This is a genomic window from uncultured Roseibium sp., from assembly GCF_963675095.2.
Classification (GTDB): domain Bacteria; phylum Pseudomonadota; class Alphaproteobacteria; order Rhizobiales; family Stappiaceae; genus Roseibium.
In genome coordinates, this window is the sequence record NZ_CAXXSJ010000014.1 from 57,672 (window position 1) to 113,740 (window position 56,069).

Here is a 56,069-nt window from a genome sequence, read left to right on the forward strand (position 1 = left end):
CACGCGGTCTGTGCCTCACGCATATTGCGCGATGCCGTTCCCCATGGACCAGTTTTCCCTGGCCGTTTCGATGAGGCCGATGAACACGTCCTGAGGACGCAGGTCCGCTTCGGTTTCCAGCCGGCGTGTGATTTCGGCATAAAGCGCCCGCTTTTGCTCCGGCGTCCGGGTGTTGTTGACCGTCAACTGGATGATGACCAGCTCGTCGGTGCGTTCGATATCGAGATAGCTGCGGCCGAACACGAAATCGACCTCGTCATGTTCGCTCAGGATCATGAACCGGTCGTCCTCGGGAACGTCGAAGGTCGCGCGCATGGCGAGGTAAATCTGTTCCAGAATGACCTTCTTCTGATGGTCCGTGCGGCCTTTTCGCATGGAAACGCGTACCAGTGGCATTGGTTTCTCCCTTCATTTGGTTGATGGAGAAACGCTACTGGTTGCTCAAAAATTATAGAAACGAATTTATAGTATTCCAAAAATTCGATTTTATAATGGCTCGTATGATGACCCTCGATATCGATCTGATCCGGGCCTTCGTGCAGGTGGCGGATACGGGCAGCTTCACAATGGCCGGCGAAGCGGTCGGCGCGAGCCAGTCCGCCATGAGCGTCCGCATTCGCAAGCTCGAGGAGCGTCTGGGCAACGACCTGCTGGCCCGCTCGCCGCGCTCAGTCCAGCTGACGAGTTACGGTGCCCGGTTTCTGAAGGATGCACGACACCTCCTGGATCTGCATGACAGGGTGGCGGCGAAAGCCACCGGCATCGAGCATCGGCAGGTACTCCGCCTGGGGATCAGCGACCATGCGGCGGGCAGTCGGCTGCCCGACCTTCTGTCGAACCTGAACAAGGACCTTGTGGGCTACCGCTTTCTGGTCACGGCTGGTCTGTCCGGGGAGCTTTTGAAGGCGTATCAAGCGCGGCTGTTCGATGCCGTCATTGCAAGTGCGGAAGATCCGGATCTGCCGGCGCGAACTGTGTTTCGCGACGACCTCGTCTGGATCGCCTCAAGGACGTTCACCTGGGAGCAGAGCATGCCGATGCCTCTGGTCTTCTTGGGCGGCGCGTGCGTCATCTCGGGGCTTGCGACGCGCACGTTGAAAGACGCCGGCATTGCCTGGAACGAAGTCTTCAGCGGCACGGGGGTGTCTGCGGTCCAGGCAGCCGTTTCGGCCGGGATCGGTATTGCCTGCCTGAACCGGCGGAACATGCCACGGGACTGTGTCGAGGTTGGCGAGGTTTACGGTCTTCCCCCACTGCCGAAGACCCGCATGGCCCTGTTTCATCGGCTGACGACTCCCGAGGACGCCGGGCTTGCGTCGGCCATCGTCCGCGCATTCCAGCTGCTCGGGGGAGAAGAGGGCGGGCAAACTTAGGCCTGTTCTTGAACAGGGGGGACAGGCCGCTTCAGTCGACCTGCCGGATGCCCCATTTGCGGCGAACCTGCAGGTTCAGGTCTATGATGAATTCCTCGAACACGCGCAGCTTCTTCGGTTTCAGCCGGTGCTTCTGATGGACGATGTGCATCTCCTGGGCTTTCGGTCGGATCTCGTCGAGGATGGAAACAAGGCGCCCGGAGCGGATTTCATCATAAACGAGATAGCTCGCCAGCTGGAGGATGCCCGCACCGCGGCAGGCTGCGGCGACCGCAGCTTCAGGGGCTTCGAAGGCAAGAGCGCCGCGGACGGGAACGGTAATGTTCTCTCCCATGACGCGGAACCGCCAGGACAGGGCGGTGCCGGTTGCCGATGACAGCAGCGGGATGCAGTAGTGCCTGTCCAAGTCCTCCGGCGTTTCGGGCATGCCGTGCCGGTTCAGATAGGAAGGGGCGGCGACCGTCAGATAGGGGATCTTGCCGACCGGGCGGGCGACGATATCCAGTTCCGGCAGGTCTCCGACGACCAGGGCGGCATCGATCCGTTCTCCGACGAAATCGGGCACGTTGTTGCGAGACAGGATTTCCAACTGGATCCGCGGATAGGCATCGATGAATTGCGGCAGCGCCGGTGCGATGACGATCCGGGCGAGGCCGCTTGGTACCTGAACGCGCAACCGCCCGCGCGGCTGGCGTTCCGAAGAGCCGATGTCGTCCTCAAGGCCTTCCACCATGGCGATGATGTCACGCGCCTGTTCCAGATACTGCTGTCCGTCTTCGGTCAGCCGCAACCGGCGCGTGGTGCGCTCCAGCAATTGGACGCCGAGATATTTCTCCAGTTCAGACACGATCGCGCTGGCGCCGCCGCGCGACAGACCGAGATCGCTGCTCGTCGCCGTCAGGTTGCCGCGCTCCGCGACCCTGATGAAGACCCTCATTGCCCGAAGGTGATCCATGGATTGCCTGAAAATGGATTGCCCGAAATTTCCGGATTCTCAATCCGATCCTAGGTGGCTTTTCGCGAAAAGGAAATCCGGTACACGCACCGCATTCCGGCGCCGGTTGGTCCGGCGCAAACAAGGAGAATGATGATGAATGCGAAGACGGAAATTGCGGCCGAAACCGAGGCCGGGGAAGACCTTTATTACGCCGTTCACAAGGGCATTCGGCTTGCCAATGCCAGGATGCTGCTCGCGCTCGGGCAGCTCGATCCGGCCGATGAGAAGGCGGTTGTCGAAACTCTGACCGCCTTATCGGCCCATCTCGATCTGAGCTTGAGCCATCTGGAGCATGAAAACCGCGAAGTCCACACCGCAATCGAGGGCCGTTGCCCGGGGTCTTCGGATCACGCGGCCGAGGATCATGACGACCATCTGCACGCTTTCGGCGAACTGCGCCGGCTGGCGGAGGATGTCGCTTCGGCCACGGTCGACCGCCCGGCCTGCCTGCGCCGCCTGTATCAGCGCTTCGCCCTCTTCTTTGCCAATGACCTGCTTCACATGCACGAGGAAGAAACGGAACTGATGCCGCTGATGGAGAAGAACTTCTCCAACGACGAACTTGTCGGGATCCATCAGCGCATCGTGCAGTCCATTCCGCTGCCGGAGATGATTCGGTACGGGAGGATCATGCTCGGCGCCGCATCAAAGCCTGAAAGGATTGCCATGGTCACCGGCATGGAAATGGGCCTGCCCTCCGAAGCCTTTTCCATCCTGATGGGCGGCATCGTCGGCAAGGCCTGGCAGATGGGCGACTGGCAGGCGCTGGACCGCGCGGTCAACTGACGGCGGTTCATCACCGTTGATTATCCGGGCTGATCTGAGGATCGGCCCGCTGTCTTACGACTTCTTGACGAATTCCGTCAGGATCACGATCCGCTGGTCATTGACCCGGCCCTCGATCTGTTCCGGGTTGTCGGGAACAAGCGCGATGTTGCGCACCGCCGTGCCGCGCTTGGCCGTGAAATTGGCGCCCTTGACCTTCAGATCCTTGATTAGCGTCACCGTATCGCCGGCGGCCAGAATCGCGCCGTGGGTGTCCTTGTGGACGACGGCGTCGGTATCGCCGGCGGAGGCCTCTGTAGTACCTGCCTTCGCCCAGGCAAGCGTCTCGTCGTCCAGATAAAGCATGTCTAAAAGATCACGCGCCCAGGTTTCCCCGGAAAGACGGTTCAGCATCCGCCAGGCGGTCACCTGCACCGCAGGCACCTGGCTCCAGGCGCTTTCGTTCAGGCAATGCCAGTGATTGGCATCGAGCTCCGCGCTGCCCTCGATCTGTCCGGCGCAGGTTGCGGAGACAAGGATCGACTTGTCCGCGCTGCCGTCGCTGTCCGGCCCGACTTCGAGTACGACAAGGTCTTCGGTTGCGCCGCTCAGCTCGCATTTATTGTCCGCGCGCTCGCGCAATTCGGTTTCGGTCGTCATGACGGCTCCGTTTGCCTGGTTGTCTTGCCGGCGTTCGCAGCTCGCTTCGGGTGGGACCTGCAGCCGCTGGCAGCGGTTTTAAGTTCGAAACCGACCGGTTGGCCTGCTCGACGCTTTGCTTTCCCTCGCAGGCGTTCGCAACTCGCAAAGGTCCACTGGACCTTTGCGTCGGGCAGAGCCCGACCGTTGCTCACTCATCCATCTTCAATGCCTGGATGAAGGCTTCCTGCGGGATTTCGACCTTGCCGAACTGGCGCATCTTCTTCTTGCCCGCCTTCTGCTTTTCCAGAAGCTTGCGCTTACGGGTGGCGTCGCCGCCGTAGCACTTGGCGGTCACGTCCTTGCGCAGCGCGGAAATGGTTTCGCGGGCGATCACCCGGCCGCCGATGGCCGCCTGGATCGGGATCTTGAACATGTGCCGCGGGATCAGCTCTTTCAGCTTTTCGCACATGGCCCGGCCGCGCCGGTCCGCCTGGGAGCGGTGCACGAGCACGGAGAGAGCATCGACCGGCTCTTCGTTGACCAGGATCGACATCTTCACCAGATCGCCGGCCCGGTAGTCGGAGAGCTGATAGTCGAAGGAGGCGTAGCCCTTGGAGATCGACTTCAGCCGGTCGTAGAAGTCGAACACGACCTCGTTGAGCGGCAGGTCGTAGGTGAGCATGGCGCGCGAGCCCACGTAGGACAAGTCCACCTGGATGCCGCGCCGCTCCTGGCACAGCTTGAGGATGCCGCCGAGATAGTCGTCCGGCGTCATGATCGTCGCCCGGATCCACGGTTCGCGGATTTCGGAGATCTTGACCAGGTCCGGCATGTCCGCCGGATTGTGCAGTTCCACGTCAGACCCGTCGGTCAGGGTCATCTGGTAGACCACCGACGGCGCGGTGGCGATCAGGTCGAGGTCGAATTCGCGCGACAGGCGCTCCTGGATGATTTCCAGGTGCAGAAGGCCGAGGAAGCCACAGCGGAAACCGAACCCGAGGGCTGCGGAGGTTTCCATCTCGTAGGAGAAGCTGGCGTCGTTGAGCCGCAGCTTGCCCATGGCGGAGCGCAGGTCTTCGAAGTCGTTGGCATCGACCGGGAACAACCCGCAGAACACGACCGGTTGGGCCGGCTTGAAGCCGGGCAGTGCTTCCGCGCAGGGTTTCTTGTCCAGGGTGATCGTATCGCCGACGCGGGTGTCGGCGACTTCCTTGATCGAGCCGGTGATCACGCCGATCTCGCCGGCCTTGAGTTCGTCGACCTGCAGGAACTTCGGCGTCATCACGCCGACGCGGTCGACGTCATAAGCCGCCCCCGTGCCCATCATCTTGATCTTCTGCCCGCGTTTCAGCGAGCCGTCGATGATGCGCACCAGCACCATCACGCCGAGATAGGTGTCGTACCAGCTGTCGACCAGCATCGCTTTCAGGGTCGCGTCCGGATCGCCCTGAGGCGCCGGCAACTTGGCGACGATCGCTTCCAGAACGGTGTCCACGCCAAGACCGGTCTTCGCCGAAATCATGCAGGCCTCGGACGCGTCGATGCCGATCACGTCCTCGATTTGCTCCTTGATCCGGTCCGGTTCGGCCGCCGGCAGGTCGATCTTGTTCAGAACGGTGACGATCTCGTGGTCGTTGTCGATCGCCTGGTAGACGTTGGCGAGCGTCTGCGCTTCCACGCCCTGGCTGGCATCCACCACCAGCAGCGAACCCTCGCAGGCGGCCAGCGAACGTGAAACCTCGTAGGCGAAGTCGACGTGGCCCGGGGTGTCGATCAGGTTCAGCGTGTACTGCCGGCCGTCCTTGGCGTTGTAGATCAGCCGGACGGTCTGCGCCTTGATCGTGATGCCGCGTTCGCGCTCGATATCCATGGAATCGAGCACCTGTTCGGTCATTTCGCGATCGGTCAGCGTGCCGGTCATCTGGATCAGGCGGTCGGCGAGCGTCGACTTGCCGTGGTCGATGTGGGCAACGATCGAGAAATTGCGGATATTGGAAAGCGTCTGGGTCGTCATGGCGCTCGTTTATCACCGAGTAAGCGGAACGCAAAGGGATTTGGTGGGGCTATCGCCCCGGTATCAGCGGGTTTTTCGCGTTTCATCGCAAAGGACCGGGTTGCCGGTTCTCAAAACGTCGTTCCTGTGGACCAAAGCGGGCCAATACAGCTTCAATCCAGGTCCTGCAGCGTGTCCTTCAGCACCCGGCCGAGTTTTCGTCCGTCGACGGCGATTTCCCTTGCGAATTCCATCAGGTGCACCTGCTCCATCGCTTCCATATTGCGCACGGTGAGCGCAATGTCCCGGAACAGCGGTTCCTGGTCCTTCGGCTCGATCTCCACAAGGCGGCCGTCCTTGAGGGCGCCGGCAACCGAGGAGCGGACGAAGAAGCCGACGCCTTCGCCGGCTACCACCAGACTGCGCCCCGGATCGGTGGGCAATTCGACCCGCACCGGTGCGGACAGCGCGATCGAGGTCGCGGCCGGCGGGGCGATCTGCCACCAGTTCAGGGTCAGGTAGCGCGGCGCCTTTTCCAGTATTTCGGCCATCGACGGAGACGGGCCGAAAGCCTTTGCCAGTTCGGGTGCAGCCACAAGCGGCACGTCCTCGCGCACCACCAGCAACGGCTCAACGCTGGTCAGGAGAGGATCCAGGTTCGGCCAGCACATGACGGCAAGTTCCACCTCCCGTTCGTGCAGCATGGCGGCGATCTGGTTGTGCCGTCCGTCGCGGATGACCACGTCGATCTCCCGGTTGTTGCGCTGGAAACGAAGCAGCGCGTTGCTGACGAGCGGCATGATCATGGTCGCCAGCGAGGCAACGGTCAGGCGGCCCCGTTCCGCGCGCCGCAGGGTCTCGCGGGCCTCCTGCAACAGGCCGAGCACGCGCCGGCAATAGGGTAGGAAGCCGATCCCCTGGTCGGTCAGGTGAACATGCCGGCCGCGGACAAAAAGCTGCGCCCCGATTTCCGATTCCAAGGCGCGGATGCGCATGGAGATGGTCGCCTGGGTCACGTTCAGACGTGCGGCCGCCTTGGTGAAACTGCCGTCGCGTGCGACGCGGTCGAAGGCCTTGAGCTGATTGATATCCATTAGAATTGTTTATCGATACGATAATTTCTTTTTCGTTTTTCCGGATTAAAGTAAGCTTATCTAATCTCAAAGAGCTTCCAATGAAAATAAGAAACGCCACATCCGCCGACCTGCCGGCGCTGCTTGATATTCACAACGACGCCGTCCGGACTCTGAAGGCCATCTGGACCGACAGGCTGGACACCCTGGAGGACAGGCAGGCCTGGTTCGATGGGCGCAAGGCCGCAGGCCTGCCAGTCATCGTCGCGGAACTGGAAGATGGTACGGTCGCCGGGTACGGCTCCTACGGCCCGTTCCGAGCGAAGGAAGGCTATCGCCTGACCATGGAACACTCGATCTACGTGGCGCCGGAAGCCCGCGGCAAAGGTGTCGGCAAGGCCCTGTTGGTCCGTTTGATCGAGCAGGCCAGGGCGGACGGCTATCACGTGCTTGTCGGCGCGGTTGACGGGGAAAACGCCGCGTCCGTTGCCCTCCACCAGACATGCGGTTTCGAGGTCACAGGTCGTCTGCCGCAGGTGGGGATGAAGTTCGGCCAGTGGCTCGATCTCCTCGTGATGACCCGTGTGCTCGACGATCGGCCTGTGCCACCGGAGAATTGAGGTCGGCGGGCGGGGCTGAATGGAAGCCCCGCAGCCTTTCGTCTTCACACCGGCGCTTGACCAAGATCCCTGACCAGCAGGGCGGCCTCGCCTTCTTGATATTTCAGGCAGGGCGTGGGAACGATGGCGCAGCGGTCCGTTTCCCGGTAGCCGAGCGCCTCGTAGAGGCCCATGGCGGCGTTGTTTTCGGTAAAACAGATCAGGCTGATAACATCGTGCCCTAGCTTGCGTGCCTGTACCTCGGCCAATTTCATCAGGTCGCGGCCGATGCCGGAGCGCCGGTGCCGGTCGTGGACCGCCAGTCCGGCGATATAGAAACTGCCCGGATGCTCGAGTTCCGAATAGGGGCGCAGAACCGGATCGGTCTCCGGTTCTCCGGGACCGTCGGCCATGGAAAAGCCGTGCATCATTCCCGCAATTTCGCCGCCTGCATCGGCCAGCAGGCAGTTGCCGTAGCCGAAATCGACCCCTTCCCGAGCATAGCGCATTTCGCCGACGGACAGGATATCGGACGCCTCCGGATCGATCTTGCGCCAGATATATTCCGCCATGCCATCGGAAGACATCAGGAACAGCCGGGCGATGTCGCGGGCATCGGCCGCCGTTCCACGCCTGTAGGTCACGGGCTTCTCGAGGATATCGCTCATGCGGCGGCCCCATGGCAGCAGGTGTGGCTGATCGCCGAGATGTGTCGATGGTCGGTGCCGCAGCAGCCGCCGACGACCCGCACCCAGGGCATGGCGTCCAGGATGGTGCGGTAGCGCGCGGCAAGATCCTGCGGGTTGCCGATGTCCAGCTCTTCAGAAGCCTCCAGTTCCGCGTGGCTCAACTGGGAGGCGTTTGCCCTGAGACCGCCGATGCGCTTGACCCAGTTCCCGCCGGCTTCCAGAACCTCAGCGAAATGGACAGGGTGCGCGCAGTTGATCATGTAGTAGGCCGGACCGTTTCCGGTGGCCGCATCGACCGCCTGGATGGCGTCGCCGAGCGGCATTCCGGAGGGAAGGCGCCCATCCGTTTCCACGGTAAACGAGATCACCGAAGGAATATCTATGTCGAGGGCTGCTAGCGCGATTCCGGTCGCTTCCTCCACATTTGTCATGGTCAGGGCCGTTACCATGTCCGCACCGGCCTCGGCAAAGACCTGGATCTGCCGGGCATGATAATGGCGCGCTTCGTCGGCAGTCATCTGTTTGTCGACCACATAACCATCGCCGCGCGGCCCGATGCAGCCGCTGATGAGAAACGGGCTGTCCACCATCCGGTATTCCTCGGCAAGTTCCCGCAGCATCTCGATGGATTCCCGGTTTGCGGCCTCGAGCGCGACATCGCTGTAGCCGAGCTGTTCCGCCCAGTCCGGATTGGCGCGCCATGTGGCGCTTTCCAGGATAAACCCGGATCCGCTTTTGACGGCCAGTTCCGCATAGGGCCGGAAATACGCCTTCAGCTTTTCCCGACCGGCATTGTTTTGCAGAAGCGTGAAGGCGGCAAACAGGGGAAGGTCCTCGCCCTCCAGGAAGACGAGGCTGGTTTCCAGGCCGCCGTCGGTCAGGAACAGGCGTTCCGATTGATGGGGCAATCGTTGTGACGTTTCGTGTGTCATGGTGGTCATTCTGGCTCTTCCGATTTGTTCAGATTGGGGAACGGCAAGTCCCGTTCCGATAGCCATGACTGTCGCCGAATGCCTCCTTTCGAACTAGCAGGCTCGTGGTAAAGTCGCTTCGACAAATTTATTTGATAATTATTTCAGCAGCATAGAAGAATGGTCGTCATTTTTTACAGGCCGGATGAGGCTGGCCTGTCGAAAAAACTGTACCGGCGGTACAGTAATGCCGGGAAGGGTATTCGAGAGGCGTTCATGAACAAGGGATCGAACACGCGGCAGCGGCTTGTGGAGGCGGCCAAGGCGTCCATTCTGGAAAAGGGCTTCGGAGCCACATCCATCGATGAACTGATCGCCGAAGTGAGCATCACCAAGAGCGGCTTCTTCTATCACTTCAAGGACAAGGGGGAACTCGCCCGGGCGCTGCTGGAGGATTACATCGAGGAAGAGGAAAAGCTTCTTGATGACATCTTCGATCAGGGTAGGGACCTTGCCGACGATCCCTTACAGGCGTTTCTGATCAGCTTGAAACTGCTCGCCCGCACGGTGGAGGATCTGCCTGAAGGCCATCCCGGCTGCCTGATTGCCACCTATTGCTACCAGGAACGGCTCTTCGACCCGTCCGTGCGTGAGTTGAACCGCAATGCCGTGCTCGGCTGGCGCAGCCGGTTCCGCGCGATCTTTGAGGATATCTCGACCCGCTATCCGCCCAGGGAAGACATCGACCTGGATGCGCTGGCCGATATGGTTTCGACGATCCTGGAAGGCGGGATCGTCATGTCGAAGGCCTTGGGGGCGCCAAAGGTCCTGCCGCAGCAGGTACTATTGTTCCGCAACATGATGCGGGCCCTGTTCCTGCCCGATGCGCAGCTGTCTCGGGCCGCGGCTGCCGGTTAGAACGAATTTCAGTTCGCTGTCAGGACGTCTTCGCAGGCCTTGGGCAGCGCCGCCAGGGCGAGGGGCCTTTTCTTCACGACCTTCTTGTTCGGGTCTTTCGGCTTCTTCGGAACCCAGGGCTCGTCGGACAGCCACCAGGTGAGTTCCTTGCCGCAGCCGTCTCCGGGCGGTGGCGGGTTCTGATCCTTGCAGCTTCGATCGCCGGCGGGACAGTTCATGCGGACATGGAAGTGATAGTGGTGCCCCCACCAGGGACGCACCGTACGCAGCCATGACCGGTCCTTGCCTTTTTCAAAGTCGCACAGCGCCTTCTTGATCGCCGGGCTGACGAAGATCCGTGCGACCCGTTTGTCGCTCGCTGCGCGCTTGATCAGGCGCGCACGCGCGTCGGTCCATTTCTTTGGATCGACGGACCTGTCCGCACCCTTGACGTCGAGCGGGCCCTTGAGCATCGAAATTGCGGAGATGTCCTCGCGCTGTTGCCGCGACAGGCGATGATCCGGCATTTCGGTAAGCCAGATGTCAGCATCGAGGCCGATCTGATGACTGGCGTGTCCCGAGGTCATCGGTCCGCCGCGCGGCTGCGCAATGTCGCCGACCAGCAAGCCGCGCCAGCCGAGCTTGGGCGCGTCGTTTGCCAGGTCTTCCATGAATTCGATCAGATCCGGATGGCCCCAGTTCCGGTTCCGCGATAGACGCATCACCTGCCACGTGGCGCCGTCGATCGGCAAAGCCTCCCCGCCGGCCAGACAGCCCTTGGCATAGGAGCCGATCGAACGCGCCTTTAAAGGGGCGGGGCCCTTCATGGCGCCGAAGTAGAATTTCGCCGGCTGGTCGCCGCGCAACACCAACTTGCCGCTACGATTGTAAGGTGTCGCCTTGCCTTCTTCCGACAGCTCCGCCTTCGGCCGCGGTACGGGAACAGCGGCCATCTGTAGAAGATCGGTCGCACCGGGCTTGGGCGCAGGCGGCGGAGACGACACCGCGCCGGCCTGTGTTCCAGCCAAACCGGACAGGCACAGCAAACCGAACCCGGCGCCGGCGATCGTGCGACGAAGTCGCGTCGACAAGGGCGCACACAGCCTGATGCTCGGCGATCTCAAAATCGTCATGTCCAGCTTGCTCCGCGTGATTCGGTTGGGGAAATGCGGTTTCCCCTAGGGTCACTCACGCCGCGTTTACAATTTCTTTATCATCCACAACCGGCGGGGCCTTGGCGTCGATCAGCATCTCGGCCAGTTCGTCCAGGAGGATGGTCTGGTCGCGAATGATCCGGTCGGCGGCACCATTGAGGGTGATCATGTTGCCAGGCCGGGCGTTGCCCATGTCCTCCGCATCGGCCGGCAGGACACCGTCGAGACGAATGAACCGCGTCTTGCCCATCTCACCGAACAGCCACTCCGCCTGATACGAGGTGGTCGCGGACTGGCCGTGGGTCGCGATGGCCTGAAGCGGCGCGCCCTTGGCAGCGGAGAACCAGCCGGGGGCACCCCAGACAGAGGCTTCCGCGTAAGGGAAGGCGTGCTCCGGCGCATGTCCGGTGCCCAGCGAAAGGATCACGATATCCTCCGCGTCCCAGCCGAGCTTGCGGGCCTCGATATAGGCGGCAATAGACGGATCGTTCAGGAAGACGCCGCCGTCGATCAGGGCTTCCTCGCGCTTGCTCGTGAGGTTTTCCACCCGGGCGGGTTCGAAGAAACAGGGCACGGCCGTCGCGGCCCGGACAGACTGCCAGATGTAATAATCATCCGGGGCGGCCCCGTTGTGTTGCGGGGTGTTTGACATGAAGACCGGCTTGCGGTTTTCGATGTCATAAGCCGTCAGGACCAGGTGGGTCATGGCGCTTGCCAGCGATGTCCAGCCGAAGCGCTCCTTCAACAGCCGCTCCAGCGGCCTTGCATCCAGCTTCTCGTCGTAGAAGGTGAACGGGTTGGCGATGAACCGGGCCAGGCGGTAGCGAAGGCTGGGCGTGAAGATATCTCGCGCTTCCGCTTCGAAGAGCGTCCGCAGATCGGCAATCGTCGCCACGGCCTCTCCCTTGCGCCCGCCCGGTTTGGGGGCGGACAGGCCGGCGGCGATCAACCCGCCGGTCGAAGTGCCGCACATCAGGTCGAAACAGGCGTGCATGGGCAGAATGACGCCCCTGTGCGCCATCCGGCTTTCGATGGATTCCAGGATGCGCAGGGGGATCAGGCCGCGAATGCCGCCGCCGTCGATGGAAAGTATGAAATGCTTCTTACGGGCCAATTTCGTTCCCCCTTCAACTGTCAAAACAAACCGGGTGTTCTTGTGGCCGGGATAGTCCCTCTGCCGGAATGCCATCAGCTTTGCGCCCAAATGCGACAAGGAAATGGCAATCTGCGGTTACACCGGTCCCGCGGCAGCCCGTTCCTGGACCGGAAGGGCGGAAGCCCCTGGAACAGGGACAGCGGGCACCGCATCCGGAAACAGTGACCGTTCGATCGTCCCTTCGGCACTGATTTCAAGCAGGATGTTTTCCTGCAACGGCTTCCAGCGGGCGCACTGACCCTCCAGAGGTTCGGATGCAACCGCCCGTCCACCATGATCCAGGTTCTCCGACCGGTAAAGGGACGGGGCAAGGCCGTCGTTGGAATAGCGGAAGGCGAAGATGCGCGATCCTTCGGAAAAGACGCAGGTGAGCCGGACAGGCTTTTCCATCGCCTGGTGCCGGTCCACAAGTTCCAGTACCTGAGTAATCGATGTCTGGAGCGCCGTGAGCGGATTGTCCTCAAGGCCGTTGGTCAGGAGCAGGTGGAAGAACAGTTCGGAATCCGTCGTCCCGCGCCGGGCTCCGTAATAGGGATCGGGGATCAGCAGTTCCATGTCCCGGCGAATGAGCGGAAAGTCGCCGATACCGCCGTTGTGCATGAAGGACCAGGGCCCGTAGGTGAACGGATGGCAGTTGTCCCGCGAGGTCGCGCCGGTCGTTGCGGCGCGGACATGGGCCAGGAACAGCGGAGAGCGCACAAGGCGGCAGATGCTGCGCAGGTTCGTGTCCGCCCAGGCCGGCAGGACGTCCTTGAACAGGCCCGGCTCGGGCAGGTGGCCGTACCAGGCGATCCCGAAGCCGTCGCCGTTCACCCGCAGCTTCGCTTCCTGCGCATCGTGACTTTGGATGAGCAGGGAATGCCTGGGCTTGGCAATGATATTTTCCAGGGGAATTTCAGTTCCGAGATAAGCGGCGAGCCGGCACATGTTCCATGACCCTATGCGTGCCTTCCGGGGAACCGCGCTCTCATACGCGTATGGCGGGGTTCCGGGAAGGAGATTGCCGGTATTTTCACGCCGAATTGGTTTAAATTATGCCAAAGCCATTTGTTCATTTCGTTGCTTCCTCGCCATCCACACGGGATGGCTTGGCCCGGCCCATCGTAACCACTAAGATCCGCGCCAAACTCCATCCAACCGACAGGACCCTTCATGAACATCGATCTTCTGCGCCGCCTTTGTGAAACCCCGGGCGTTCCCGGTCACGAACACAGGATCCGTGAGCTGATCCTGTCCGAAATCAAAGGCCTGTTCGATGAGGTCACGGTCGATCCCATGGGGTCGATGCTGTGCCGGCGGGATGCGCGCAAGGCGCCGAAAAAGGGAGAGCAGCCGAAGAAGGTCATGCTTCTGTGCCACATGGACGAGATCGGCTTTCTGGTCTCCCACATCACCGACAAAGGCTTCGTCCACGTCCAGCCCGTCGGCGGCTTCGATGCGCGCAACCTGTTCTCCCGCCGGGTACTGGTCTCCACCGACGACGGCGACCTCAAGGGCGTGATGAACCCGGGTGGCAAGCCGATCCACATCTCCTCTCCGGAAGAGCGCAAGAAGGTGCCGGAGCCCCATGATTTTGTCATCGACCTGGGCCTCGGCGAAAAGACCAAGGAAAAGGTCCGGATCGGCGACATGGTGACCATGGACGAGCCGCTGATCGAGATCGGCGACAAGATCGTCTCCAAGGCTCTCGACAACCGCATCGCCTGCTGGCTCGGTATCGAGGCGATCCGTGCGCTGGGCAAGGCCAAGCATGCCTGCGAGATCCATGTCGCCTTCACCTGCCAGGAAGAAGTCGGCCTGCGCGGCGCGCGCACCGCGAGCTTCGCCGTCAAGCCGGACATCGGTCTCGGCATCGACACCACACTTGCCTGCGACACGCCGGGCGTGCCCGAGCAGGACCGCACCACCGTCCAGGGCGAAGGCTTCGGGCTGCATGTGAAGGATTCCAGCTTCATTGCCGACCGGGACCTGGTCAAGGAAATCGAGGCGATCGCCGGGAAGGAAAAGATCCCGTTCCAGCGCACCATGCTGCGCGCCGGTGGTCAGGACGGCGCGGCGGCCCAGCAGGCCGCGGCCGGCGCCAAAGCGGTCGGCATCGTGGTCGGCACCCGCTACATCCACACGGTCACCGAAATGATCCACCGCGACGACCTGAAGGCCGCCCGCGACATCATCGCGGCCTATCTGAAGGTGGCGTAAAGGACGGGTCTGATCGGTGTCGGAGGCATGTTGAAGACGTTGTTCAGGACCGCGGTGCATCTGGGCATTGTCGCGGTCCTGACGCTGCTCACCCAAATCGGCGGATTGGCTTATGCGGTGGCATGGGCGATCCGCTTTTGGCTCTTCAAGCGGCACCGGCGGTCGGTGGTCGTTCTCGCCGGACTTTTTGTCGTGTCCTACGGATTTTTCTGGTTTGCCGCGACCAAGATCGCGCCGCTTGCAGGGCGCGTGCCGATTGCCTGCCTTGCCGCATCCGATGCGGAACCTGTTGAGCAATCCGTTCTCTACTGTGCCTTGAACCGCAATTATGTCGTGCCGGAGTTGGCCGGGATCGTGACCGACCTCGCCGCGCATATGGATCGGGAGTTTCCCGGAACCAAAACGCTTATTCTGGATGCCGGCTTTCCCTTTGTCGACGGTTTTCCGCTTCTGCCGCACTTGTCGCACAAGGACGGTCGCAAGGTCGACCTGGCCTTCTATTATCGCAGCATCGATGGCCGCTATGTTCCCGGCGTCACGAAGTCGCCGATCGGTTACTGGGCCTTTGAGGAAGCACCGGAGGGCTATGCCACACCCTGTCCTCCCGGTCAGGACTGGAAATCATTGCAGTGGGATATGCGGTGGTTTCGGGTCTTCAATTCGGATCTGGAACTGGATGAGGATAGAACCCGCGAGGCGCTCCGCTGGCTGACCACTTCCGGCAGAAGGGCCGGTCTATCCAAAATCCTACTTGAACCGCATCTGAAACGGACACTTCGTGTGAACAGCGATGTCATTCGGTTCCAGGGCTGCCGCGCCGCCCGCCATGACGATCACATTCACATCCAGATCGGGACGAGGTGAGGTCCGCCTGAGGCAGCGTCTCGGGCTGCGGTTGCTCAGCTCATCCAGCGCAGGGTCTTCGCCTTCACCGGATTGTCGAAGTCCCGTTTCTCCGCCTGGGAGCTGGTCCATTCTTCCTTGAGCTGCATCCACCAGCGGCCTTGGGTGTCGGCGTCGTTGATCAGCATGAGCTTGGGATTGTACTCCAGTCCCTCGCGTTGCTGGATGACGACACGCCGGTCCTGGCCGAGGAAGACGTTCATCAGGTGGCGCACCAGCGGCTTCAGCGGCGTGACCCATCCCATGGTGGTCCAGAAAATCTGGCGCACCTCGGTCTCGTCTTCCGTGACCGGCGTGATGGTGGTCAGGCCGACAACGGAATGCTTGTCGCCCTTGATGTGCTCGATCCTGAGACCCGGCAGCCGGTAGCGGATTTCGGTGGTGACATTGTCGCCGAGCAGTTTCCGGTAGGCGATGTTCTGCGGCGGGATCTTGTGGCGCACCATGGCCCAGCCCAGATCCGACGGCTCGAACTGCTTTTCCTTCGGCCGAAGCTTCGCGCCCTCCTTCTTGAACCACCAGGAGGTATGGACGAAGGCCGCGTGGGTCGGGTCCATCAGGCCGAGGGCGGCATGGTCGACGGAACAGATGAACGGCTGCATGATGGCAACGCTGGGTGCGTCATCGACGCCGAAGTCGGGCAACATGGGCGGCGCAGGCTGGCGCCCGTCTTCCGGCTTCTCACCGTTCTCGGAAAAATAGATCCAGATGAGCCCCTGCTGTTCGACGATCGGGTAGGCGCCGCAGGTGATCTTGGAAAAGTCGATCGTCTGATATTCGTGCGTGGAGGGAATGTCGACGCAGACACCTTGCGTATCGAATTTCCAGCCGTGATAGCAGCACTGCACATGCTCGCCGTCGAACCAGCCGTGGCGGAGCGGGATGCCGCGGTGCGGACAGATGTCGCGGAGCGCAAAGACCTTGCCGTTGTTGTCCCGGGCCAGGAGGACCAGTTCCCCCATCAGCTTCTTGCCGATCATCTTGCCCGACTTGATCTCCGATCCGGGGCAGGCGACGTACCACAGGCCTCGCAGAAGTTCTGCCTTCAGATTGTTCACGGAAAACTGTCCCTTAGCTCATCTGTACCAAACGGAAACTCGCTCCGGATGTACAGGAGCCGGTTGGGGGGCTCAAGGGGTAGGAATGCGTAGGGGAGGCAGATCGCCTCAGGCGAGACCCTGGATCAGGTTGCCGACCTGGTCGCCGGTGCCGGCATAGAGCGAGCTGACAGAAGCATTCTGGTAGCTGGCGGTTACATTGCCGAAGTCGGCCTCGATGGTGGTGGCGTTTGCCGAACGGACAGAAAGGCCGGTAGCGCTGTCGTAGGACTGGCGCTCGAAGGAGACATACTGCGCCGACAGCGTGTTGCCGTCGATTTCCGCCTCTATAGTCGTGGTGGTAATGGTCGCGCTCTCATAAGCGATGGAAGACGATTTGCCGCTGCCGTCCTCGTGACCGAGGGCGGTTTTGATCTTTCCTGCCGTTTTCCGATAGTCCTCGGCAGTGGCAAGCGCGGACTTGTTGGCATCCTCTTCCGTTTCGCCCTTGCCCTTTTCGACCGCGGCCTGAAGCGCGGCGATCACGACCGCATCTTCTTCCGCTTTCTTGGATGCGGATTCCAGAAGGCTGACGGAGGGGGCTTTTTCGGTGTCTTTTCCGGACTGGTCCAGGAGCGATTTCGAGCCGCCGCCTGAGGAAAAGGAGGCGCTCAGGATGCTGGTGCTTTGCGTCGTTGTCTCGATGGAAAGCTGCATGGGCTTGGTCCTGGCCGTCAGTGCAAAGGCGCACGGCCTTCTGCCGGCGCTACAGACGTTAACAATGCGGTCAGCCGGGTTAACAGAATGTAAACGCAGGCCTTTCAGCGGCCGGAAAGTGCGGTTTTCAGGAACCGTCCGCCGAGAACCATGCCACGTTCGTCGATGGAGTGACCAAGTTTTTCGAGAAGATGGCTTTCGACGTCAACGCCGCGCCCTGCCAGAGCGTCCCGCGAGACCGGCAGGTGGTAGGGCGGCACCACATCGTCCTCGCTGCCGTGGACCAGGAGTACCGGAGGTGTCGTCTGTATGTCGTCCAGCCGGTCGGGTCCGGCAAGCAGGCCGGAGTAGGCGAGAATGGCCGCCGGCGCGATTTTTCGGCGCAGGCCCGTATGCAGCGCCATCATCGCGCCCTGGCTGAAACCGACGAGCGCGAGGACGGAGGCGCCGACCTGCCAGCGGTCGAGTTCGCTTTCCAGAAAGGCCTCCAGCACCGGATGTGCGGCTTCCACGCCCATGCGGTATTCGCGCATGTCCCGTTCGGTGAGGGCAAACCATTGCCGCCCGCCAAGGGCCTCGAACGGCAAAGGCTCCGGGGCATCGGGAGCAACGAAGGCCGCATCCGGCAGAACCTCCGCCCAGGCGCGGCTGAGATCGATCAGATCCGCGCCATCGGCACCGTAGCCGTGCAGGAAGACAACGAGCCGGGTGGCTTTTCCGCCGGAGGCAGGCGAAAGACGCGGTCCGTCCAGAATGGGCATTGGTATCGATCTGTCCCTATTGAGCGATCTTTGACGCCATGACGCCGATGGTTTTCTGGTAGACCGTCGCCTTGTTCCACTGTTTCAGGACATTGTAATTGGCCGTGCCCGGACCCCATCCCTGACCTCTGCGCCAGCCGTGGGCTTTCAGGTAATTGGCGGTCGAGGCGAGAGCGTCGGGGGAGGAGCGGATCAGGTCGCGGCGGCCGTTTCCATCGAAATCGACGGCGTATTTGAGATAGTTCGTGGCGAGGAACTGGGTCTGGCCGATCTCGCCTGCCCAGGCACCGCGCATTTCCTGCGGGCGCATGTCACCGCGTTGGACGATCTGGATCGCGGCGACCAGCTCGTCGGTGAAGAACCGGGAGCGGCGGCAATCATAGGCGAGGGTTGCCAGCGACCGCAGGACCGACATGTTACCGCTGAAGCTGCCGTAGTTCGTCTCCAGGCCCCAGATCGACAAAAGGACCGGGGCCGGTACGCCATACCGTTTTTCGATCCGCCGGAAGATGCCGGCGTAGCGTTGCTGTAACTGCCGGCCGCGCTTGATCATCGCGTTGTTGACCCGCTTCCGGTAGAATTGCTCGAAGGACAGTTTGAAGGAATGTTGTGACCGGTCCAGCTTGATGACCTTGCTGTCGTAGGAAACGCCGCTCAGAGCCCGTTCAACTGCGCGCGGCTTCAGGCCGTATCGAGGCGCTTCGGCCTTGAACTGGGCAAGCCACGCGGGAAATCCCGAAGCCCCGTTGCCGCATCCGGCCGCCAGAGCGGGTGTCGCACTGACAATGGAGGCCGCAAGGCCCGCTGCAAGAACGCGTTTCAAGTTCATCCGCAATCCTCCGTCCCGTCGGCGACTCTCCTGCCGAAGCCAGCAAAGATTAGCAGAATCGGACGTTGAGGAAACCGGAAGTTAACAGGATCCCGATCCCCGCCTATTCGGCAGCCACCAGTTCCGGTGTCGTCCAGGAGCCGGATTCGATCTCTTCGATCTGCCGGTCGATCTGCTCGATGACGAACAGCGAGAACGGGCCGAGATGGACATAGAGTGCCATCATTTCCAGGACCGGTTTGATCGCCCGGAAATTGGTCAGGGCGGTCCCGATCAGGGTCCGCCAGAACGGCCAGCGGTAGCTCTTGTTGACGAAGGTCATCGACCAGATCAGGCGCCCGAAGAGTTTCAGGTCATGGAAGAAGCCGGCGCTGACGATCGATCCGTTGGCACCGCCGAGTTTGAGCATGCGCGCGACGTTCCGCACCCGTCTGAAATAGGCGTCCGGTGCATAGACGCGGGCAATGATTTCCCGGAAATCGCGCAGGATCTCCTGCCGCGGCCGCTTGGTCTGGAAGTTCAGGCCGGCGGTGCACTGGTCCCCGTGGGTCGTGTCCGGATCGTCGGTCCCGAAATCGGCATGCAGCCGGCCTTCCCTGGCAAGCCTTCGGGTGAGCTGTGTGGTCGGAAGTGCGTATAGCAACCCGGTCATGGCGACAGGAATGGCGGCCTCCTCGATCAGGCCAGAAATCTCGTCGGCGACATGGTTGCTTTCCTCGTCGAAGCCGACGATGAAGCCGGCCAGCACCCAGATACCGGCGTCGTAGATCTGGTGCACGCTCTTGGCGATATCCCGCCTTGTGTTCTGCTTCTTGCGCGTCGCCACCAGCACGTCCGGATCCGGGCTCTCGATGCCGATAAAGACGGAGAAGAAACTCGCTTCCTGCATAAGGCGCAGAAGCTCGGGATCGTCGGCAAGATTGAGGGAGGCCTCGGTCGAGAACTCGAACGGATAGTTCCGCTCCTTCTGCCACTTGATCAGATGGGGCAGGAACGCCTTCACCGCCTTCTTGTTGCCGATCAGATTGTCGTCGACGAAATCGACGTGACCCCGGTAGCCGAGCGCATAGAGCCGGTCCAGTTCGGCCAGCATCTGGTCGGCGTTCTTGGTGCGGGGCTTGCGGCCGTAAAGTTCGATGATGTCGCAGAATTCGCAGGTGAACGGGCAGCCGCGGGAAAACTGGACACTGACCTGGACATAATTGTCGAAGTTCAGGAGATCGAACCGGGGCGCGGGCGTTGCCGTGACATCCGCCTTGAACTTCTCCGCCGTGAACGTGCCGGAGCGGGTGCCGTTCTCCCAGGCGCTCAGGAATTCGTCGATGACGCCTTCGGCTTCGCCGATGATACGGAAATCGGCATCTTCGTAGAGTTCCGGGCTGGTCGTCGGGTCGGGCCCGCCGACGGCGACCGGAATGCCCCTGGCGCGGCAGGCGCGGACGATCTGCAGCGTGTCGCCCTGCTGGGGCAGCATACCGCCGGTCAGGACGATATCCGCCCAGTTCAGATCGCTTTCATCCAGTTCCGCCGTATTGCGGTCGATCAGGCGGATCTCCCAGCTTTCCGGGAGCATGGCAGCGACGGTGATGAGACCGAGCGGCGGAGCGGGATATTTCGCACCGACCAGTTCGCAGGTCTTGCCGTAGTTCCAGAAGGACCCCGCCATGAAGCGCGGATGGATCAAGAGTGCCTTGCATGTTTGTTCGCTCATGCGTGTCTGTGATCCCTCACTGTTCCGGCGGCACCAGTGCCGACCGTTCGCCACACTCTATTGGATTTTACGGGGAACGAAAGGGAAGCGTGTGGGGAAAATAAAAAAGGGCGGAAAACCGCCCTTCCATTCGGTCTTTTCGACCTGATTTAAAGGATCGTCAGATCCTCGGCCATTGCCTTGCCGCGGCGCCACTCGAGATCGAAGACCACAAGCTGGCCCTCTTCGAGCGTTTCAATGCCGGACCGGCGCAATGCCGAAATGTCGACGAAGATGTCTTCGCCATCCTGGGGTTCGATGGAGCCGATTCCCCGGCCGTTGTCGAACCATTTTACGTTGCCGTGCAACATGACTGTGTACTTTCCAAATTTATATCTACGTCGTCTAAATCGAGGCGTATTACCCCGCGAACACAACGTCTTCATGACAGTTTTGTTTGAAGGTATGGGGCGCTTGTTAAGAAAAGCGTCCAAAACAATTGCTCGCCTGATCTGCAGACTACCGTAGAGATAGTTAATGAATTGTCAGGCAAGGAACGGCAGCGCGTGCTCATAACTGAAATGCATCGCGCTGCACCTTGTACTTCCAAATGGGGTCCCGCGCCGCGAATTCAAGGGGTGCGGGAAATTTCAATATCTTAGGGTCCTGACCCTAGTGTGGTGGATTTGAAATACGCCTCATTTCTTCAGCGGATGCCGGAGCGTATTTCAAATCCGAAAACCACATTAGAAACATATATTTGCTAGTCACCCCTTTGAATCTGAAGTTCGTTCAGAACACGCTGAGAAAAGAGACGAACTTCAGATTCGGGTGACTAGCGGTCCAGTTCGCCCTTGATGACATAGCGGAGCACACTCACCACCTGTTCCGACGTTTCGGTCACCGCAAGCGCTGCCCCGTCGACTTCCTTCAGCGGGTGCGTCAGCGACGGGTCGTGCATGACGATCAGCGATTTTCCGAGCGCAGCCGCATAGCCCGCATCGAAGGCGGCGTTCCACTGCTTGTACTTGTCGCCGAAGCGGACAACGACGATATCCGCCTTCTCGATCAGCGTCCGGGTCCGGATCGCATTCACCTTGGCGCCCTTGTTGTCGTACCAGAATTTATTGTCCTCATGGCCGAGAATGAAGGCGCCGCAGTCGTCGCTGGCGTCATGATCGGTCACAGGCGCGGAAAACGTGACCGGCAGGCCGAGCTTTTCCGTACCGTCGATGATCCGTTCGCGCCAGTCCGTGTGGATTTCTCCGGACAGATATACCGACCATGTCGTCATCGGAAGCTCCCTGAGTTTTTAGGTTCTTGCTGCCGCATCGGCAGATGCGCAGGCAAGCTCGCGCAAGTGGGACATATCTGTCAACCGTATGGGCGGCGGAGTGAGGATAAGCACTTTTAACAGGGTGCGCTTGTGGTAGGTATTGGCCCGGCCCCATGTCCGGGGTTCACGTTTGTCCGAAAAGAGGAAGTGACCATGCCCGCATTGCTGATTGGCGACGAAGCCCCCGATTTTGAAGTCGAGACCACCGATGGTCCGATCCGTTTTCATGATGTGATCGACGGTTCCTGGGCGGTTTTGTTTTCCCATCCCAAGGATTTTACCCCGGTCTGCACCACCGAGCTCGGCATGACCGCCAAGCTGAAGGATGACTTCGCGGCACGCGGGGTGAAGGTCTTCGGTGTGTCCGTGGACCCGATCGAAGATCACCACGCCTGGATCGGCGACATCAAGGATACCCAGGGCGTCGCGCTGAATTTTCCCCTGATCGCCGATCCGGACCGGCAGGTCGCCACCGCCTACGGCATGATCCATCCCAATGCCAGCGACACGCTGACCGTCCGGTCCCTGTTTGTCATCGGTCCGGACAAGAAGATCAAGTTGAAGATCGAGTATCCGGCATCGACCGGCCGGAACTTCGATGAGGTTATCCGGGTGATCGATTCCCTTCAGCTCACCGCAAAGCACCAGGTCGCAACGCCGGCGAACTGGAAGTCCGGCGAAGACGTGATCATCGTCCCGGCCGTCAGCGACGAGGAAGCGAAGGAAAAATTCCCGGGCGGCTGGAAAACCCTGAAGCCGTATCTCAGGATCGTGCCTGAGCCGAAGTAAGGCTGAAAAAAACGCCCGCAGAATCCTGCGGGCGTTTTTAATTCCTGCTTGGTTCGTCAGGTCAGGCGGCTCTCACCTGTTTCAGGAAGTCGTGCATGGCGTCGCGCAGATTTGCCGACTTCCCCTGAAGCTGTTGGACCGCGTCTCGCATTTCGCCGCTCAGTCCGCCGGTTTCGGTCGCCGAGGAGCTGACCTGGGAAATTGACCTGGACACGCTCTGCGTTCCGTCCGCGGCTTCCGTCACGCTGCTTGCGATTTCGCTGGTTGCGACGTTCTGCTGCTCGGTGGCCTCGGCCATGCTTGCCGTCTTTTCGGCAATCGAGCGGACCATCCCGGCGACGCTTTCGGTCGCCGAAATGGATTCGTCGGCAGCCCCGCGCATCTCGGAAATCTGCCGGTCGATTTCTTCCGTGGCTTTCGAGGTCTGTTCGGCCAGCGCCTTCACCTCGGAGGCAACGACCGCGAAGCCCTTGCCGGCATCGCCTGCGCGGGCGGCCTCGATGGTCGCGTTCAGCGCCAGCAGGTTGGTCTGCTCGGCAATGTCGGTGATCAGACTGGTGACATCGCCGATCTTGGCGACCACCTGCTGCAGGGTCGCAACCGCCTGATTGGAGCGCTCCACTTCCGTCGAGGCATCGTCGGCGAGCTGGGACGACGAGCGGACCTGCTCGTAGATTTCCCGGATCGACGCGGAGAGCTCCTCGGTGGCACCGGCAACTGTGTTGACGTTGCTCGTGGCCTGTTCGGCGGCAGCCGAAACAGAAAGCGCCTGCTCCGTGGTTCCGTTCGCGATTTCCGACAGGGTGCCGGCTCTTGAATTGAGACCTTCCAGCGAGGAAATCATCTCTTCGCTGATGGACAGAACGGTTTCTTCGAACTCGCTTGCGACCCGCTCCATCTCGGCGCGTTTTTCGATATCCGCGTTTTCACGCTGCCGTGCCGCGTCTTCTTCCAGTTCCTTGTTCTTGATCAGGTTCATGCGGAAGATCCCAAGGGCGGAGCCCATGGTGCCGATTTCGTCTTTGCGGTCGCCGAAATCGATCTGCTGGTCGGTGTCGCCCTTGGCGAGCGCGTGAACGATCTCGCTGAGCTTTGCCAGTGGGCGGGAAACCAGAGCGTGGTTGAGGAAGCCGATGAGAACCGCGAAGGCAGCCATCAGCAGGGCGCTGCCGATCGCGAACAGCTGAACCTGCTGCAACTGGGAATCCTGGTCGGCCAGCATTTCCTGCCGTTTGTCGTCAAGTTCGGTAAGCAGAGCGTTGTTCGCGTTTTCGATGGCATCCAGCAGGCTCTGCCGGTCCCGGGTCAACTCAAGCGCACGTGCCATGTCGACCGTGCTCGGGTCGCGCATGAAGTTGATCTGCCGGTCGATGAAACCCGTTCGCCATGTCTTCCAGGCCTGGTCGATGTCGGTCAGCTTCTGCTGCATCGAGGCCGGAGCCTGGGCGTCGAACTCCGACTTCATCTTGCCGTACAGGGTATCGATCTGCGAGGTGAGCTCGTCTGCCCGGGTCAACAGGGCACGGTCCCCGGTCGTCAGGAAGGTCTTGTAGGCAAGCGCCTGGTTCAAAATGAGTGCTTCCAGCGCCATGGCATTTTTTGTGGATTGGCTGATGGCCGTGGTCACCTGAACCGAATTCGCGACCGAAGACGACTTGTAAAAGGAGAAGCCGCCGGCGACGGCACCAATCAGCGCCAGGCAGAAAAAGGCCACCGCGCTTTTTTTGGATACGGATAAATTCGCGAACATCTGATCCCTCGGGGTTAGCTGCCGAAACCAGCGCGGCGCTGAAGTTCGGTGAGATTGACTTCGACCGTTGCAGCGCCGATGGCCTTGTCGGTCTCGGTATCCGCAAGGGACAGGTTGATCTGGGCCCGCCAGATTTTGCGGTCCTCATCCCATTCGGGCTCGTCGATAAACACGGCGTCTTTGGCAACCGGGAAGGTCTTCTGGAACTTGGCTTCGTCGCCCTGCCAGTAGTCACTGGTAATCGCGCTCTGGCCGACATTGAGGCCGTTTGCGTCCATGACGAAGATCTCCGTGTAGAGACCCAGGTTCTGAGCCTGTATCCGCAGGAGATAGACGGACAGGGGCGCAGTCAATGTCGCCGAAATCAGCGGCTTGTCGTCAGCTTCCCGTTCCGCGCGCCACTGTTTGTCAAGCGCATCGATCTGCGCCTGAGACAGGGAGCCACGCGAATCGTTCTGAGTATTGATCGAAAGACCGACGATCGGATTGGCCAACCAGTCCCTGACGTTGGAGATGACATCCTGCGTCACGAGGGCTGTCGTGTCAGGCGGCGTCGGCTCCGCGGAATGTGCTGCCGTAAATGTCAGGGGTATCAGGCACAGCCCCACCAGCGACTTTTTCGAAACCATTTTGATCTCCTTCCGAATGAAGGATAAGGTTCCAGTAAAAAATTAATATTGGATCAATAACAATGAAAATCATTCTTAAATTACGTCTATAATCTGCCTTATCGTTCGCTGGTTACATTGAGGAAGGATAGTAGGTATTGGAAAAATTACGTAGTGTTACTTGATTGATTTTTGATAATTGCACAACCGGCAGATGTGTTGGTCGTTTCAGTTCGTTGATGAACCTCCCCTCTGTGGAGGAATGGAGATCCTTCGGGGCTGTTGAGAGCAGTATTAAGCCGGGAGTGGATTGTTTTATGTTTAACAAATATGCAATTGTATAAATATTATGCAGCTTCGGTCTTGGAAGACTCTGCTAGCCTGAGTGATTGCATTCGGCAAGACAGAGTAATCAGGCGCGGTTTGCCGGCCTTCGATTTATATTAAACAGAATTGCGCAGTGCCTGTAGCGCGGTCCGATAGTTCGGGTACCGGAACGCATAATCGAGTTGCTTCTTGACCTGCTGATTCGAGACCCGCTTGTTCTCTCCGTAAAAGGACCGGGCCATGGGGGAGAGATCCGCGCTTTCGAAGGGGATCTCGGGCGGCGGCTCAACGCCGAGCAGTTCGGCGGCGTAAGTGACGACATCCTGGGGTGGGGCCGGTTCGTCGTCGGCGACATTGAAGATTCGGGTGGAGGGGTGCGCCATGGCGGCTTCCAGGACCCCTGCGATATCGGCGACGTGGATCCGGTTGAAGACCTGCCCCGGTTTGATCAGGCGCCGCGCCGTTCCTTTGCGAAAATTCTCAAATGCATTGCGCCCGGGTCCGTAAATGCCGGCGAGACGGAAGATCTGCACCGGCAGCGCGTTTTCTCCGGCAAAAGCCAGCCAGGCGTTTTCGGCCGCGACCCGTTGCACCGACCGTTTGGACACCGGTCTGCACGGCGTGTCTTCATCGACCCATGCACCGCCGTGGTCTCCGTAAACGCCCACGGTCGAAAGGTAGCCGATCCACGCTGGGCGAGCGGCGGCAATATCGTCCGCGTGGGTGTTGAGAACCGGATCGCCGCCTTCGTTAGGACCGATCGAAATCAGAACGTGGCTTGCCTTGGAAAGCGCGTCGGCGACACCGTCTCCCGCTATGGTGCCGTCGAACACAAAGGCGTGGATCCCTTTCGCCGCAAGCGCGGCTGCCTTTTCAGCCGAACGGGTGGTTCCGCCGATCCAGCCGAACCGGTCTTTGACCTTTTCGATGAAGGCTGTTGAGGAATACCCAATCCCGAAAACGAAAAGCCGCATATGAATTCTCTTCAAAGGTCCAGGTGTTTTCGACGGATTTCGTAAAGCGAAATACCGGTGGCGACCGCCAGGTTCAGGCTGTCCGCCTCGCCCACCTGCGGGATCCGGATCAGGGTCGAGCAGGTCGCGGCCATGTCGTCCTCGAGACCTTGCTGTTCATTGCCCATCAAAAGCAGAACGGGTTCCGAATACTCCGGCGTCCGATAATCGACCGAGCCTTTCAGATGGGTGCCGGCGACGGTTCCCGGCCACTTTGCGGCCAACGCCTTGAACTGGTCCTTGGTGAGCCTGGCGAGCGGGACGTGGAAGAGGGATCCCATGGTCGCGCGCACCGCCTCGACTGCGAACGGGTCGGTGCAATCGCCGACCAGCATCACGCCGGACGCTCCCACCGCATCGGCGGTGCGGATGATGGTGCCGAGATTGCCCGGGTCGCGCACCCGGTCGAGCGCCACCCATACGGTTGCCTTGGCGGGATCGATCTGTTCGGCGGTAAGCATTTGCTGCTCATAGACACCGACCACCATCTGCGGATTGTCCTTGCGGGTCATGGCGGCGAGAACCGCCGTGTTGACCTCCAGGATCAGGGCGCCGCGCGCCTTGGCATTGGCGGCCGCTTTCTGAGCAACGGGATTGTCCCGCGCTTCAGGGCCGAGCGCGAGATATCGCACACCCCAGCCCGCGGCCATGGCGTCCGTTGCCAGCTTCAGGCCTTCGGCCACGAACAGACCTGACTGGGTCCGGTGCTTGCGCTGGGCGACCAGCCCCTTGATTTCCTTGATGATCGGATTGGAGTGGCTGGTGATCTGCTTCACCGCTCCGGCCCGCTGGGGCTTTTCGTTCTGGCTCATCGGCTGCTCCATCTGGAAAACAGCGACGTGGACAGCGCCCGCTTGCCGTCCTCTTCGCGAATGACCAGTTCACCGGATTCCAGCAGGCCGCCCTGCTTGTCCAGCGTTTCGGCCATCAGCTCGTGAATGGCGAGAAAGCTGGAGCGGATCGCATAGGCGGTCAGGATCATGAACAGCGCGTCTCTGGACAGAAGCTGGCGCAGGTTGTCGAGCATTTCCGGCAGGCTGGTGTAGATGTCCCAGACCTCGCCCTTGGGCCCTCGGCCATATTTCGGCGGATCGAGAATGATGCCGTCATAGGTGTTGCCCCGCCGGACTTCCCGGGCGACGAATTTCGATGCGTCCTCGCAAATCCAGCGGATCGGCAGATCTTCCAGACCGGACAGGGCCTGGTTCTCCCGGGCATAGCCGATCGCCTTCTTGGACGCATCCACATGGGTGACCTGCGCGCCTTCGGTGGCAGGCAGCAGCGAGGCGAGCCCGGTGTAGCCGAACAGGTTCAGGATCTTCAGCGGCCGGTCTGGGCTTTTCGTCCGTTCCGCGCGGACCTTGCCATTGACCCAGTCCCAGTGCGCGGCCTGTTCGGGAAAGACGCCGACATGGCGGAACGACATGAACCGGCCGATATATTTCACTGGGCCGTAGGCCATCTCCCAGGTCTCGGGCACGTTGCCGGTGAATTTCCAGCGACCCGGTCCTTCTTCCTCCGTGTCACCGGAAAAGACGGCGTTCGCCCGATCCCAGACGGAGGATTTCTGACGGCGGCGCCCCATTGCCTGGGGCTCGGGCCGGACGATGGAAAATCGGCCGTACCTCTCCAGTTTTTGTCCCTCTCCCATGTCGAGCAGGCAATAATCCTTCCAGCCCCGGTTCTCCAGGATGACCGGCCACTTCTGGACGGGGGGCTGCCCGTGGGGGGCGAAGTCGGATTTTGTCGGAATGTCCGGCAAGGTTGTCTCTCAATGGTTTGACGGGTCGGTTTCAACAGGCATTATTCCGGCAGAACGCCGGGGTCAATCGCAACGCTCCGATTTGGGCGCGGCGATGAGGGGAAGATCGAATGGGAAAAGAGGCGAGGATGGGCACCATGGCGACCGCGCGATTGCCCGATCCGGCTCCGCCCGTCGCGGCCTATCTGGCGGAGTGTCCGCCCTTCATTCAGGAGGGCCTGCTCGGTCTTCGGGCGCTGGTCTATCAGGTGGCAGCCGAAGATCAACGGATCGGCCCGTTGCAGGAAACCCTGAAATGGGGCGAACCGTCCTATCTGACCGAAGCGACCCGGTCCGGCACCACGTTGCGGCTGGCAGTCAAGAAGGCACTGCCTGAAACCTATGGCCTGTTTTTCAATTGCCGGACCCGCATTGCGGAACGGATCACGGATCTCTATCCGAACACCTTCACGCTCGACGGCACGCGCGGCCTTCTGTTTTCCGCGGACCGGAAGCTCCCGACCGAAGAGGTGAAAGCCTGCATTTCGCTGGTCCTGACCTATCGGCTTGGTGGTCTGTTCTAGCCTCGGGAGCGGATACGAAAAAGGGCGGCCGATGCGGCCGCCCTTGGCGTTTTTCTGGGTTGCCGGATCAGGCGGCGGCCACTTCGTTCAGGAAGCGGTCCACTTCCTCCTTCAGATGTGCCGTCTTGGAGCCGAGTTCGCTGGAAGCCGAAACAACCAGATCGGAGGACTTGGCCGTTTCGTCCACGGCCTGCGACAGCTCGCTGATGTTGCCGGTCACGATATTCGTTCCCTGGGCCGCCAACTGGACGTTCTGGGAAATCTCCTCGGTCGCAGCTCCCTGCTGCTCCACCGCCGAGGCGATCGCACCGGTGTAGGTGTTCACTTCCTGCATCGTTTCCGTGATCGAGGCAATGGCATCGACGGCTTCCTTGGTCGCCGACTGGATGGCGGAAATCTGGCCTGAGATTTCTTCCGTAGCCTTGGAGGTCTGGGTTGCGAGTTCCTTGACCTCCGCCGCGACCACCGCAAAGCCCTTGCCGGCTTCGCCTGCGCGGGCTGCCTCGATGGTGGCGTTGAGCGCGAGCAGGTTGGTCTGTTCCGCGATGGCCTGGATCAGGGTCACGACCTCGCCGATCTTGGCGGCGGAAATGGCCAGGCTTTCCACCTTCTCGTTGGTGACGCGAGTGTTTTCGGTGGCCTGATTGACCACACCCGTGGTGCGGGACACCTGGGACTGGATCTCGCCGATGGAAGCGGCCAGTTCTTCGGCCGCCGACGCCACGGTGTTGACATTGCGCGTTGCCTCGTCCGAGGCGCCGAGCGTTTCGCTCGCACGGCCGGAGCTGGTGCGCGCGATTTCCGTCAGCTTGTGGGCGGTGTCGTCAAGGGTCGCCGAGGTTTCGCCGACGGACGAGATGACGTCCGAGGCAGTCGCCCGGAAGGCGGCGATCAGTTCGTCGACCCGTTGCTGGCGGACCAGCCGGGCTTCCGCCTCGCCGGCACTTTCGTTTTCAAGCCGCAGCCGTTCGATAGCGTTGTCCTTGAACACCTGGACGGTTCGGCTCATGTCGCCGATTTCGTCGCTTCGGTCGGTGCCGGGAACGTCTACGTCGTGCTGGCCGTTCGCGAGGCCGAGCATGGCGGTCTGCAGTTTGCCAAGGGGACGGGTGATGGAGCGCACCACCATGAAGGCGGCGCCGGCGATCACCGCCAGCAGCGCCAGGTCGAGCGCCAGGCGGTAGATGAACTGGTTCCAGAAGACAGCGGACAGGTCGTCCACATAAACCCCGGTCATCGCGAACAGGTTCCAGGGCTTGAATGCCTCGACGTAGGAAATCTTGTCGACGGGCTCGTCACTCCCTGCACGGGGCCAGACATAATCGACGTAACCGGAGCCTTGGCTCTTTGCCAGGTCACCCAATTCCTTGACGAAGAATTTGCCGTTCCCGTCCTTCAGGGCGAGGATGTCGGCGCCGACCAGGGACGGCTTGCCGGCATGCATCAGGACCGAATACTTGTCGTCCAAGCCTTGAATGACGAAGTAGTTATTGTCGCCGTAGCGCATCGACTGGATGATGCCGAAGGCGCGCTTCTGGGCGTCTTCCAAAGACATCTTGCCTTCTGAGACCAGTTTCTGGTGATCCTCCATGACGGATATCGCTGCGTCGGTCAGATGCTGCAACTCGGCGAACTTCTGTTCCTTAAGGCTTGAATACTGCGTCCAGGATTCAACGGCCATGATGGCGGCAAGACCGAACGCAAACAGGGCAAGCAGGCCAAACAGGCGATGGCCGATCGACAGCTTGGAAAAAACGGTGGGCATCTTGATACTCCAGCGGCAACAACTACGAGCATGTATCGGCTTCCAACCGTTAAAATTGACATAACCGGAAGCTGGTTGATTCGAAATAATCTTTAAAATTGAATAGCTTACGTTACGGAAAGTTCTCAAATCGAGGCGATCGCAACAAAAAAGGGCGGCCCGCAAGCCGCCCTTTTCAATTAGGTATCGGACCGGTCGGTGTCAGGCCGCCGCAACCTCACTCAGGAAGCGATCGACTTCCTGCTTGAGCAAGGCGGTCTTGGAACCGAGTTCGGCGGAGGCGGACACAACCAGGTCCGCGGACTTCGTGGTGTCGTCCACTGCCTGGGACAGCTCGCCGATATTCGCCGTCACGATGTTGGTCCCCTGGGCGGCCAACTGGACGTTCTGGGAAATCTCCGTCGTGGCGGCCCCTTGCTGCTCGACGGCGGTCGCGATGGCACCGGTGTAGGTGTTCACCTCCTGCATCGTCTCGGTGATCGAGCCGATCGCCTCCACGGATTCCCGAGTGGCGGACTGGATCGCCGCGATCTGGCTGGAAATTTCTTCGGTTGCCTTGGACGTCTGGGTTGCGAGTTCCTTGACCTCGGCGGCAACGACCGCGAAGCCCTTGCCGGCTTCGCCGGCCCGGGCCGCCTCGATGGTGGCGTTCAGGGCCAGGAGGTTGGTCTGTTCCGCAATTGCCTGGATCAGGGTGACGACTTCGCCGATCTTTGCAGCCGAAGCGGCGAGGCTCTCCACCTTCTCGTTGGTGACGCGGGTTCCTTCAGTCGCCTGGTTGACCACGTCGGTCGTCCGGGCCACCTGCGAACTGATCTCGCCGATGGAGGCGGCGAGTTCCTCTGCCGCGGAGGCGACCGTGTTCACGTTGCGGGTCGCTTCGTCTGAGGCACCGAGGGTTTCAGATGCCCGGCCGGAGCTGGCGCGCGCGATTTCGGTCAGCTTGTGGGCCGTATCGTCGAGGGCGGACGATGTCTCCCCGACCGAGGTGATGACATCCGATGCGGTTGCCCGGAAGGCGGCGATCAGTTCATCGACCCGCTGTTGGCGGACCAGGCGGGCTTCCGCCTCGCTTGCGCTTTCGTTCTCGAGGCGCAGCCGTTCGATGGCGTTGTCCTTGAACACCTGGACGGTACGGCTCATGTCGCCGATTTCGTCGCCGCGCGCGGTGCCGGGGACATGTACGTCATGCTGGCCGTTCGCAAGACCGAGCATGGCGTCCTGCAGGCCACGGATGGGCCGGGTAATGCTGCGCACCACGAGGAAGGCCGCCCCGGCGACAATCGCTAGAAGAGCAGTGTCCAGCACCAGCCGGTTGACAAATTCACTCCAGAAGATCTTCGAAAGGTCGTCGATGTAGACGCCTGTCAAAACCAGGACGCCCCAGGGCTTGAAGGCCTGAAAATAGGCGGTTTTGGCGGAAGACTCCTCGGCGCCGGGCTTGGGCCATGTGTAGTCCATATAGCCACTGCCATCCTTCTCGGCGATGTCGTTCATCATCCGGATGAACGGCTTGCCGTTCGTATCCTCTGCCTTGCTCTGATCTTTGCCTTCAAGAGCCGGCTTGATGGGATGCATAACCAGATGATAGTCACCGCCCAGGGTCTGGACGGCGAAGTAATCACCGTTGCCGTATCTCATGTGGCGGAGGGTGTTGTAACCTTGCGCTTTCGCCTCATCGAGGGTCAATTCACCCTTTTCGACCTGGGCTTGATAATCCGCCAGTATGCTGATGGCGGATTCGGTCAGGCTCCGCAGTTCTGCGAGCTTTTGGCTTTTCAGGCTCTTGTACTGGTTCCAGGATTCCACTCCCATCAGGGTAGCGAGACCGAGGGCAAAAATGAGGACCAGACCGAACAGACGGTGGCCGATTGAAAATTTGGACAGGATATTTGGCATTCAGGAAAACTCCGCCGCGATTCGTTGGATCGAATATCTTCAGCGTGAGTTAAACAAAGTATAAAACACGATTTTTTCAGGGTGTTATGTAGTTTGCGCGATTTTTATTGTCATAAATGCCAATGGAAAAGCGGCGAATTTATTGTGCGGTGCAACTTTTGATTTGCATGCGCAGCATGGCGCCTCAAACCGATTCGCGTGACCGGGCGGGATCGCTCAGCGAGAAGCTGACGTCTGATCCCCGACTTGATGTACAGACCGGGGACATGGCTGACAGGTGTTCGGGGACATGGTTGACACATTTATATCGCGTTGAGGTCGATTTGTGCGACCTTGTTGGCGCCGAAATAGATGCCGTATTTTCCCGGGTGAGAAGTTGGGCGAATAGCCAGGCTGTGTCCCCTGAATGCTTTCGGCACAGACCAGAGGCGTCCTTTGTAGCTGATTTGGGCCTTGGTTCTGGGGACCTTGCGGGTGATGGTGCTGTTTTCATAGATCATCTCCGGCAAGGTCTTTGACCAACTGCGCAGCGACGGACGGTAGCGGCTCGCGGGAACCTTGTCAGACAGGGCTTCATGCGGGCGATGATGGTTGTAAACCAGCCGCCAGCGGTCGAAGGCCTGCTGGAGCTGCTCCTGGCTACGGTAGCAGCGCAAGGCCAGCACCTCTTCGTTCAAGGTTCGGTTGAAGCGTTCATTCTTGCCCTTGGTTTGCGGATGGAATGGCCGGGCGTAGATCACATTCACGCCCAACCTGGCCAGCCAGACCCGTAACGGTGTCCAATGACTGTCCCGATAACTGGAACCCCAGGGGGCGCCATTGTCGACCAGAAATGCATCCGGCAGGCCATAGAGGCTAAAGCTGCGCTCCAGATGGGTCTGGACGGTATGTGTGCGCTGATCCGGACAAGCCGCCAGGCACACCGCGAAGCGGGAATGGTCGTCGACAACCGTTAGCGGATGGCACTCCTGTGCATTGCCCAGACGGACCCGACCCTTGAAGTCCATCTGCCACATACGGTTGGCCTCCTCTTCTTCAAAACGCTGCCAGTCTGTCCCGCTCCTGTCCCGGGGCCGGATACAATCATGGCGACGCAAGACCGCATGGATGGTCGATACCGCTGGAGTGTTGTCGTCGGTGCGTGAAAGCACCGCCGCGATCTTGCGCGCACCCCAAGCCGGATGGGCCGTGCGCACCGACAGGATTGCTTCTTCCAACGCGGGGCAAAGCTGCTGCGGACTCGATCGCGGCCGGCGGCTGCGGTCCTCAAGCACATCTCCCGCTTCAAACCGGCGCAGCCACTTGTAGCCGGTCTGAGGGCTGATCCCGAACCGGCGGCAAAGCTCACGCCGGTTCACGCCTTCAAGCCTCGCGAGCCGGACGAACTCTTCTCGCTGTTCCATGATCGACATCTCCTGCCACGGCATGCCCGCCTCCTTCGACGTAAGTCATGCCAAATGTGTCAACCATGTCCCCGAACACCTGTCAGCCATGTCCCCGGTTTAAACACCTGAGCGGGTGGGGCAGGCGGAGCATAAGCAACAGCGGCTTGCGGCTGGGAGCCGGAGGCCGCTGTTCGAAGCGATTTCCGTCGTTGGCGATCAGGCTGCCGCTACGCCGGCCAGGAACTGATCGACTTCCTGCTTGAGCCGGTCGGTCTTTGCGTTGAGCTCACCGGATGCCGACAGAACCAGATCAGCGGAGGAGGATGTGTGATCGACGGCCTGGGAGAGCTGTGACATCGCGGAAGAGACCGACTGGGTGCCTTCCGCCGCACGCTGGACGTTCTGCGAGATCTCCGTCGTTGCGGCGCCCTGCTGCTCGACGGCGGCGGCAATGGTCGACGTATAATTGTTGACCTCTTCCATGATTTCGGTGATCTCGCCGATGGCCTGGACCGACTCTTCCGTCGCGCCCTGAATGGCGCTGATCTGCTGGCTGATTTCCTCCGTCGCCTTGGACGTCTGGGTGGCCAGTTCCTTGACCTCGGCCGCGACAACTGCGAAGCCCTTGCCCGCTTCGCCGGCCCGTGCCGCCTCGATGGTGGCATTCAGGGCCAGGAGGTTGGTCTGTTCGGCGATTGCCTGGATCAGGGTGACGACTTCACCGATCTTGGCCGCCGATGCGGCAAGTCCTTCGACCTTCTCGTTGGTCTTCTGGGTGCCAAGGGTCGCCCGCCCGACGACTTCCGTCGTCTGGGAAACCTGGCGGGAGATCTCGCCGATGGAAGCAGCCAGTTCCTCCGCCGCGCTCGCAACGGTCTGTGCGTTGCGGGTCGCCTCATCGGAGGATTCGAGCGTCTCGGTGGCGTGGTTGGAGCTTTCGCGCGCGATTTCCGTCAGAGCGTTCGCGGTCTTGTCCAGCCCATCGGCCGTCTGGCCGACCGAGCCGATGACATCTTCTGCCGTTGCGCGGAAGGAAGCGATCAGGCTGTCGATCCGCTCCTGGCGCTGCAGGCGCGCCTGCTCGTCCCTGGCGCTTTCGTCCTGGAGCCGCGCCCGTTCCAGCGCGTTGTCGCGGAAGACCTGGACGGTCCGGCTCATGTCGCCGATCTCATCGCCCCGGTCCAGGCCGTTTATGACGACGTCATTGTTGCCGTTTGCAAGGGTGGACATGACCGATGTGATCTCGCGGATCGGACGCGTGATGACGAGATTGAGTACGAAGGCAAGGGCGAACCCAGCGGCGATGGCCAGCAAGATCGTGATGCCGATTGTCGTCAACGCCGTCCAGCCGGCATCGCGGGCGCCGTGGGACTGGGAGGACGTAAGCGAGGCGATTTGCTGATTGACCCGGATCGTCAGCTCGTCGAGCTGTCCCCGCCGCGTCTTCAGGTCCGCTTTCGTCGAAACCATCTCCTTGAACGCTCTGTCGAAGGTCACGATTGCTTCGGCGATTTCCCCGGTCACTTCCTTGACCGCCGGGAGAAACTGCGACGAAGCGGACATGGCTTCTTCCAGCGCAACCAGCTGGCCGACCTCATCCTCGACCGGCTTCGTGTCCGTCGCGCCGAAGCCGCCGAATAGTTTGAGGATGTCGGCCCGGGCTTGCAGTGCCAGCTCGTCGAGCTTGGTGGCTTCTTCCTTGATGACCCGAATGCTCTCAAGTTTCATCGCATTCGACTGGGCCACGGTCTTTGCGTTCGAGACCGCCGGCAGAAGCTGGAAACGGATTTCACGCGCGATGCTGATAATCTTTTCGATCGCGGTGCCTGCGGCTTCCTTGACCGTGAAGGCTTCGCCGAAGCCGAGGTCGCCCGACATCTTTGTCAGGTTTTCCTTGAGCGTGTTGGCTTCCTTGGCCAGGAGGTCGAAGTTGTCGGAAGAAATGCCTGCGAATTGCAGGCTTGTCAGGGCCGCTGCTTCGGAGGCGATGCTTTCCGTCGACTGCAGGGATTCCTCCAGCTGCGATCCGGACAGGTTCCCGCTTGCTTTCAGATAGGTCAGCTGAATGGCAAAGGCCTGCTCCTGCAGGGCAAAGACCCGGCGGGCCAGCTCGTTTGCCGTTTCCAGGTCCTTGTTGGCATTGACGACTTCCGCCCTGATGTCTTTTTCCGTCTTCAACACGGTCTCGTTGATGCGGTCGGCCTGGCCGGCAAGAGCATCCGTCGCCTGGATCAGGGTGGCGAGGCGCATCGATTGCTGGTCTGTCAGACTGACCACTTCATCAAACGTGGAGGAGAATTCCGAGACAGCGGACGCGGCATCTGCAACCTGGTTGCCGGCTTCGCCTTCACTGGAGGCGGTTTCCCGCAACTGGTCCAAAGCAGCAGTCAGCTGCTTGATTTCCTGCCGGGTGTCTTCCGCTGCTTCCGCGCTGGCATTCGTCAGAAAGGCCTCTCGCTTGAGGGAGGTCGCCTGCATCCGGCTGGACACCTGGGCCGCCTGATCGGCAACTTCGAAGCGTGACGACAGGTTCAGGATCGCGAAAAAGCCGACCGCACCCACGATGGCGGTCAGGACAAGGATGGCGCCGAAACCGCCGCTGACCTTGTAGCCGAAACGCAGATCTACCAACCACTTGAAGAATTGTTTCATAGTGTCCCCCAACAAGCAATTCCAAGAATTGCCGTATGTTTTGGGAGAAACTGTCGTTGAGATAGGTGAAAAATATGTAAATCAAATATTGGGTATTAAATTGCAGAGAAAACGTATTCGCATATTGTTTCGGTGAATAATGATTAAGATGTGTAGTATCTTCGCCTGGGCAGTATTTGCTGGTGCTAAGGTATTCCTGCCATTGGTGTTTAAGACAATGGTCCAACTGTGGCCTCGTCGGTATCGCGCTGCAGCAAAACCCACGATTCCGGCAAAAGCCGGCACCCGGTCCAATCGCCGGGTAACTGGCTTCAATAAAAATATGCGACTTATACGTGCTGACCGCCGTTGATGTGGATTTCCGAACCCGTCACGTAGGAAGACGGCGCGGTGCACAGGAAGTGAATCGTGTCGGCAACTTCGTCCGGTCGACCGAGACGGCGAAGCGGGATTTCCTCGACCAGTTTTTCCGTCCCCGGCGACAGGATGGACGTGTCGATCTCGCCCGGCGCGATGGCGTTCACCCGGATGCCGTGCGGTCCGAAGTCCGCTGCCATTTCGCGGGTCAGGGAGGAGAGCGCGGCCTTGGACGTCGCATAGGCAGTGCCCGCGAACGGATGGACCCGGCTGCCGGCGATGGAGGTCACGTTGACGATCGACCCGCCCGCATTCTTCAGTTCCTTGAACAGGCCCCGGCCCAACATGATCGGCGCGAAGAAATTCACCTGAAAGACATGACGCCAGATGTGCATCGAGGTCGTCAGCGAATCCAGCCGCTCGCCTTCGTCGCCCTTGGGGCTGATGCCGGCATTGTTGATCAGCGCATGCAGCTTCGATCCGTGCGGCTCCAGGCGCTTGCGCATCTCCTGGATTGCGTAGCCGAGATTTTCGGGATCCGACAGATCCACCTGGATGTGGTCCTCCGGACCCATCGGCCAGGGGCACTTGTCGGAAAAGGCATGCCGCGAACAGGTGATGACGCGCCATCCGGCGGCGGAAAACCGCTTCACGGTCGCGTGGCCGATCCCCCGGCTTGCACCGGTCAGGACGACGGTTCGACGCTCATCAATCGGATTGCTGTCACTCATGCGGACTTTGCCTCAATATGGAACCTGATGCGAAAAAGTTGACTTTTTCAGGTTACTTTAGTTTATGCGGTCCAACCTTTGTATGCCAGAATGAGCCCGATTGGGAATTCCTAAACGAAGCAGGGTTGGCGTGAACGAATTTGGTGGCATGATCAGTGCGGGGTTTCGTAAATTCTTCCGGTTTTCAGAACCTTGTGATTGGTTGGCTGGGCCTTACATCCGTCACGTCTGCCGAGTGTGAGTTTACGATCTGAGACGAGGATGGCCCGGGGCCCGGAATGATCATCTGTTCCTGTAATGTGTTGTCGGACGCGCAGCTTCGCAAGGCGGCGGACGAGATGCGCGCCGATCCGAACGGCAAGGTGCCAACCCCTGGCGCCGTGTTCCGGCATTTGGGCTGCCGGCCCCGTTGCGGCAGCTGTTTCCCGGCTGTGATTCGAATTATTCACGAAGATGCAGAAGACGGCGGCTCCCAAAGCGGCTATGCAAGACTAAAAGCCGCCGGCAACCGCGGGCGATAACGGAGAGGCATCATGAAGGGCGAACCGAGGGTTATTGAGTATCTGAACAAGGCGCTGCGCCATGAGCTGACTGCGGTCAACCAGTACTGGCTGCACGCAAACCTCATGGACGACTGGGGCTATACCAAGCTCGCCGCCAAGGAGCGGGAGGAATCGGCGGAAGAACGCGATCACGCCGACCGGATCATCAACCGGATCATCTTCCTGCAAGGCTTGCCCAACCTGCAGGTGCTCGATCCGATGCGCATCGGCCAGTCGCTCAAGGAATGCATCGAATGCGACCTTGCAGGCGAATATGTCGCCAGGGCCCTCTATCACGAGGCGCGCCAGGTCTGCCGCGAATGCGAAGACTATGTCTCCATGGAGCTGTTCGAGACCCTTCTGGGGGATGAGGAAAGCCACATCGATTTCCTCGAAACCCAGCTGGGTCTGATCGAGCAGATCGGTATCGACAACTATGCGCTGCTCCAGGCGTCGCCCGCGAACGCTGCTGACTGAGTGAGGCCGACCGGTCCTAAAGCCGGACCACGTCGCCGCCGGCCGCTTCGGCGTCGTCCGGGTCGTGCGTGACGAGCAAGACCGGCAAGCCTTGCTCGCGCGCCTTTGAAAACACCAGATTGCGTAGATCGGCGCGCCGCGTCTGGTCGAGGCTTGAAAACGGCTCGTCGAGCAGGAGTGCCCCCGGCTCGGCAAGAAGCAGCCTCATGAGGGCGACCCGCGTTTGCTGGCCGCCGGACAGGGTGGCCGGGTCGCGGTCGAAGAACCCGGCAAGCCCCACATCGCGCAAGGCATCTTCGGCAATGGCGCGGCGCTGCCCGTTGTCTCGGCCTTTGATCTTGTTGAGGCCGAACAGGAGGTTCTCACCGACCGACATGTGCGGAAACAGAAGCGGGGCCTGGAACATCAGCCCCACTTTGCGTTCCTGCGGCGGAAGCGTCGTGATCTCCGTGCCATCCAGCCAGACTTGCCCGGTTGCCCGGAAGGCGGGATCCAGAAAGCCGGCGATGAAATCCAGAAGAGAGGATTTCCCGCTGCCGCTGTCGCCCATCACCGTCAACACGTCCCCGGGAGCGATCCGCCGGTCAAGCGTCACCAGTCGCCTTGTCTCAAGGTTGATTTCAACGTGATCCAGCTTCAGGCCGGACGGGGAGGGCGGAGGGTCTGCCATGCCTGTCTTATCGTTGAAGTCTGAGGCCAAGTCGATGCCGGAACGCGATTGCGGGAACGACGCTTGCCAACAAGAAGCCCAGAAGCGGCAACAGCAGTTGCAGTAAGGCATAGACGGCCGCGACCGAACGGCTGCCCCCGCTAGCCAGCACCACGCTCTCGGTCGTGATCGTAGCGATCCGTCCGGCCCCGATCATCAGGGTTGGAAGATACTGGCCGATGGAAACCGCGAACCCGATCGCCGCGGCCACGATCAGCGGGCGCAGCAGCATCGGCAGGCGGATCGACCACAGGATCCGGTTTTGGGAAGCACCCAGGGATGCGGCGACCTTGGCAAGACGCGGATCGAGATGATCCCACGGATCGGACAGGGCGAGAAAGACATAAGGCAGGACGAAGACAAGATGGGTCAAGGCGACGGCGACCAGGGTGCCGTCCCATCCGGCGACGAGAAACAACACCTGCAGACCGAAGAGAAACGAAATCTGCGGTACCAGCAGCGGCAGGAACATGAGCCTTCTGAACGCGGTGCGGCTTCGACGAGGGCCGGTCCGGGACCACAATTCCAGCTGCCAGACGATCAGCGCGATGGCAACCAGCGCCGCCGGCAATGCTATGAGGAGCGTATCGGCAATGAGTTGGCTGCCGCTTGAGTAAAGGCCGGTCCAATGGCGCAATGTCAGCGCCGACGGAAAAGCTTGCGGGAACCACCAGCCTGCCGTCAGGGACCAAAGGACAAGCGTAGCCAGGGCCGCAACCATGGCGGCGATCAGGACGCCGACGAAGGCAGCCGCCGAATGCCGCATCAACCGGTCGCGGAGATGCCGACGGCCGCTGCTCCAGCCGGAGCGGGCGATCCGGCTAAACAGAATTTCGCCGAAGCGCCAGATGAGGATGGCACCGATGCTCAGGAGCAGTTGCACCACGGCACCGGCGGAGGCCTGAAGGCGCAACGCGGGATCGGCATCGGCCATCCAGTCGATGATCCGGGGTGCGAGCGGGGCGGGTATCGTCGGCCCAAGGATCCGGGCGACATCGACGACGGATGTCCCATAGGCCAGCACCGCCAGGATGGGCAGGCGGATCTGGGGATAGATCTGCGGCAGGGCGACCTTGAAGAAACCGGCGATCCGGCCGTAACCGAGGTTCGAAGCGATGCGCATGTGACGGCGGGCCTCCGTCTGCGGCAGGGCGGCAAGTGTCATCAGGAAGAGGAACGGCACTTCCTTTGCGATCAGGCCTGCCGTCATGGTCAGGCCGAGCGGGTCGTGAATGATCAACAGATCCGGAGGACGGTCGAGACCTGTTGCCCACGGGGACAGCAGCCGGACGATCAGCCCGGACGGTGCGATCACGAACGCAAGGCCGATGGCCGCCGCAGCATGGGGGACGGAAAGCAAAGGCGACAGAAAACGGGTCATTGCCCGGAAGACCCGGGTTTCAAACCAGGCGGCGGTAAAAAGCGCCACAATCGCCAGGGAGACGGCCGTCGCAGCGAGGCCCGTCCCCAGGCTGAGCGCCAGGGAGCGGGCGATGCCCGGTTCACTCAAGGCAGCCCGGAACGGGTCAAGTGACACGGCCGACCCGCCGAGCGCCGGCAGATAGCCGAAGGCCGGCAGCAGGGTCGCTGCCAGACCGAGACCGACCGGTCCGGCGATAAGGATCAGGATAACCACGCTCGGAAGCGCGCGCTGCAAGAGGGCCGGTCGTCGTGCCACGGCAGGTTGTCAGGATCCGCCGTAGCGGGCGGCCCAGGCCTTTTCGATGGCCGCGACCCAGCTCGGATGCGGTTCGGGAAGGGTGGGGCCGAGGTCTTCCGGGCCGAGCGTGGCAATGCCCAGATCGATCGCCTCGAAGCGCGCCCGCTCGCTTTCCGGCAGGCTGGAAATCTTCAGGACGGTCGGGTCGCCCCAGACGGCCGGATCCTGCTTGCGCGCCTGGGCTTCCGGCGACAACAGGAAATTCGCCAGGACCTTTGCGCCTTCCTTCACGGAGCTGTTGAACGGAATGGCGACGAAATGGGTGTTACCGATGGTGCCGCCATCGAGCACGAAGCTGCGCACCGTGTCCGGCAGTTCGCCGTTGGCGATGGCGCTGGAGGCATCGCCCGGATTGAAGGTGAAGGCAATATCCAGTTCACCGTCGGCCAGCAGCTGGCGCATCGCCGCCGCATTGGCCGGGAAGGCCTCCGCCTTGCGCCAGAGGTTGGGATGGATCTGGTCCAGATAGGCAAACAGCGGCGCGACATCCTGGTCGAACCGGTCCGGATTGACCGGCTGTTCCTGCTTGCTCCGGTCGTCGATCTTCGAAATCAGGATCTGCTTCAGGAAGGTCGAGCCATAGAAGTTCGGCGGTTGCGGATAGGTGACCCGGCCGGGATGATCGGCGGCATAGGCGGCCAGCGCGTCGAGGCTGTGTGGCGGTTCGGCAAGCCTTGAACTGTCATGCATGAAGACCAGCTTCGCCATGCCCCAGGGGCTTTCCTGGCCGTCGGTCGGAACCGTGAAATCGGAAAGAACTGTCGGCTTGCCTTCAACATCCACGTAAGCCCAGTTCGGCAGTGTCTGCGCCCAGCCCGGCTCGGCGAGCAAGCCTTGCGATTTCAACGTGTTGAAGTTCTCGCCGTTGATCCACACCAGATCGACCGTGCCTCCTGTTATTCGGCCCGCAGTCTTTTCCGCAACGATCTGGGTGACCGTGCCGGCCGTGTCGGTGACCTTTACATGCTTGACCGTGACGCCGTAGCGGTCTTTGACCTCACTTGCAGCCCAGTCGATATAGGCATTGATCCGCGGTTCACCGCCCCAGGCGTGGAAGTAGACCGTCTGCCCGCGCGCCGCCGCGGTGACATCGTCCCAGGACGGGTCCTTGGCGGATTGGGCCTGCGCGAGTGTGGCCGTCAGGGCCAGAGCTGCGGCAATCGGCATGACACGTTTCAAGGACATCGGCTAACCCCCTGTTTCTTCTTGTCCGTTCTGTTGCCCAAAGGCAGCGGCGCGGTCAAGACAAGGCTTTGTGAGTGGGTGCGGCACAGGCGTCGGAAAAGGGGCGCCCCTCAGGTGCCTCTCGGCTTTGCCCGGCGGGTTGCCTCGGCGGAGGTCGGGTCGTCCGGCCACGGATGTTTCGGATAGCGGCCCTTCATCTCCGCCTTCACATCGGCCCAGGATCCGGCCCAGAAACCGGGAAGATCGCGGGTGATCTGGATCGGGCGCTGGGCCGGAGACAGCAGTTCCAGCGTCAGCGGTATGCGGCCGTCGCACACCGACGGATGGCTGGAAAGTCCGAACAGTTCCTGCACGCGGATGGAAATGGCAGGCCCGGTTTCACCGCCGTAGTCGATCGGGACTTTGCTTCCCGTTGGCGCGGTGAAATGGGACGGCGCCAGCCGGTCGAGCCGGGAAGCGGCATCGAACGGAAGCAGGGCCGCAAGCGCGTCGCCGAGGCAGGCGGCGTCGATGGCCGAGACGCTGGTCTTGCCCGCCAGAAACGGACCGAGCCAGTCGTCGAGCGTTTCTGCCAGGGCGTCGTCAGACAAGTCCGGCAGATCGCTCTCGCCGTTGTCGCGCAGGTACCCGATGCGAGCACGCAGACGCAGTTGGTCCTTCGTCCAGGGCAGGCGCCCGACCCCGCGCCGTCGCACTTCGCCAAGCAGGGCGCGTGTGACCGCTTCCGGATCGGGCGTGTTGATCTGCCGGGCCTCGAGCTCGACGGCGCCGTAGCGGCGTACGCGCCGAGCCCTCAGGGCGCCTTCCTTCTCGATACGGACCTCATCTTCCTCGACGATGTCGTCGGCAAACAGTTCCTCGATTTCCGCCTTCGCGATCGGGGCGCACAGCATGATCCGGCCACTGGCGGCCTTCCCCTGGATGTCCGCAACGGTCAGGAACGGTTCGCCCGCCAGCGGATGTTCTTCTGGAAGTTCGGCGCCGCGGCCGTTCGCTAGCCGGAACCGTCCGCGCTGGCCTCGCGCCTGGGCGACCCGGTCCGGATAGGCGTTGGCAAGCAGAACGCCCGCGTCCTCCGGTTCGATCCGTTTGTCCGATCCGCCGGCCATCTTGTGCCAGCGCTCCGCCAGCAGACGGGTGTCCCGTGCACGCGGGCTCTTGTCCTCCCTCAGGCGCCGCAACCGGACCCTGAGGTCCGGATCCGGTCCACCGAGCCCCGGTTCGGAGAGAAGGGCCGCAATCATCGCCGCAGTCAGTCCCTCGCCCCGGGACGCGGCGCGGTCGAGCATGTGGGCAAGCCGCGGCTGCAGGGGCAGGCGGGCGAGCGCCTTGCCCTGCTCGGTCAGGTGTGCGTTGTCGTCGAGCGCATGCAGTGCCTTCAACAGCTCTACGGCTTCGGACCAGGCCGCAGCCGGAGGCGGGTCGAGGAATTTCAGTTGCGCCGGATCGGTCGTGCCCCAGGCGGCCAGATCGAGCGCCAGGCCCGACAGATCCGCCTCGAGGATTTCCGGGGCTTCCGAAGCGGCAAGGGAGACCGTCTGCGCCTCGTCCCAGAGCCGGTAGCACACGCCGGGTTCGGTTCGCCCGGCGCGCCCGCGCCGTTGGTCGGCGGAGGCGCGCGACACCCGGACGGTTTCCAACCGGGTCAGCCCGGTCTGGGGCTCGTAGCGAGGTACGCGGGACAGGCCGCTGTCGATGACGACACGCACGCCCTCGATGGTAAGTGACGTCTGGGCGATGGCGCTGGCCAGCACGATCTTGCGCGTGCCGGGGGGAGCAGGGCGGATCGCCAGATCCTGTGCCTTGCTGTCGAGCGCGCCGTAGAGCGGGGCCAGCTGGCAGCCGGCGGGCAGCTTGTCGTCAAGCATCTCCGCGGTCCGGCGGATCTCGCCCTGGCCGGGCAGGAACACCAGGATCGATCCGGTCTCCTCTCCGAGCGCCTGCCGGACGGCGCGGGCGACCTGAGGTTCGATCCGTTCCTCCGCCTTGCGGCCGAGATAACGCGTTTCGACGGGGAAGCTCCGGCCCTTGCTTTCGATGACCGGGGCGTTGCCAAACAGCCCGGCGACGGACGCCGCATCCAGCGTCGCCGACATGGGCAGCAGCCTCAGGTCCTCGCGCAGGGCGCCTTGCACATCGAGCGCCAACGCCAGCCCCAGGTCGCCATCCAGAGATCGTTCGTGGAATTCGTCGAACAGGACTGCGGCAACGCCGGTGAGTTCCGGGTCGTCCAGGATCAGGCGGGTAAACACGCCCTCGGTGATGACCTCGATCCGCGTTCGGGCACTGACCTTCGTTTCCATGCGGACCCGGTAGCCGACGGTTTCGCCCGTCTTTTCGCCCAGCTCCGAGGCCATACGCCGGGCGGCCGCCCGTGCCGCTAGCCGGCGCGGCTCCAGAACCAGGATCTTGCCGTCCTCGCGCCACGGGGCATCGAGCAGGGCAAGTGGAACCCGTGTCGTCTTGCCCGCACCGGGCTCTGCCACGAGAACCGCATTCGGGCTGCCTTCAAGCGCTTCCAGCAAGTGCGGCAGGACGCCGTCTACGGGCAGGGGCGTGGCGAAGGATCGGGTTTTCGACATCGGATAGCAGTCAGGCGGAGGCCTGTGCCTCTTGTCGCCAGCGCCGCCCGGCCATGTCGACGGCGAAGCGATGCGGTGTGCGGGCAAAGGCGGCGAGCCCTTCGAGCGCCGGATTGGGATGGCGGACGATGAAGGTCGGGATCGATCCGACCAGGGCCTCATGCGGGGCCTTGGCTTCAAAGGCCGATCTGAAGGCGCCGCCGGTGAGGAAACGCGCAATATGCAGTGTGACGCCACCGGTCAGATAGACGCCGCCCCGGGCAAGCAGCGACAGGGCGAAGTCGCCCGCCACACGGCCGAGGCCACCGGCGAAGACTTCCAGCGTCTTCACGGCAACGGCATCGCCGGCATCGGCGGCTTCGGTGATATCGGCGGCGGAGGAGAAATTCCGCTCTGCCGTCATGGATGCGGCGACCGCCCTGGCCAGTCGGGGAAGGCCGGTGCCGCTCAAAACCTGTTCGGCGCCGATCCGTCCGCCAAGGCGCTCGATATGAGGCCAGATCCGATAGTCGTCGGCGCTGACCGGCCCCAGTTCCACATGTCCACCTTCGCCGGGAACGGGGATCCAGGTGTCAGCGGCATGGATCATCGCCGCTGCTCCGAGGCCGGTTCCCGGGCCGAGAACGAATTTGGTGCTGTCCGGCCGGGCCTTGCCGCTGCCGATCTGCTCCGTGTCACTGTCCTTCAGGCCCGGCAGGGCGAGCGCCTGGGCCTCGAAATCATTGAGGATGACGACGTCGTCGAGCCCGAGTTGGGCGATCATCTTCCGTGGTTCGATCACCCAGTCCGCGTTCGTCAAAGGGATCCGGTCGCCGGTCACCGGGCCCGCGACCGCGACGATCGCCGTGCGCGGCGCTTTGTCGGTCGCGGAAAGGGCCGCCTTGATCGCCGAAACGATATCGGGATGGTCGGCCGTTGCCGCCGACGGGAGCAGATCCGTTTCCGCTTGCGCGTGGTCAACCAGGGCAAAGCGCGCGTTCGTCCCGCCGATATCGGCGACGAGGACGGGAAAGGCAAAGGACGTTGCGGACGGCAGGGACATGCTCATGAACGGAAAAGATCGATCTCGGGCGTCGTGGAAGTCGTTTTTAGACCGGTCAGGCGGGCGGAGCGAAGCAGAATTTCCGCCGTGGACAGATTGAGCGCCATCGGCAGGTCGTAGACGAGGGCAAGGCGCATCAGCGCCTTCACGTCCACGTCGTGGGGCATGGGCGTCAGCGGGTCGACGAAGAAGATCAGCCCTTGGAGGTTGCCATCGGCGATCATCGCGCCGATCTGCTGATCGCCGCCCAGGGGGCCGCTCTTGAAAGGGGTGATGTCGAGTTCCGGACAGGCTTCGGCGATACGCCCGCCGGTGGTGCCGGTCGCCACGAGGCGGAAGTCGGCCAGCTTGTCCCGATTGCGCCTGGCGAATTCCACCATCGCATCCTTCTTGGCGTCGTGGGCCACGAGAGCCAGGACGGGGCGATCAGCCATGAAAAGGTCTCCGGACATCCGCATTTCGCATGCAACAGATGTACCGCTATGTCGGGGTGATCGCAAAGGGTGCAGGAAAAGACCTGTTGGAAGTTTTAGGGAGGGGGTGCAGGAAATGGTTTCTGCGCCACGCAAGCGGGGGCAGACAGAGGGGGCGGACAGAGAGCGTAGACGATGACGTGCGGATGTCCGGCCGAGGCACAAGCCGACACATTCGCCTGTCAGCGCAATGGAACCTTCCCGCGAGGTTCGTCCGGACGAGGGCGTGAACCCTGGCCGGTCAGTTGAGACCCTTTAGTCGAACAGTCCGCAGCGGATCGGTTCGCGTCCCGCAACCCGTTTCACCAGCGGATCTTCGAATGTGGCTCCGGCGACTTCCATGACCAGCTTCATGCGGATGGCATCCTCGAAGCCTTCCTTGGAACGCACCGGAATGGCGAAGGAGCCCGGACCGCCGATCACGCAGTCTTCGTAATAGTGATCGAGCTGAAGCATGGCCTGCCAGGAATTCTGGTTCGCCTTCATCATCAACGGCAGCCCGTTGATTGTAACGCCCGTTGCGATGGTTTGATCGCGCACGTCCGTCACCGAGCCACCCTGGTTGTTGGGCCCGTCACCGGAAATGTCGATCACCTGACGCAGACCCGCATAGGCATTGGTCTGAACCATTTCGACGGACTTGTGCAATGCCGAGGCAATGGAGGTCCGTTGAACCTGGCGCAGGGGGGCTTCGGCGATCTTGGAAGCAAAGGCTGCCGCACTCTGCTTGTCCTGGATAACCGTCCAGTCGGCCACGATGAAGTGCTCGTCCACGCCGCCCCATTCCAGATAGGTGACCGCGATCCGCCCGATCGGGCCGATCTTGATCGCATCCAGAAAATCGGCGGATGTCAGCGCAGCGACATAGCCTGCCCGCTGGACCTCCTGCTCGTCAGTGTCCATGGATTGAGATATATCGACGGCCAGGACCAGTTCGACATCGACTTCCTTGTTAGGGTCGTACGCTTCGAACTGAAAGGCGCCTTTTGGCGCGTTTGCGGTGCCTGCGATTGCGCAGGTGGCCGTCATGAATGCTGCAAGGAAAAAACTTCCCGCAGAAGTGATGGGGTTTTTGCACATTCTGAGAGGCATAGATTTTCTCCTTTTTACCTCACGCTGTTTCCAATGGATCTCCCTAGTCGGTTCAATGGGTTTGTTTTTTGCGCGCCGGCCATCGCGAAAATCGCGGATATCCGCGAGAATCGTTTAGCTGGCGAACCTGATAAACAAAGCAATAGCCGTGCCAAAGTAGGCCTGATTCTGATTTAACTGGCAAAATTAAAAGTGCACAAAGTGCGCATTACCAACAGGTAAGCATCATTTGCCTACGAACAAGGCAAAAATTGCCGGGTTTGGCTTCGCCGCTACGTAAGTGGGAAAAAATTGCCGGGCTCGGCACATTTGTCAGTCATTCAAATTTTTTGACTAAAAAAGCAGCATTTGCCCAAAAAATTTACGATTTCTTAGCTTGACGCAAGCGCGCTCCGCAGGCAGTCTTGAAGAAATTCGCATTGAGTGAATAATTTTTCAAAGACTCTTTCGGGCCGCGTGATGACGCGACAAGGCCTGATTCCGCGATAAGGATGGGGGCGACCTTCCGATGCAGGCGCGCGAGGACGATTGGACGAACTACCTGGCGATCCGGGCGGCCTGGTTGTCTTTTGTCGGCGGCCGCACGCAAGGGGAAATCGCCAAGCAGCTGGGCATGTCCCCGGCGAAGGTGCACCGGCTGATCGCCCACGCCCAAAAGGCGGGCTATGTGAAGTTCCAGATCGAAGGTCGGCCGCTCGAATGCCTCGAACTGGAAGAACGCATCGCCGGTGAATTCAATCTGAACAGCTGCATCATTGCGCCGGATCTTGGTGGCGGCGATGTGGACGGGGCAATTCGCGCCGTTGCAGTCTCCGCAGCCCATATCCTGTCCGATGTCGTTTCGTCCAATGCGGTTCGGCGCATCGGCGTCGGCATGGGCCGGACGATCAAGGCGGCCGTTGAGGCCATGCCCAGGGTCAATCGGCCCGACCTGGAAATCATCTCCATCTCCGGCTCCCTGACCCGGACGCTTGCGGCCAATCCGTTCGACGTGGTCCAGCGCATGCAGGAGCGCACCGGCGGCGAGGGCTACTATCTGCCCGTGCCCTATTTCGCCGAGAGCCAGGAAGAGAAGGACATGTTCCTCGGCCAGCGCAGCGTCCAGAACCTGATGGAACGCGCGCGCGGCTCGGATGTCTTCATCGTCGGGATCGGCTCTGTGGAGAACGAGGGCCATCTGATCCAGCGCGGCATGATTTCGAAGGAAGAGCAGGCGGATCTCATGGACAGCGGCGCCGTCAGCGACCTGATGGGCCGGTTCCTGACGATCGACGGAAAGATTGCTCCCGTATCTCTGGGCGACTGCGCGGTCGGTCTCCATTTCAACGAGGTGCAGGGGGCACGGCTTATTGCGCTGGCGGGCGGAGAGAGCAAGGTGGATGCGGCCCTTGCGGCCCTGCGCGCCGGTGTGATTACCGATCTGGTTGCCGACGAGACCCTGGCAAGGGCCTTGAGCGACAAGATCGGATTGCAGTTGGCCCGCTCCGCATGACGCGGACCGGGCCGATAGGGGAAGTCTACGAAGGGTCCGCCGACGGGGCGGCTCCGAATGTCGGAGGACATGTAAAGTGAAAAAGCTCCTGACGATTACAGCCGCACTGGCTGGTATGGCGTTTTCATCCGCTGCCATGGCGGCGGATATCAAGCCGGCCGTTCTTTATGATCTCGGCGGCAAGTTCGACAAGTCGTTCAACGAAAGCGCCTACACTGGCGCCGAGAAGTTCAAGACGGACACCGGCGTCGAATACCGCGATTTCGAAATCCAGAACGATGCCCAGCGTGAACAGGCCCTGCGGAATTTCGCAAAGCGCGGCCAGAGCCCGATCGTCGCCATCGGCTTCTCCCAGGCCAATGCAATCGAAAAGGTCGCCAAGGAATTCCCGGACACGCAGTTCGCCATCGTCGATATGGTCGTCGAGCTGCCGAACGTGCGCTCCATCGTGTTCAAGGAGCAGGAAGGTTCCTACATCGTCGGCATGCTGGCGGCCGAAGCCTCCAAGACCGGCAAGGTCGGTTTCGTCGGCGGCATGGACATCGGTCTGATCCGCAGGTTCGCCTGCGGCTACAAGCAGGGTGTGCTTGCTGCCAATCCGAAGGCTGAGGTCTTTGAAAACATGACCGGCACCACGGGTGCTGCCTGGAACGATCCGGTCAAGGGCGGCGAACTCGCCAAGTCCCAGTTCGACCGCGGCGCGGACGTTGTCTACCATGCGGCCGGCGGCACCGGCATCGGTGTTCTCCAGGCAGCCGCCGACGCCGGCAAGCTCGGCATCGGCGTGGACAGCAACCAGAATGCCCCTGCATCCGGGTTCCGTGCTGACCTCCATGCTCAAGCGCGTCGACGTAGCCGTCTACAAGGCCTTTGAAGACGCCAAGAACGACGCCTGGACCTCAGGCGTTCAGGTTCTGGGCCTTGCCGAAGGCGGTATCGATTGGGCGCTCGATGAAAACAACGAGAAGCTGATCACGCCTGAAATGAAGGCATCGGTCGAAAAGGCCAAGGCCGATATCATCGCCGGCACGATCCAGGTCCATGACTACATGTCTGACGAGAAGTGCCCGTTCTGATCCCCGCATTTCCGCCGCATCCGAATTGACCCGGATGCGGCGGTCGTCGTTTATTGAAAATATCAACAATCGATGCGCCGGCGGCGGGAGCTTTTGATGAAAAATCTGGTTGCGAAGACACTGGCCGGTTTCGGCGCCCTGGTCTTCGGCGTTCTGATCCTTGCCGGCACGGCTGCCGTCGCGGATCCGGCGATCGTTTACTCGGTCGGCGGCAAGTTCGACGGATCTTTCAACGAAAGCGCCTACGCCGGCGTTCAGCGGTTCGAAAACGAGTTCAAGACCAAGGTCCGGGAGTTCGAACTCGACCGGGATGCCCAAAGCCTTCAGGCCCTGCGGAACTTCGCAAATCGTGGCCATGAGCCGGTCGTCGCCATCGGCTTCAACCAGGCTTCGTCGGTCACCCAGGCTGCGAAAGAGTTTCCGGACACCTCCTTTGCCATCGTCGACATGGTCGTCGATGCGCCGAATGTGGCGTCTTACGTCTTCAAGGAAAACGAGGGCGCCTATATCGCCGGCCTTCTGGCCGCGATGGCGACCAAGACCGGAACCATCGGCTTTGTCGGTGGCATGGACATCCCGATCATCCAACGGTTTTTGTGCGGCTATCAGCTCGGCGCACGGTCGGTCAATCCGGACATCAAGGTGCTCTACAACATGGCCGGCACAACGCCTGCGGCCTTTGCCGACCCGGCCCGCGGGGGTGAATTGGCCCGCAGCCAGATCGGCCGGGGTGCCGACGTGATTATCCAGGCTGCGGGCGGCACCGGCATCGGTGTGCTTCAGGCTGTGGCGGATGCCGGTGTGCTCGGGATCGGGACCGATTCCAACCAGAACGGCCTGCATCCGGGCCATGTGCTGACCTCGATCCGCAAGCGGGTCGACAACGCCGTCTTCGACAGTTTCAAGACCGCCCATGACGGCGCGTTCAAGCCCGGTATCCGTGTCCTCGGCCTGGCCGACGGCGGCATGGATTGGGTTCTGGACGACAACAACAAGAGCCTGGTGACGCCTGAGATGATCGCCGCCGCTGATGCTGCGGTCGCTGCGATTTCCTCCGGCGAGATCAAGGTGCACGACATTCTGACCGACGGGGCCTGCCCGCGGCCGTAAGACCGATCGAAAATCGGGTCGCGGCCGCCAACCTGGACTGGGCGATATGACAAGAAAACAAAAACACTGCCGGAGCCGGGCATGAGCGACACGCCCGCGATCGAACTTCGCAACATCTCCAAGAGTTTCGGCCCGGTCCATGCGAATCGGAATATCGACCTGACCGTCAGCAAGGGATCGATCCACGGCATCGTCGGCGAAAACGGCGCCGGCAAGTCGACGCTCATGTCGATCCTCTATGGTTTCTACCAGGCTGACAGCGGCGACATCCTTGTCGATGGCAAGAAAGCCCAAATCGGCGATTCCAAGACTGCGATTTCGCTCGGTATCGGCATGGTTCACCAGCACTTCATGCTGGTCGACAATTTCACCCCCCGTTTTGGAAAACGTGATCCTGGGCGCGGAAGGCGGACCGCTGTTGTCCGGTGGGGTATCCAGGGCGCGCCAGGAACTGAAACGGCTGGAAGACGATTACGGCCTCAAGGTCGGGGTGGATGCGCTGATCGAAGATCTTCCGGTCGGTCTGCAGCAGCGCGTGGAAATCCTGAAGGCCCTGTTCCGCGGAGCTGAAATCCTCATTCTCGACGAGCCGACCGGGGTCTTGACGCCGGCTGAAGCCGATCACCTGTTCAGGATCCTGCAGGTGCTCAAGGACGAGGGCAAGACGGTCCTTCTGATCACGCACAAGCTGCGCGAAATCATGGCCGTCACCGATACGGTCTCCGTCATGCGCCGCGGCGAGATGGTGGCGACCCGCAAGACCTCGGAGACCTCCATGGCGGAACTGGCCGAACTCATGGTCGGCCGCAGTGTGCTGTTGCAGGTCGACAAGAAACCGGCCGAACCGAAGGGAACGGTCTTGGATGTCACGCACCTGACCGTGACCGACAGCCGTGGCGTTCAGGTCGTCAAGGACGTGTCCTTCAATGTCCGCGCCGGCGAGATCGTCGGCATTGCCGGGGTCTCGGGCAACGGCCAGTCGGAACTCCTGGAAACGCTCGCCGGTATCCGCAAGGCCACCTCCGGAAAGATTACCATCGAGGGCGAGACGATCGACCTTGCCGAAACGCATGTCGATCCGGCGGAAATGCGTGAGCGGAATATGGGGCACGTCCCTGAGGACCGGCACCGCATGGGCCTGGTCACCAGTTTTCTGGAATATGAAAAACGCGATCCTCGGCTACCACAACGATCCGGAATATTCGAAGGGTTTCCTGCTCGACATTCCGAAGATCCGGGACGCGGCCCGCAAAGAGATCGAACAATACGATATCCGACCGCCGGACTGTCTGCTCAAGACCGCCAATTTCTCCGGTGGCAATCAGCAGAAGATCGTCCTGGCGCGCGAGATGGAGCGCGATCCGACCGTGCTCTTGGTCGGACAGCCGACCCGCGGCGTCGATATCGGCGCGATCGAGTTCATTCACAAGCGCCTGATCGAAATGCGCGATGCGGGCAAGGGGGTCTTGCTGGTGTCGGTGGAACTTGACGAAATTCGCGGCCTTGCCGACCGGGTGCTGGTCATGTTCGACGGCAAGATCGTCGGCGAACGCGCGCCCGAAACGGACGAAAGCGAGCTGGGTCTGCTGATGGCCGGCGTACACGGAGAAAGCGCATGAGCTCGGGACAGTTGCCTCGCTGGGTCGACTTCGGCCTGATCCCGATCCTGAACCTGATCGCCGCCTTCCTCGTGTCGGGGCTGGTGGTGCTGTTGATCGGCGAAAACCCGCTGGAGGCGGTCAGGATCCTGCTCTGGGGCTCGCTCGGTTTCGGCGAGGGGATCGGTTTCACCCTGTTTTACGCCACCAATTTCATCTTCACCGGCCTCGCGGTGGCCGTAGCCTTCCACGCCGGCCTGTTCAATATCGGCGGCGAAGGCCAGGCCTATATCGGCGGACTGGGTGTGGCCTGGGCCTGCCTGGCGCTGGACCATTACGTGCCCTGGTGGGTGACCATGCCGTTTGCGCTTGCCGGTGCTGCGATCATGGGCGCTGCCTGGGCGTTCATTCCCGCCTGGCTGCAGGCGAAGCGTGGCAGCCACGTGGTCATCACCACGATCATGTTCAATTTCATCGCTGCCGCGCTGATGAACTATCTGCTGGTCAATGTCATGGTGAAGCCCGGCTCCATGCAGCCGGAAACGCGCACCTTCGAGGCCGGCGGCAAGCTGCCGTTCCTGAAGGAATTCGTGCCCGGCATCGATTTCGGTACCGCGCCGGTAAACCTCGCCCTGATCATCGCCCTGCTTGCCTCGGTCGCCGTCTGGCTGATCGTCTGGCGAACGCGTCTGGGCTACGAGATCCGGGCCTTCGGGGCAAACGCGACGGCCGCCGTTTATGCGGGTATTTCTCCGGTCCGGGTCATCGTCGTCACCATGCTGATTTCCGGTGGTCTTGCCGGAATGATGGCGATCAACGAGATCATGGGGTCTCAGCACCGGCTGCTTCTGGAATTCGTCACCGGCTACGGCTTCGTCGGCATCGCCGTCGCGCTCATGGGCCGGGCCCATCCGGTTGGCATTGTGCTCGCCGCCATCCTGTTCGGCATGCTCTATCAGGGCGGGGCGGAACTCTCCTTCGAAAAGCCGGCAATCACCCGCGACATGATCATCGTGATCCAGGGTCTGGTGATCCTGTTCGCCGGTGCGCTGGAACACATGTTCCGCCCGGCGCTGGTCCAGTTTTTCTCATTCAGCCGGTCTCCGGCAGAGCAGGCAGGGTAGGAGACTAAGATGTTCGATACCCTGATCCTTATTCTCGATTCCACCGTCCGCCTGTCGACACCGCTGCTGCTGGCCTGTCTCGCCGGTCTCTATTCGGAGCGGTCGGGCGTGGTCGACATCGGCCTTGAAGGCAAGATGCTCGGCGCGGCCTTCGGCGCCGGTGCTGTCGCCTATGTCACCGGCAATGCCTGGCTCGGGCTGCTGGCCGGGATCGTGGTCGCCATCGCCCTGGCGCTGGTGCACGGCTTTGCCTCCATCACCAACCGGGGCAACCAGATCGTTTCCGGTGTCGCCATCAACTTTCTGGCCGCCGGCCTGACGGCCCTTCTCGGCCAGACCTGGTTCCGCCAGGGCGGGAGGACACCGCCGCTGCCCGAGGGTGGCCGGTTCGGCAATATCCAGCTTCCCTTCGCTGAACAGGTCCGTGACATTCCGGTCGTGGGCGGGGTCTATTCGGAGCTTCTGTCCGGCCACAACATCCTGGTCTATGTCGCCTTCCTCGCCGTACCGGTGACCTGGTGGATCCTGTTCCGCACCCGCTTCGGCCTGCGTCTCAGGGCCGTTGGCGAAAACCCGGCGGCGGTCGACACGGCCGGCATCTCGGTCGTCTGGCTGCGCTACCGGGCGGTGATCGCCTGCGGCATCCTCACCGGCATCGCCGGCAGTTACCTGTCGATTGCCCAGTCCTCCGGCTTCATCAAGGACATGACCGCGGGCAAGGGCTTCATCGCGCTCGCCGCCCTGATCTTCGCCAAGTGGCGCCCGGCAAACGCCATGTTCGCCTGTCTGCTGTTCGGGTTCCTCGATGCGGTGGCGATCCGTCTTCAGGGGCAGGAGATCCCCGGGCTTGGCGAAGTGCCGGTTCAGTTCTTCCAGGCGCTGCCCTATATCCTGACCGTGATCCTGCTTGCGGGCTTCATCGGCAAGGCGATCCCGCCGAAGGCGTCGGGCATTCCCTATCTGAAGGAGCGCACATGAGCGGGCTCGAAGACTTGTTCGAAGCGGCCAAGGCGGCCCGCGAGAACGCCTATGCGCCTTATTCGGATTTCAAGGTCGGCGCGGCAATCCGCACCGAAAACGGCAAGGTCTTTTCCGGCTGCAACGTGGAAAATGCCGCCTATCCGGAAGGAACCTGCGCTGAGGCCGGCGCCATCGCGGCAATGGTTCTGGCGGGCGAGACGCGAATCGGCGAAGTGGTGGTGATCGGCGATGCCGCGCTTTGCTCGCCTTGCGGTGGCTGCCGTCAGAAGCTGAAGGAATTTTCGGCTCCGGATGTGGTTGTTCACATCGCCGATCTCGACGGCATTAAGCAGAGTTTTACGGTGGCCGAGTTACTGCCGGCGGGCTTTGAACTCCACGGCAATCGCGCTTGAACTGACAGAAGGGGATTGATCCGTCATGAGCGGATTTGGCCATGAATGCGCGGAGATCGTCCGCGCCGCCCGTCCGGGCTCTTATCGCATCGGCATGATCCTCGGCTCGGGGCTGGGATCGCTTGCCGAAGAAGTGGAGGATGCCGTGCGCATTCCCTACTCCCATCTGACCGAGTTCCCGGTGTCCACCGTCACCTCCCATTCGAGCGAACTGGTGGCGGGAAGCCTATCCGGTGTGCCGGTCGTGATCCTCTCCGGGCGCGCGCACTATTATGAAAGCGGCGATCCGACCGTGATGCGCACGCCGGTGGAGACGTTGAAGGAGCTCGGCTGCGACATCCTGCTTGCGACCAATGCGGCCGGATCCTTACGCGAGGACGTGGCACCCGGAAGCCCGATGCTGATTTCCGACCACATCAACTGGTCCGGCAAGAACCCGTTGATCGGCGAAGAAGACGAGAAGCGCTTCCTCGACATGAGCGCGGCTTACGATCCGGAGCTGCGTGGTGTTTTGAAAAAGGTCGCCAAAGAAACCGGCGATCCGCTGGCGGAAGGTGTTTACATGTGGTTCTCCGGCCCGTCTTTCGAGACGCCGGCCGAAATCCGCATGGCTAAGATGCTGGGCGCGGATGCGGTCGGCATGTCCACCGTCCCGGAAGTGATCATGGCCCGTTTTCTGGGGCTGCGGGTTGCCGCCCTGTCGATCATCACCAACTACGGGGCAGGCCTGCAGGCCGGGGCGCTGTCCCACGATCAAACCAAGAGTGTTGCGCAGACCGGTATGGCGCGCATGAAAGACCTCGTCAGAGCATTTGTGAAGGAGATTGGACATGGCTGACCTTTCGGCCACCGACATGGCAAAACGGGCCCTGAGCCTTCTTGATCTGACGAACCTGAATGACGATTGCACCGCAACCGATATCTTTGAGCTGACGCAGCGTGCGGTGACCGAACACGGCTCGGTCGCGGCCGTCTGCATCTGGCCGAAATTCGTGGCCCAGGCGGTCGGCGAATTGAAAGGCACCGGCGTCAAGGTTGCGACCGTGGTCAACTTCCCCGAAGGCGGTACCGACACCAAGGCGGTTGTCGCGGAAACGGAGAAAGCCATTGCCGACGGTGCCGACGAGATCGATCTCGTCATGCCCTATCGGT

Annotated in this window: 50 protein-coding genes and 3 pseudogenes (1 of these 53 only partly in view); 19 read left to right on the forward strand and 34 right to left on the reverse strand. The window is 61.4% G+C overall.

The features are described from left to right. Positions 1-15: 15 nt before the first annotated feature. Positions 16-396: a tautomerase family protein gene (locus ABIN98_RS05415; protein WP_346908089.1), complete on the reverse strand. Its 381-nt coding sequence runs from the start codon at positions 394-396 to the stop codon at positions 16-18. Between the two features lie 95 nt (positions 397-491). On the opposite strand from ABIN98_RS05415, the gene ABIN98_RS05420 reads away from it, so the two are divergent. Then, a complete protein-coding gene (locus tag ABIN98_RS05420) occupies positions 492-1,373 on the forward strand; it encodes a LysR family transcriptional regulator (protein WP_346908091.1) in 882 nt (293 codons plus the stop codon). 31 nt (positions 1,374-1,404) lie between these two features. On the opposite strand, the gene ABIN98_RS05425 is transcribed toward ABIN98_RS05420, so the two are convergent. Continuing rightward, positions 1,405-2,310: a LysR family transcriptional regulator gene (locus tag ABIN98_RS05425; RefSeq protein WP_346908093.1), complete on the reverse strand. Its 906-nt coding sequence runs from the start codon at positions 2,308-2,310 to the stop codon at positions 1,405-1,407. Positions 2,311-2,463: 153 nt separating this feature from the next. Here ABIN98_RS05425 and ABIN98_RS05430 point away from each other — a divergent pair, with 153 nt between their 5' ends. Beyond that, a complete protein-coding gene (locus tag ABIN98_RS05430) occupies positions 2,464-3,156 on the forward strand; it encodes a hypothetical protein (RefSeq protein WP_394701444.1) in 693 nt (230 codons plus the stop codon). A 54-nt stretch (positions 3,157-3,210) separates the two neighbouring features. Here ABIN98_RS05430 and ABIN98_RS05435 read toward each other — a convergent pair whose 3' ends face one another. The 3 genes from ABIN98_RS05435 to ABIN98_RS05445 form a co-directional block, all read right to left on the reverse strand. Next, positions 3,211-3,795 carry a PhnA domain-containing protein gene (locus ABIN98_RS05435; RefSeq protein WP_346908097.1) on the reverse strand — a complete coding sequence of 195 codons (585 nt, stop codon included), beginning with the start codon at positions 3,793-3,795 and terminating at the stop codon, positions 3,211-3,213. A 190-nt stretch (positions 3,796-3,985) separates the two neighbouring features. After that, positions 3,986-5,791 carry a translation elongation factor 4 gene (gene lepA, locus ABIN98_RS05440; protein ID WP_346908098.1) on the reverse strand — a complete coding sequence of 602 codons (1,806 nt, stop codon included), beginning with the start codon at positions 5,789-5,791 and terminating at the stop codon, positions 3,986-3,988. A gap of 152 nt (positions 5,792-5,943) precedes the next feature. Next, on the reverse strand, positions 5,944-6,864 hold the full coding sequence (locus ABIN98_RS05445; protein ID WP_346908100.1) for a LysR family transcriptional regulator: 921 nt from the start codon (positions 6,862-6,864) through the stop codon (positions 5,944-5,946). 80 nt (positions 6,865-6,944) lie between these two features. On the opposite strand from ABIN98_RS05445, the gene ABIN98_RS05450 reads away from it, so the two are divergent. Then, a complete protein-coding gene (locus ABIN98_RS05450) occupies positions 6,945-7,463 on the forward strand; it encodes an N-acetyltransferase family protein (RefSeq protein ID WP_346908102.1) in 519 nt (172 codons plus the stop codon). 44 nt (positions 7,464-7,507) lie between these two features. Here the strand turns inward: ABIN98_RS05450 and ABIN98_RS05455 are convergent, their stop codons facing one another. Beyond that, a complete protein-coding gene (locus ABIN98_RS05455; RefSeq protein WP_346908103.1) occupies positions 7,508-8,110 on the reverse strand; it encodes a GNAT family N-acetyltransferase in 603 nt (200 codons plus the stop codon). Continuing rightward, positions 8,107-9,072, reverse strand: a complete 966-nt coding sequence (locus ABIN98_RS05460; protein ID WP_346908105.1) for a homocysteine S-methyltransferase family protein — start codon at positions 9,070-9,072, stop codon at positions 8,107-8,109. The genes ABIN98_RS05455 and ABIN98_RS05460 overlap by 4 nt, the downstream gene beginning before the upstream one ends. A gap of 246 nt (positions 9,073-9,318) precedes the next feature. Here ABIN98_RS05460 and ABIN98_RS05465 point away from each other — a divergent pair, with 246 nt between their 5' ends. Next, on the forward strand, positions 9,319-9,960 hold the full coding sequence (locus tag ABIN98_RS05465) for a TetR/AcrR family transcriptional regulator (RefSeq protein ID WP_346908107.1): 642 nt from the start codon (positions 9,319-9,321) through the stop codon (positions 9,958-9,960). Between the two features lie 8 nt (positions 9,961-9,968). Here ABIN98_RS05465 and mepA read toward each other — a convergent pair whose 3' ends face one another. From mepA to ABIN98_RS05480, 3 genes are all read right to left on the reverse strand, one after another. Continuing rightward, positions 9,969-11,072 (reverse strand): penicillin-insensitive murein endopeptidase, encoded by a 1,104-nt coding sequence (gene mepA / locus ABIN98_RS05470; protein ID WP_346908109.1) that lies wholly within the window; start codon positions 11,070-11,072, stop codon positions 9,969-9,971. 55 nt (positions 11,073-11,127) lie between these two features. Next, positions 11,128-12,207 (reverse strand): patatin-like phospholipase family protein, encoded by a 1,080-nt coding sequence (locus tag ABIN98_RS05475; RefSeq protein WP_346908111.1) that lies wholly within the window; start codon positions 12,205-12,207, stop codon positions 11,128-11,130. A gap of 117 nt (positions 12,208-12,324) precedes the next feature. Beyond that, the gene (locus ABIN98_RS05480; protein WP_346908113.1) at positions 12,325-13,176 is read right to left on the reverse strand and encodes a class II glutamine amidotransferase; all 852 of its coding nucleotides are present in this window, start codon (positions 13,174-13,176) and stop codon (positions 12,325-12,327) included. 225 nt (positions 13,177-13,401) lie between these two features. On the opposite strand from ABIN98_RS05480, the gene ABIN98_RS05485 reads away from it, so the two are divergent. Then, the gene (locus tag ABIN98_RS05485) at positions 13,402-14,448 is read left to right on the forward strand and encodes a M20/M25/M40 family metallo-hydrolase (protein WP_346908114.1); all 1,047 of its coding nucleotides are present in this window, start codon (positions 13,402-13,404) and stop codon (positions 14,446-14,448) included. A gap of 27 nt (positions 14,449-14,475) precedes the next feature. Continuing rightward, positions 14,476-15,312, forward strand: coding sequence for a hypothetical protein (locus tag ABIN98_RS05490; protein WP_346908116.1), 837 nt, complete (start codon positions 14,476-14,478; stop codon positions 15,310-15,312). Positions 15,313-15,347: 35 nt separating this feature from the next. Here ABIN98_RS05490 and ABIN98_RS05495 read toward each other — a convergent pair whose 3' ends face one another. The 7 genes from ABIN98_RS05495 to ABIN98_RS05525 form a co-directional block, all read right to left on the reverse strand. Continuing rightward, positions 15,348-16,409: an aromatic ring-hydroxylating dioxygenase subunit alpha gene (locus ABIN98_RS05495; protein ID WP_346908117.1), complete on the reverse strand. Its 1,062-nt coding sequence runs from the start codon at positions 16,407-16,409 to the stop codon at positions 15,348-15,350. A 108-nt stretch (positions 16,410-16,517) separates the two neighbouring features. Next, on the reverse strand, positions 16,518-17,105 hold the full coding sequence (locus ABIN98_RS05500; protein WP_346908119.1) for a hypothetical protein: 588 nt from the start codon (positions 17,103-17,105) through the stop codon (positions 16,518-16,520). Positions 17,106-17,209: 104 nt separating this feature from the next. Next, positions 17,210-17,866, reverse strand: coding sequence for a prolyl oligopeptidase family serine peptidase (locus tag ABIN98_RS05505; RefSeq protein WP_346908120.1), 657 nt, complete (start codon positions 17,864-17,866; stop codon positions 17,210-17,212). A gap of 16 nt (positions 17,867-17,882) precedes the next feature. Next, positions 17,883-18,695, reverse strand: a complete 813-nt coding sequence (locus ABIN98_RS05510) for a lytic murein transglycosylase (RefSeq protein WP_346908122.1) — start codon at positions 18,693-18,695, stop codon at positions 17,883-17,885. A 103-nt stretch (positions 18,696-18,798) separates the two neighbouring features. Further along, on the reverse strand, positions 18,799-20,406 hold the full coding sequence (locus ABIN98_RS05515) for a B12-binding domain-containing radical SAM protein (protein WP_346908123.1): 1,608 nt from the start codon (positions 20,404-20,406) through the stop codon (positions 18,799-18,801). 149 nt (positions 20,407-20,555) lie between these two features. Continuing rightward, on the reverse strand, positions 20,556-20,756 hold the full coding sequence (locus ABIN98_RS05520; RefSeq protein ID WP_346908125.1) for a cold shock domain-containing protein: 201 nt from the start codon (positions 20,754-20,756) through the stop codon (positions 20,556-20,558). Between the two features lie 464 nt (positions 20,757-21,220). Continuing rightward, positions 21,221-21,679 (reverse strand): YtoQ family protein, encoded by a 459-nt coding sequence (locus ABIN98_RS05525; protein WP_346908127.1) that lies wholly within the window; start codon positions 21,677-21,679, stop codon positions 21,221-21,223. Between the two features lie 195 nt (positions 21,680-21,874). On the opposite strand from ABIN98_RS05525, the gene ABIN98_RS05530 reads away from it, so the two are divergent. Then, positions 21,875-22,510, forward strand: a complete 636-nt coding sequence (locus ABIN98_RS05530; RefSeq protein ID WP_346908128.1) for a peroxiredoxin — start codon at positions 21,875-21,877, stop codon at positions 22,508-22,510. Positions 22,511-22,571: 61 nt separating this feature from the next. Here ABIN98_RS05530 and ABIN98_RS05535 read toward each other — a convergent pair whose 3' ends face one another. The 5 genes from ABIN98_RS05535 to ABIN98_RS05555 all read right to left on the reverse strand — a co-directional run bounded on the left by ABIN98_RS05535 (position 22,572) and on the right by ABIN98_RS05555 (position 27,961). After that, positions 22,572-24,260, reverse strand: coding sequence for a methyl-accepting chemotaxis protein (locus tag ABIN98_RS05535; RefSeq protein ID WP_346908130.1), 1,689 nt, complete (start codon positions 24,258-24,260; stop codon positions 22,572-22,574). Positions 24,261-24,274: 14 nt separating this feature from the next. Then, positions 24,275-24,889 carry a hypothetical protein gene (locus ABIN98_RS05540; RefSeq protein ID WP_346908132.1) on the reverse strand — a complete coding sequence of 205 codons (615 nt, stop codon included), beginning with the start codon at positions 24,887-24,889 and terminating at the stop codon, positions 24,275-24,277. Positions 24,890-25,311: 422 nt separating this feature from the next. After that, positions 25,312-26,169, reverse strand: a complete 858-nt coding sequence (locus ABIN98_RS05545; protein WP_346908134.1) for an SDR family oxidoreductase — start codon at positions 26,167-26,169, stop codon at positions 25,312-25,314. 11 nt (positions 26,170-26,180) lie between these two features. Beyond that, entirely contained in the window at positions 26,181-27,020 is an 840-nt protein-coding gene (locus ABIN98_RS05550; protein ID WP_346908136.1) for an RNA methyltransferase, read from the reverse strand. Continuing rightward, a complete protein-coding gene (locus tag ABIN98_RS05555; RefSeq protein ID WP_394701446.1) occupies positions 27,017-27,961 on the reverse strand; it encodes a class I SAM-dependent methyltransferase in 945 nt (314 codons plus the stop codon). The genes ABIN98_RS05550 and ABIN98_RS05555 overlap by 4 nt, the downstream gene beginning before the upstream one ends. A 119-nt stretch (positions 27,962-28,080) precedes the next feature. Here ABIN98_RS05555 and ABIN98_RS05560 point away from each other — a divergent pair, with 119 nt between their 5' ends. Next, complete coding sequence (locus ABIN98_RS05560) at positions 28,081-28,533, forward strand: DUF1801 domain-containing protein (protein WP_346908138.1); 453 nt, start codon at positions 28,081-28,083, stop codon at positions 28,531-28,533. 67 nt (positions 28,534-28,600) lie between these two features. Here the strand turns inward: ABIN98_RS05560 and ABIN98_RS05565 are convergent, their stop codons facing one another. From ABIN98_RS05565 to ABIN98_RS05585, 5 genes and pseudogenes are all read right to left on the reverse strand, one after another. Beyond that, positions 28,601-30,298: a cache domain-containing protein gene (locus ABIN98_RS05565; RefSeq protein ID WP_346908140.1), complete on the reverse strand. Its 1,698-nt coding sequence runs from the start codon at positions 30,296-30,298 to the stop codon at positions 28,601-28,603. A gap of 201 nt (positions 30,299-30,499) precedes the next feature. After that, the gene (locus tag ABIN98_RS05570; protein WP_346908142.1) at positions 30,500-32,197 is read right to left on the reverse strand and encodes a cache domain-containing protein; all 1,698 of its coding nucleotides are present in this window, start codon (positions 32,195-32,197) and stop codon (positions 30,500-30,502) included. A gap of 259 nt (positions 32,198-32,456) precedes the next feature. Then, a pseudogene (locus tag ABIN98_RS05575) lies at positions 32,457-33,624 on the reverse strand (IS481 family transposase); the annotation flags it as partial. Between the two features lie 174 nt (positions 33,625-33,798). Continuing rightward, complete coding sequence (locus tag ABIN98_RS05580) at positions 33,799-36,234, reverse strand: methyl-accepting chemotaxis protein (protein ID WP_346908144.1); 2,436 nt, start codon at positions 36,232-36,234, stop codon at positions 33,799-33,801. Between the two features lie 329 nt (positions 36,235-36,563). Then, positions 36,564-37,322 carry an SDR family oxidoreductase gene (locus ABIN98_RS05585; protein ID WP_346908146.1) on the reverse strand — a complete coding sequence of 253 codons (759 nt, stop codon included), beginning with the start codon at positions 37,320-37,322 and terminating at the stop codon, positions 36,564-36,566. 278 nt (positions 37,323-37,600) lie between these two features. Here ABIN98_RS05585 and ABIN98_RS05590 point away from each other — a divergent pair, with 278 nt between their 5' ends. Beyond that, on the forward strand, positions 37,601-37,843 hold the full coding sequence (locus tag ABIN98_RS05590; RefSeq protein WP_346908148.1) for a (2Fe-2S)-binding protein: 243 nt from the start codon (positions 37,601-37,603) through the stop codon (positions 37,841-37,843). 12 nt (positions 37,844-37,855) lie between these two features. After that, on the forward strand, positions 37,856-38,341 hold the full coding sequence (gene bfr / locus ABIN98_RS05595; RefSeq protein WP_346908149.1) for a bacterioferritin: 486 nt from the start codon (positions 37,856-37,858) through the stop codon (positions 38,339-38,341). Positions 38,342-38,357: 16 nt separating this feature from the next. Here the strand turns inward: bfr and ABIN98_RS05600 are convergent, their stop codons facing one another. The 7 genes from ABIN98_RS05600 to ABIN98_RS05630 all read right to left on the reverse strand — a co-directional run bounded on the left by ABIN98_RS05600 (position 38,358) and on the right by ABIN98_RS05630 (position 47,081). After that, on the reverse strand, positions 38,358-39,011 hold the full coding sequence (locus ABIN98_RS05600) for an ATP-binding cassette domain-containing protein (RefSeq protein ID WP_346908151.1): 654 nt from the start codon (positions 39,009-39,011) through the stop codon (positions 38,358-38,360). Positions 39,012-39,018: 7 nt separating this feature from the next. Beyond that, on the reverse strand, positions 39,019-40,728 hold the full coding sequence (locus tag ABIN98_RS05605) for an ABC transporter permease subunit (RefSeq protein ID WP_346908153.1): 1,710 nt from the start codon (positions 40,726-40,728) through the stop codon (positions 39,019-39,021). A gap of 9 nt (positions 40,729-40,737) precedes the next feature. Continuing rightward, on the reverse strand, positions 40,738-41,955 hold the full coding sequence (locus ABIN98_RS05610) for an ABC transporter substrate-binding protein (RefSeq protein WP_394701445.1): 1,218 nt from the start codon (positions 41,953-41,955) through the stop codon (positions 40,738-40,740). 110 nt (positions 41,956-42,065) lie between these two features. Continuing rightward, complete coding sequence (hrpB, locus tag ABIN98_RS05615) at positions 42,066-44,537, reverse strand: ATP-dependent helicase HrpB (RefSeq protein ID WP_346908154.1); 2,472 nt, start codon at positions 44,535-44,537, stop codon at positions 42,066-42,068. A 10-nt stretch (positions 44,538-44,547) separates the two neighbouring features. Continuing rightward, the gene (gene glk, locus ABIN98_RS05620) at positions 44,548-45,585 is read right to left on the reverse strand and encodes a glucokinase (RefSeq protein WP_346908156.1); all 1,038 of its coding nucleotides are present in this window, start codon (positions 45,583-45,585) and stop codon (positions 44,548-44,550) included. Then, entirely contained in the window at positions 45,582-46,013 is a 432-nt protein-coding gene (locus tag ABIN98_RS05625) for a methylglyoxal synthase (RefSeq protein WP_346908158.1), read from the reverse strand. The genes glk and ABIN98_RS05625 overlap by 4 nt, the downstream gene beginning before the upstream one ends. Before the next feature lie 294 nt (positions 46,014-46,307). Next, positions 46,308-47,081, reverse strand: coding sequence for a DUF1194 domain-containing protein (locus tag ABIN98_RS05630; RefSeq protein WP_346908160.1), 774 nt, complete (start codon positions 47,079-47,081; stop codon positions 46,308-46,310). 571 nt (positions 47,082-47,652) lie between these two features. On the opposite strand from ABIN98_RS05630, the gene ABIN98_RS05635 reads away from it, so the two are divergent. The 9 genes and pseudogenes from ABIN98_RS05635 to deoC form a co-directional block, all read left to right on the forward strand. Beyond that, complete coding sequence (locus ABIN98_RS05635; protein WP_346908162.1) at positions 47,653-48,636, forward strand: sugar-binding transcriptional regulator; 984 nt, start codon at positions 47,653-47,655, stop codon at positions 48,634-48,636. 115 nt (positions 48,637-48,751) lie between these two features. After that, positions 48,752-49,712: pseudogene (locus ABIN98_RS05640) on the forward strand (BMP family protein). A gap of 96 nt (positions 49,713-49,808) precedes the next feature. After that, a complete protein-coding gene (locus ABIN98_RS05645) occupies positions 49,809-50,822 on the forward strand; it encodes a BMP family ABC transporter substrate-binding protein (protein ID WP_346908164.1) in 1,014 nt (337 codons plus the stop codon). A gap of 81 nt (positions 50,823-50,903) precedes the next feature. Then, positions 50,904-52,441: pseudogene (locus ABIN98_RS05650) on the forward strand (ABC transporter ATP-binding protein). Then, positions 52,438-53,544: an ABC transporter permease gene (locus tag ABIN98_RS05655; RefSeq protein ID WP_346908166.1), complete on the forward strand. Its 1,107-nt coding sequence runs from the start codon at positions 52,438-52,440 to the stop codon at positions 53,542-53,544. Before ABIN98_RS05650 ends, ABIN98_RS05655 begins: the two are co-directional and overlap by 4 nt. 9 nt (positions 53,545-53,553) lie before the next feature. After that, positions 53,554-54,522, forward strand: a complete 969-nt coding sequence (locus ABIN98_RS05660) for an ABC transporter permease (protein ID WP_346908168.1) — start codon at positions 53,554-53,556, stop codon at positions 54,520-54,522. Next, entirely contained in the window at positions 54,519-54,917 is a 399-nt protein-coding gene (gene cdd / locus ABIN98_RS05665) for a cytidine deaminase (protein WP_346908169.1), read from the forward strand. The genes ABIN98_RS05660 and cdd overlap by 4 nt, the downstream gene beginning before the upstream one ends. A 25-nt stretch (positions 54,918-54,942) precedes the next feature. Then, positions 54,943-55,755: a purine-nucleoside phosphorylase gene (locus ABIN98_RS05670; RefSeq protein WP_346908171.1), complete on the forward strand. Its 813-nt coding sequence runs from the start codon at positions 54,943-54,945 to the stop codon at positions 55,753-55,755. Further along, positions 55,748-56,069, forward strand: partial view of a deoxyribose-phosphate aldolase gene (gene deoC, locus ABIN98_RS05675; RefSeq protein WP_346908173.1) — the start only. Its footprint extends 458 nt past the window's final position; the window shows 322 of its 780 coding nt (coding positions 1-322); the start codon lies at positions 55,748-55,750; its stop codon lies beyond the right edge, outside the window. Before ABIN98_RS05670 ends, deoC begins: the two co-directional genes overlap by 8 nt.

Excerpts from the sequence above, each read along its gene's own strand:
- ABIN98_RS05415 (WP_346908089.1), bottom strand. The coding sequence starts at position 396 with ATGCCACTGGTACGCGTTTCCATGCGAAAAGGCCGCACGGACCATCAG.
- ABIN98_RS05420 (WP_346908091.1), top strand. The coding sequence starts at position 492 with ATGGCTCGTATGATGACCCTCGATATCGATCTGATCCGGGCCTTCGTG.
- ABIN98_RS05425 (WP_346908093.1), bottom strand. The coding sequence starts at position 2,310 with ATGAGGGTCTTCATCAGGGTCGCGGAGCGCGGCAACCTGACGGCGACG.
- ABIN98_RS05430 (WP_394701444.1), top strand. The coding sequence starts at position 2,464 with ATGAATGCGAAGACGGAAATTGCGGCCGAAACCGAGGCCGGGGAAGAC.
- ABIN98_RS05435 (WP_346908097.1), bottom strand. The coding sequence starts at position 3,795 with ATGACGACCGAAACCGAATTGCGCGAGCGCGCGGACAATAAATGCGAG.
- lepA (WP_346908098.1), bottom strand. The coding sequence starts at position 5,791 with ATGACGACCCAGACGCTTTCCAATATCCGCAATTTCTCGATCGTTGCC.
- ABIN98_RS05445 (WP_346908100.1), bottom strand. The coding sequence starts at position 6,864 with ATGGATATCAATCAGCTCAAGGCCTTCGACCGCGTCGCACGCGACGGC.
- ABIN98_RS05450 (WP_346908102.1), top strand. The coding sequence starts at position 6,945 with ATGAAAATAAGAAACGCCACATCCGCCGACCTGCCGGCGCTGCTTGAT.
- ABIN98_RS05455 (WP_346908103.1), bottom strand. The coding sequence starts at position 8,110 with ATGAGCGATATCCTCGAGAAGCCCGTGACCTACAGGCGTGGAACGGCG.
- ABIN98_RS05460 (WP_346908105.1), bottom strand. The coding sequence starts at position 9,072 with ATGACCACCATGACACACGAAACGTCACAACGATTGCCCCATCAATCG.
- ABIN98_RS05465 (WP_346908107.1), top strand. The coding sequence starts at position 9,319 with ATGAACAAGGGATCGAACACGCGGCAGCGGCTTGTGGAGGCGGCCAAG.
- mepA (WP_346908109.1), bottom strand. The coding sequence starts at position 11,072 with ATGACGATTTTGAGATCGCCGAGCATCAGGCTGTGTGCGCCCTTGTCG.
- ABIN98_RS05480 (WP_346908113.1), bottom strand. The coding sequence starts at position 13,176 with ATGTGCCGGCTCGCCGCTTATCTCGGAACTGAAATTCCCCTGGAAAAT.
- ABIN98_RS05485 (WP_346908114.1), top strand. The coding sequence starts at position 13,402 with ATGAACATCGATCTTCTGCGCCGCCTTTGTGAAACCCCGGGCGTTCCC.
- ABIN98_RS05490 (WP_346908116.1), top strand. The coding sequence starts at position 14,476 with ATGTTGAAGACGTTGTTCAGGACCGCGGTGCATCTGGGCATTGTCGCG.
- ABIN98_RS05500 (WP_346908119.1), bottom strand. The coding sequence starts at position 17,105 with ATGCAGCTTTCCATCGAGACAACGACGCAAAGCACCAGCATCCTGAGC.
- ABIN98_RS05505 (WP_346908120.1), bottom strand. The coding sequence starts at position 17,866 with ATGCCCATTCTGGACGGACCGCGTCTTTCGCCTGCCTCCGGCGGAAAA.
- ABIN98_RS05510 (WP_346908122.1), bottom strand. The coding sequence starts at position 18,695 with ATGAACTTGAAACGCGTTCTTGCAGCGGGCCTTGCGGCCTCCATTGTC.
- ABIN98_RS05515 (WP_346908123.1), bottom strand. The coding sequence starts at position 20,406 with ATGAGCGAACAAACATGCAAGGCACTCTTGATCCATCCGCGCTTCATG.
- ABIN98_RS05520 (WP_346908125.1), bottom strand. The coding sequence starts at position 20,756 with ATGTTGCACGGCAACGTAAAATGGTTCGACAACGGCCGGGGAATCGGC.
- ABIN98_RS05525 (WP_346908127.1), bottom strand. The coding sequence starts at position 21,679 with ATGACGACATGGTCGGTATATCTGTCCGGAGAAATCCACACGGACTGG.
- ABIN98_RS05530 (WP_346908128.1), top strand. The coding sequence starts at position 21,875 with ATGCCCGCATTGCTGATTGGCGACGAAGCCCCCGATTTTGAAGTCGAG.
- ABIN98_RS05535 (WP_346908130.1), bottom strand. The coding sequence starts at position 24,260 with ATGTTCGCGAATTTATCCGTATCCAAAAAAAGCGCGGTGGCCTTTTTC.
- ABIN98_RS05540 (WP_346908132.1), bottom strand. The coding sequence starts at position 24,889 with ATGGTTTCGAAAAAGTCGCTGGTGGGGCTGTGCCTGATACCCCTGACA.
- ABIN98_RS05545 (WP_346908134.1), bottom strand. The coding sequence starts at position 26,169 with ATGCGGCTTTTCGTTTTCGGGATTGGGTATTCCTCAACAGCCTTCATC.
- ABIN98_RS05550 (WP_346908136.1), bottom strand. The coding sequence starts at position 27,020 with ATGAGCCAGAACGAAAAGCCCCAGCGGGCCGGAGCGGTGAAGCAGATC.
- ABIN98_RS05560 (WP_346908138.1), top strand. The coding sequence starts at position 28,081 with ATGGGAAAAGAGGCGAGGATGGGCACCATGGCGACCGCGCGATTGCCC.
- ABIN98_RS05565 (WP_346908140.1), bottom strand. The coding sequence starts at position 30,298 with ATGCCCACCGTTTTTTCCAAGCTGTCGATCGGCCATCGCCTGTTTGGC.
- ABIN98_RS05570 (WP_346908142.1), bottom strand. The coding sequence starts at position 32,197 with ATGCCAAATATCCTGTCCAAATTTTCAATCGGCCACCGTCTGTTCGGT.
- ABIN98_RS05580 (WP_346908144.1), bottom strand. The coding sequence starts at position 36,234 with ATGAAACAATTCTTCAAGTGGTTGGTAGATCTGCGTTTCGGCTACAAG.
- ABIN98_RS05585 (WP_346908146.1), bottom strand. The coding sequence starts at position 37,322 with ATGAGTGACAGCAATCCGATTGATGAGCGTCGAACCGTCGTCCTGACC.
- ABIN98_RS05590 (WP_346908148.1), top strand. The coding sequence starts at position 37,601 with ATGATCATCTGTTCCTGTAATGTGTTGTCGGACGCGCAGCTTCGCAAG.
- bfr (WP_346908149.1), top strand. The coding sequence starts at position 37,856 with ATGAAGGGCGAACCGAGGGTTATTGAGTATCTGAACAAGGCGCTGCGC.
- ABIN98_RS05600 (WP_346908151.1), bottom strand. The coding sequence starts at position 39,011 with ATGGCAGACCCTCCGCCCTCCCCGTCCGGCCTGAAGCTGGATCACGTT.
- ABIN98_RS05610 (WP_394701445.1), bottom strand. The coding sequence starts at position 41,955 with ATGTCCTTGAAACGTGTCATGCCGATTGCCGCAGCTCTGGCCCTGACG.
- hrpB (WP_346908154.1), bottom strand. The coding sequence starts at position 44,537 with ATGTCGAAAACCCGATCCTTCGCCACGCCCCTGCCCGTAGACGGCGTC.
- glk (WP_346908156.1), bottom strand. The coding sequence starts at position 45,585 with ATGAGCATGTCCCTGCCGTCCGCAACGTCCTTTGCCTTTCCCGTCCTC.
- ABIN98_RS05625 (WP_346908158.1), bottom strand. The coding sequence starts at position 46,013 with ATGGCTGATCGCCCCGTCCTGGCTCTCGTGGCCCACGACGCCAAGAAG.
- ABIN98_RS05630 (WP_346908160.1), bottom strand. The coding sequence starts at position 47,081 with ATGACGGCCACCTGCGCAATCGCAGGCACCGCAAACGCGCCAAAAGGC.
- ABIN98_RS05635 (WP_346908162.1), top strand. The coding sequence starts at position 47,653 with ATGCAGGCGCGCGAGGACGATTGGACGAACTACCTGGCGATCCGGGCG.
- ABIN98_RS05645 (WP_346908164.1), top strand. The coding sequence starts at position 49,809 with ATGAAAAATCTGGTTGCGAAGACACTGGCCGGTTTCGGCGCCCTGGTC.
- ABIN98_RS05655 (WP_346908166.1), top strand. The coding sequence starts at position 52,438 with ATGAGCTCGGGACAGTTGCCTCGCTGGGTCGACTTCGGCCTGATCCCG.
- ABIN98_RS05660 (WP_346908168.1), top strand. The coding sequence starts at position 53,554 with ATGTTCGATACCCTGATCCTTATTCTCGATTCCACCGTCCGCCTGTCG.
- cdd (WP_346908169.1), top strand. The coding sequence starts at position 54,519 with ATGAGCGGGCTCGAAGACTTGTTCGAAGCGGCCAAGGCGGCCCGCGAG.
- ABIN98_RS05670 (WP_346908171.1), top strand. The coding sequence starts at position 54,943 with ATGAGCGGATTTGGCCATGAATGCGCGGAGATCGTCCGCGCCGCCCGT.